38 protein-coding genes and 1 pseudogene are annotated in these 41,325 nt (G+C 35.9%); 24 read left to right on the top strand and 15 right to left on the bottom strand.

Features of this window, described 5'->3' with window-relative positions:
* Positions 1–104 precede the first annotated feature (104 nt).
* Positions 105–476: a helix-turn-helix domain-containing protein gene (locus PN450_RS04125; protein ID WP_271835498.1), complete on the bottom strand. Its 372-nt coding sequence runs from the start codon at positions 474–476 to the stop codon at positions 105–107.
* 144 nt (positions 477–620) lie between these two features.
* On the opposite strand from PN450_RS04125, the gene PN450_RS04120 reads away from it, so the two are divergent.
* Both PN450_RS04120 and PN450_RS04115 read left to right on the top strand, forming a co-directional pair.
* Positions 621–1,079 carry a hypothetical protein gene (locus PN450_RS04120; protein ID WP_271835497.1) on the top strand — a complete coding sequence of 153 codons (459 nt, stop codon included), beginning with the start codon at positions 621–623 and terminating at the stop codon, positions 1,077–1,079.
* Positions 1,080–1,116: 37 nt separating this feature from the next.
* Positions 1,117–1,509 carry a hypothetical protein gene (locus PN450_RS04115; RefSeq protein ID WP_148760238.1) on the top strand — a complete coding sequence of 131 codons (393 nt, stop codon included), beginning with the start codon at positions 1,117–1,119 and terminating at the stop codon, positions 1,507–1,509.
* Between the two features lie 334 nt (positions 1,510–1,843).
* On the opposite strand, the gene PN450_RS04110 is transcribed toward PN450_RS04115, so the two are convergent.
* Positions 1,844–2,017: a hypothetical protein gene (locus tag PN450_RS04110; protein WP_271835496.1), complete on the bottom strand. Its 174-nt coding sequence runs from the start codon at positions 2,015–2,017 to the stop codon at positions 1,844–1,846.
* A 571-nt stretch (positions 2,018–2,588) separates the two neighbouring features.
* On the opposite strand from PN450_RS04110, the gene PN450_RS04105 reads away from it, so the two are divergent.
* The 7 genes and pseudogenes from PN450_RS04105 (at position 2,589) to PN450_RS04075 (ending at position 9,073) form a co-directional block, all read left to right on the top strand.
* Positions 2,589–2,987 (top strand): hypothetical protein, encoded by a 399-nt coding sequence (locus PN450_RS04105; RefSeq protein ID WP_271835495.1) that lies wholly within the window; start codon positions 2,589–2,591, stop codon positions 2,985–2,987.
* A 237-nt stretch (positions 2,988–3,224) separates the two neighbouring features.
* Positions 3,225–4,748 carry an efflux RND transporter periplasmic adaptor subunit gene (locus PN450_RS04100; RefSeq protein WP_271835494.1) on the top strand — a complete coding sequence of 508 codons (1,524 nt, stop codon included), beginning with the start codon at positions 3,225–3,227 and terminating at the stop codon, positions 4,746–4,748.
* A 257-nt stretch (positions 4,749–5,005) separates the two neighbouring features.
* Complete coding sequence (locus PN450_RS04095; RefSeq protein WP_271835493.1) at positions 5,006–6,187, top strand: ABC transporter permease; 1,182 nt, start codon at positions 5,006–5,008, stop codon at positions 6,185–6,187.
* Between the two features lie 67 nt (positions 6,188–6,254).
* Positions 6,255–7,754: a TolC family protein gene (locus PN450_RS04090; protein WP_271835492.1), complete on the top strand. Its 1,500-nt coding sequence runs from the start codon at positions 6,255–6,257 to the stop codon at positions 7,752–7,754.
* 147 nt (positions 7,755–7,901) lie between these two features.
* Positions 7,902–8,297: pseudogene (gene eno, locus PN450_RS04085) on the top strand (phosphopyruvate hydratase); the annotation flags it as partial.
* A 33-nt stretch (positions 8,298–8,330) separates the two neighbouring features.
* On the top strand, positions 8,331–8,750 hold the full coding sequence (locus PN450_RS04080; protein WP_027400758.1) for an element excision factor XisH family protein: 420 nt from the start codon (positions 8,331–8,333) through the stop codon (positions 8,748–8,750).
* A complete protein-coding gene (locus tag PN450_RS04075) occupies positions 8,738–9,073 on the top strand; it encodes a XisI protein (RefSeq protein ID WP_148760228.1) in 336 nt (111 codons plus the stop codon). Before PN450_RS04080 ends, PN450_RS04075 begins: the two co-directional genes overlap by 13 nt.
* A gap of 377 nt (positions 9,074–9,450) precedes the next feature.
* Here the strand turns inward: PN450_RS04075 and PN450_RS04070 are convergent, their stop codons facing one another.
* Entirely contained in the window at positions 9,451–9,588 is a 138-nt protein-coding gene (locus tag PN450_RS04070) for a hypothetical protein (protein WP_271835491.1), read from the bottom strand.
* A gap of 117 nt (positions 9,589–9,705) precedes the next feature.
* Entirely contained in the window at positions 9,706–9,945 is a 240-nt protein-coding gene (locus PN450_RS04065) for a class I SAM-dependent methyltransferase (RefSeq protein WP_148766743.1), read from the bottom strand.
* A 444-nt stretch (positions 9,946–10,389) separates the two neighbouring features.
* Between PN450_RS04065 and eno (PN450_RS04060) the strand changes: the two genes are divergently transcribed.
* Positions 10,390–11,679, top strand: coding sequence for a phosphopyruvate hydratase (gene eno, locus PN450_RS04060; protein ID WP_148760226.1), 1,290 nt, complete (start codon positions 10,390–10,392; stop codon positions 11,677–11,679).
* An 87-nt stretch (positions 11,680–11,766) separates the two neighbouring features.
* Here eno (PN450_RS04060) and argC read toward each other — a convergent pair whose 3' ends face one another.
* Entirely contained in the window at positions 11,767–12,825 is a 1,059-nt protein-coding gene (gene argC, locus PN450_RS04055; RefSeq protein ID WP_148760224.1) for an N-acetyl-gamma-glutamyl-phosphate reductase, read from the bottom strand.
* A 210-nt stretch (positions 12,826–13,035) separates the two neighbouring features.
* Between argC and PN450_RS04050 the strand changes: the two genes are divergently transcribed.
* A complete protein-coding gene (locus PN450_RS04050) occupies positions 13,036–13,257 on the top strand; it encodes a helix-turn-helix domain-containing protein (RefSeq protein WP_027400752.1) in 222 nt (73 codons plus the stop codon).
* Positions 13,258–14,088: a ScaI family restriction endonuclease gene (locus PN450_RS04045; RefSeq protein WP_148760222.1), complete on the top strand. Its 831-nt coding sequence runs from the start codon at positions 13,258–13,260 to the stop codon at positions 14,086–14,088.
* Between the two features lie 16 nt (positions 14,089–14,104).
* On the opposite strand, the gene PN450_RS04040 is transcribed toward PN450_RS04045, so the two are convergent.
* On the bottom strand, positions 14,105–14,956 hold the full coding sequence (locus PN450_RS04040; protein WP_271835490.1) for a DNA-methyltransferase: 852 nt from the start codon (positions 14,954–14,956) through the stop codon (positions 14,105–14,107).
* A gap of 171 nt (positions 14,957–15,127) precedes the next feature.
* Here PN450_RS04040 and ribBA point away from each other — a divergent pair, with 171 nt between their 5' ends.
* From ribBA to PN450_RS04025, 3 genes are all read left to right on the top strand, one after another.
* Entirely contained in the window at positions 15,128–16,801 is a 1,674-nt protein-coding gene (gene ribBA, locus PN450_RS04035) for a bifunctional 3,4-dihydroxy-2-butanone-4-phosphate synthase/GTP cyclohydrolase II (RefSeq protein ID WP_271835489.1), read from the top strand.
* 197 nt (positions 16,802–16,998) lie between these two features.
* Positions 16,999–18,291 (top strand): AAA family ATPase, encoded by a 1,293-nt coding sequence (locus PN450_RS04030; protein ID WP_271835488.1) that lies wholly within the window; start codon positions 16,999–17,001, stop codon positions 18,289–18,291.
* Between the two features lie 4 nt (positions 18,292–18,295).
* Positions 18,296–18,931 (top strand): RloB family protein, encoded by a 636-nt coding sequence (locus tag PN450_RS04025; protein WP_271835487.1) that lies wholly within the window; start codon positions 18,296–18,298, stop codon positions 18,929–18,931.
* Between the two features lie 136 nt (positions 18,932–19,067).
* Here the strand turns inward: PN450_RS04025 and PN450_RS04020 are convergent, their stop codons facing one another.
* Together PN450_RS04020 and PN450_RS04015 are read right to left on the bottom strand one after the other, a co-directional pair.
* Positions 19,068–19,958, bottom strand: coding sequence for an Rpn family recombination-promoting nuclease/putative transposase (locus tag PN450_RS04020; RefSeq protein ID WP_271835486.1), 891 nt, complete (start codon positions 19,956–19,958; stop codon positions 19,068–19,070).
* Between the two features lie 105 nt (positions 19,959–20,063).
* Complete coding sequence (locus PN450_RS04015; protein ID WP_271835500.1) at positions 20,064–20,921, bottom strand: peptidoglycan recognition protein family protein; 858 nt, start codon at positions 20,919–20,921, stop codon at positions 20,064–20,066.
* A gap of 453 nt (positions 20,922–21,374) precedes the next feature.
* Here PN450_RS04015 and PN450_RS04010 point away from each other — a divergent pair, with 453 nt between their 5' ends.
* The 5 genes from PN450_RS04010 to PN450_RS03990 all read left to right on the top strand — a co-directional run bounded on the left by PN450_RS04010 (position 21,375) and on the right by PN450_RS03990 (position 26,065).
* Positions 21,375–21,584 (top strand): DUF2997 domain-containing protein, encoded by a 210-nt coding sequence (locus PN450_RS04010; protein ID WP_015080214.1) that lies wholly within the window; start codon positions 21,375–21,377, stop codon positions 21,582–21,584.
* 38 nt (positions 21,585–21,622) lie between these two features.
* Positions 21,623–22,009 (top strand): DUF1257 domain-containing protein, encoded by a 387-nt coding sequence (locus PN450_RS04005; protein ID WP_015080213.1) that lies wholly within the window; start codon positions 21,623–21,625, stop codon positions 22,007–22,009.
* Positions 22,009–22,464, top strand: a complete 456-nt coding sequence (locus PN450_RS04000) for a ferredoxin (RefSeq protein WP_015080212.1) — start codon at positions 22,009–22,011, stop codon at positions 22,462–22,464. The genes PN450_RS04005 and PN450_RS04000 overlap by 1 nt, the downstream gene beginning before the upstream one ends.
* Before the next feature lie 59 nt (positions 22,465–22,523).
* Positions 22,524–24,251 (top strand): WD40 domain-containing protein, encoded by a 1,728-nt coding sequence (locus PN450_RS03995; RefSeq protein WP_271835485.1) that lies wholly within the window; start codon positions 22,524–22,526, stop codon positions 24,249–24,251.
* 365 nt (positions 24,252–24,616) lie between these two features.
* A complete protein-coding gene (locus PN450_RS03990) occupies positions 24,617–26,065 on the top strand; it encodes a glycoside hydrolase 100 family protein (protein ID WP_015080211.1) in 1,449 nt (482 codons plus the stop codon).
* A 156-nt stretch (positions 26,066–26,221) separates the two neighbouring features.
* Here PN450_RS03990 and PN450_RS03985 read toward each other — a convergent pair whose 3' ends face one another.
* Entirely contained in the window at positions 26,222–26,980 is a 759-nt protein-coding gene (locus tag PN450_RS03985; RefSeq protein ID WP_148760205.1) for a TIGR00297 family protein, read from the bottom strand.
* Positions 26,981–27,037: 57 nt separating this feature from the next.
* On the opposite strand from PN450_RS03985, the gene PN450_RS03980 reads away from it, so the two are divergent.
* Positions 27,038–27,469, top strand: coding sequence for a VOC family protein (locus tag PN450_RS03980; RefSeq protein ID WP_015080209.1), 432 nt, complete (start codon positions 27,038–27,040; stop codon positions 27,467–27,469).
* Positions 27,470–27,656: 187 nt separating this feature from the next.
* On the opposite strand, the gene PN450_RS03975 is transcribed toward PN450_RS03980, so the two are convergent.
* Positions 27,657–28,259, bottom strand: a complete 603-nt coding sequence (locus PN450_RS03975) for an esterase/lipase family protein (RefSeq protein ID WP_015080207.1) — start codon at positions 28,257–28,259, stop codon at positions 27,657–27,659.
* Between the two features lie 433 nt (positions 28,260–28,692).
* Here PN450_RS03975 and PN450_RS03970 point away from each other — a divergent pair, with 433 nt between their 5' ends.
* Positions 28,693–29,025: a hypothetical protein gene (locus tag PN450_RS03970; RefSeq protein ID WP_148760201.1), complete on the top strand. Its 333-nt coding sequence runs from the start codon at positions 28,693–28,695 to the stop codon at positions 29,023–29,025.
* 90 nt (positions 29,026–29,115) lie between these two features.
* On the opposite strand, the gene PN450_RS03965 is transcribed toward PN450_RS03970, so the two are convergent.
* The 5 genes from PN450_RS03965 to pcrA all read right to left on the bottom strand — a co-directional run bounded on the left by PN450_RS03965 (position 29,116) and on the right by pcrA (position 37,889).
* Positions 29,116–29,631, bottom strand: a complete 516-nt coding sequence (locus PN450_RS03965) for a pilus assembly FimT family protein (RefSeq protein WP_168632066.1) — start codon at positions 29,629–29,631, stop codon at positions 29,116–29,118.
* Positions 29,632–29,790: 159 nt separating this feature from the next.
* The gene (locus PN450_RS03960; RefSeq protein WP_271835484.1) at positions 29,791–30,663 is read right to left on the bottom strand and encodes a prepilin-type N-terminal cleavage/methylation domain-containing protein; all 873 of its coding nucleotides are present in this window, start codon (positions 30,661–30,663) and stop codon (positions 29,791–29,793) included.
* Positions 30,664–30,809: 146 nt separating this feature from the next.
* Positions 30,810–31,463, bottom strand: a complete 654-nt coding sequence (locus PN450_RS03955; RefSeq protein ID WP_271835483.1) for a type II secretion system protein — start codon at positions 31,461–31,463, stop codon at positions 30,810–30,812.
* 23 nt (positions 31,464–31,486) lie between these two features.
* Entirely contained in the window at positions 31,487–34,954 is a 3,468-nt protein-coding gene (hpsA, locus tag PN450_RS03950; protein ID WP_271835482.1) for a hormogonium polysaccharide biosynthesis protein HpsA, read from the bottom strand.
* 607 nt (positions 34,955–35,561) lie between these two features.
* Positions 35,562–37,889: a DNA helicase PcrA gene (gene pcrA / locus PN450_RS03945; protein ID WP_271835481.1), complete on the bottom strand. Its 2,328-nt coding sequence runs from the start codon at positions 37,887–37,889 to the stop codon at positions 35,562–35,564.
* Between the two features lie 476 nt (positions 37,890–38,365).
* Between pcrA and PN450_RS03940 the strand changes: the two genes are divergently transcribed.
* Together PN450_RS03940 and PN450_RS03935 are read left to right on the top strand one after the other, a co-directional pair.
* Entirely contained in the window at positions 38,366–38,803 is a 438-nt protein-coding gene (locus PN450_RS03940) for a CAAD domain-containing protein (RefSeq protein WP_271835499.1), read from the top strand.
* A gap of 581 nt (positions 38,804–39,384) precedes the next feature.
* Positions 39,385–41,325, top strand: a 1,941-nt coding sequence (locus PN450_RS03935) for a DUF4347 domain-containing protein (RefSeq protein ID WP_271835480.1), incomplete at its 3' end; no start/stop codon positions are given.

Here is a 41,325-nt window from a genome sequence, read left to right as displayed (position 1 = left end):
CCTTGCATATGCCGTAATGAATGGGGTTAAAGCTAGGGGAGAAAAAGGACAATACAGTACAGAACGTATTCATTTTAACAAAAATAACCATTCTTAACTTTTCGTTACATAGTTAGAAACTTTTCCGCCGACCTACTTATGACAATTATTTGACGACTTTGACGATGAAGTGTTTGCATTGTTTTTTCCTCCTGATCAGTTACTGCAATGCAGAAAAAATCTGTTTGTGATCTTACAATTGGTTGTTCTCTTGGCAGACAATCTTCCCAGTTCAATCCTAACTCATCACAAATTTGTTTATAACCATCAACTCGAATTGGTTTACCAGTAAAAAATTTGCTGACGGTAGATCGAGATAGTTTAAGAAAATCAGCTAATACTTGTTGTGTATATCCTAACCTAAGTAAAGCTGTTTTTGCCTTCTTTCTAACTTCAGCAGAGGCCGTCAATGTACTGCGTCCAGGTGTCTGTGTCATACAGAGGTTTTCAACTATTCAATCATAAGTTGAGTATAAAACAATCATGAAACAAACACAACTCAATCATTACTAAGACACGAGTTCAGATTTATGGCATTACAGTGAAACAAGTAAATAAAAATTATTCTCTAAGAAATTACTATGAACAAATTCCATAAATTATTGATGGGTACAACAGCCATAGTTTCCATGTTTGGCTGGAATGTAAATATAGCTCAAGCACAATCCATACCAGCATACTTTTTAATTGCCCAATCTCAACCTAGTATTGGTGATACGGTTCAATTTGCCGTTGATGCAATCCACAAACTTAGACAACAAGGAAAGATTAATCTTCGTCGAGATGGTAATTACACTTTTGATGATGTCAGGATTGAGATAGATAACGCAAAACCAGAGTTGCTGAATGAAAATCCACTCCCTGGAGGATTTTATAATCCTTTTGCAAATTGGATCACAATTAAAAATCTCAAACAAGACATATCTGTGACTGTTCAAGTAGTAGGTTCTAACTCTTATAAATCTATAGGTTACAGTACACCCAAGCGTGTTCCTGGTAAACCTATTGATTTGTGCTGTACAATTTACAATCCTAGATAAAACTTTCTCTTACTGTTTAGTAACTAAGGAGATTACCATGAAAAACCTGCATAAATTACTAATGACCACCACCGTCATATTTTCTATATTTGGGTGGAATATTCACACAACTCAAGCACAAAATAGCCCCAAATTAATTGCTGCTTATAGTTCAACTAAGGGCGACAGTGACGTAGGAATAAAGCAAGACTGTATTTCATTCTTTTATGACAGTGGGGATTTTCTAGAAAAATGCTCATCTTTTATTAACAGTGGTTACACTCGTCCGCGTACAAGAATTACCAATATACAAGGTATTTGGAGACGTGACGGAGATTTAATTTATGTTCAAGTCACAAGTTCAGCAGGATTATCTGGTGAGAGAAAATATCAAATAACTCAAGAGGGTTTATTAAATGTGGAAACAGGTACTCGCTTAACCAAACAATGAAAAGATGCAATTGATTAATAGGATTAGTCGTAGGTTGGGTTGGCGAAAGGAAACCCAACATTACTAAAAACAACCTAACTAACAATTTCTGAAATTAAACAAACACAAAACAAATAGAGAATATTATGTCAAGAGAATTTCCATCACAAATAAATTTGGTTTCTGCAACTAACTACAATGATGTTATTGGTAGTGACATTGGTAGTCGTAGGTTGGTTTGACGAAAGAAAACCCAACACCATTCTTTGTTTTGTTTTGTCGGTTGGGTAATATGATATTTTTTTTGACCCCAACTCAACGCGGTAGGGGTTTAGCATTGCTAAACCCTTACATTTTATGAATCAATATTTCCTTTTTTCGCTTTTTTCACTTTCTCAATTTGCTTGGTTGCTTCCATTTCGTTGAATAGTCGGATAGCTTCATTAAAGTTGGTGTGGCTTTTTTCGGTTTGACTAATTTTTTGATATGTTAAGCCAAAGCTAATATTTTTTAGCAATGCCACAGGCATTTTTTATTGTTCCAACTGATTCACAGGCAGATTTTATCAGTATTTTAACGGATACAGCACTTCTCAGTGTTATGAGGTACATATATAGTGGGCAAGATGCCCGCACCACAAGAGTTTGATGATTCAACTTTGTACCTCATAAGAGCGAAAACCGCTGTAATAGTTTGGGTGCGACCTCTTACGTAATTGCTCACCCAGTATGATAAATTAAAAACATAAACAATAGTTATATTTACATAAAATACTATTTTACTAGATTCTTTTTAATGCTAACATTTACGGCTTATTCACAGCTTTATGATCATGATATAGGTCGTGTTTCTTTGTAATTAATTTTACGTTGATATTGAATTTAGAATATCTGTTGAATTTCACCATAATTTCATAAATATGCCATTTTCATGAAGATTCAATACTCTTGGGTTGAGAAAAATCAGTAGAAATGCGGGTGTTTTTTTTACGGACGTGAAATAGTCGGTATAGAAAAATGACTTGTCAATAGTTAACTAGATTCAACTATCTAGCTGTAGAGTAATTAACCAAAAGAACTCAGTTTAATGAGGTTTAAAACATGAAGAAAAAAATCGCTTTGGCATCTTTCGCTCTCACAGCTTTTACCGTATCTGCTATCGCTTATACACAATTAGCGCAAGCCTTTCCAATACCAAATCCAAATACGACAACATCCGTTGTCTGCTATTTTCAAAAAGGAAATCATAGACTTTGGAAATGGGGATTAAAACCAAACAACGGTTGGTTTGTGTTAAACGGTTCATGGCAGAAGACAAGAGATACTAGAATTACCTATTTTGCAACGCCAACATCAGCAGATACTATTAGACAAAGTTGCAGGCAATCGAGAGCATACTACGGATATGGAAATTATATAATCAATGGAATTTATGCTGCAAACTCATCATTAAGCTACAATTACCCAATCTACACACCAGCGGGTGAATTAAGACCATAGCCAAAATGTTTAATATAGCGGTTATTGGTTGAGTGAAATACAAGCCCCCTACCCGCAAGCGAGGAGGGGGCTTATGATAGACAAGCTTACTCATAGCAATGTTTCAAGCCCTATCGTGGCAGAAATAAGCAATTTCATACCTCATTTTGGAATAATAATTTCCAATCATTTGTGATAAATTTTTTGTAGAGACGTTTTATGCAACGTCTCTATTTTCAATTGTATTAATCAATAATCATGAAAAACTTTAAATTCAAACCAGGATTTAAATGGTTGACCATATCGGCAAGTTTAACAAGTGTTTCTCTTGGGTGTTGGTTAATTTTTGCCATATTTACCCAAACTAAAACTCAAACCACTCCCGTTCGCATAGTAACAGTCACTCAAGACAAAGTAGAAGATAAAATTACTGGTGAAAGTGGTATATTAAAATTAGATAATCAAAGAAATATCAAATCTCCAATCACAGGAACAGTAGAACAAGTATTAGTCAAAATTGGAGATCAAGTTAAAAAAGATCAAATTTTAATCCGTCTGCGAGATACAGAAACACAAATTAAATTACAAGAATTTGCATCTGATTTAAAAGATAAAAATTTACAACTGCTTGATAAACAGTCATCTTTAAAAAAAGCAGAAGGCAAATTATTAGAAACTCAGCAAGAATACAGAAATATTCAAAGTACCTATAGAAATGATATTAACAGGAAAAAAGATGAAAAAATAAGGGAAATTCAAAAACGTAGATTAGAAGTTACCAGAAAACAACAAGCATTAACTGGTAAAATAAATGATTTAAAAGAAGCAAAAACTAAATTACAAGAAAATAAACAACTTTTCGCTAAGGGATTTATTTCGGAAACTGAATTAAAAGAGCAAGAAAAAAAAGTTACTCAAGCTGAAACAGATTTAAGTAATGCTAAAGATGAATTATCATTAAGTAATTTAGATTTAGAACAGCAGAAATTAGAATTACAAAGTTTTTGGCAAGATGTGAGAAATAATAAATCTGAACCCCAGCAAAAGTTGAAAGAAGCTAAAACTAAAATTGACCAAGCTGTACAAGAATTAAACCAAGCTAAATTAGCACTCAATCAAATTGTGAGAGAAATAGATAAACTCAAAATACAACGCCAAAAGATTGCTGAGGAATTAAGAAAAACAGTAATTACTTCTCCTATTGATGGTGTAATTCTCAATTTACAAGCAAAATTAGGTGATGTAATTGAACCGAAAGGAGATGTTTTAGTTATTGGTGATCCTACTCAACAAATTGTGGAATTGAAGTTATCTCCTTTGGACGCAACTAAGGTGAAAATTAGACAACAAGCTGAAATTAGTATTGTTGGGTTTCAATCACAAAAATTAACTGGTAAGGTTCAACAAATATCTTTATTAGCTGGAGATACCCAAAATAATAATCAAGGTACAGATAATGTCAAAATAACAGCTATTGTGGGTTTAGATCAAATTAATAAAAATATTGTTCCGGGAACTCCAGTGACAGTTGCTTTAATTATCGCTCAACGTGATCATGTGACAGTTATTCCTAGTGAAGCTATTCAAGAAAATGAATCAGAAACATTTGTTTGGATAAAAGATCAACAAGGTAAGGCTTTTAAAAGAATGATCAAACCTGGATTACAAGGATTAGATAATATTGAAGTTAAATCTGGTTTAAAACCAGGAGATGAAATATTAATTCCTTCTTTGGAAAATCCTTTAAATGAGGGAGATTATGTTGTCATAAAAATGCAGTAATAATATAATATTGTAGTCAAACCCATAGCCCGCCTGGGAATGAATTCCCAGTCTAATAGCAAAAGTCATCTGAAGATGACTAAATAAACATAAAACTCTTTAGTAAACTTTAGTTTACTTTGGTTATTAGCCCGGAAATTCATTTCTGGGCGGGTGTGGAAGCAAACAGATAAGCCATTTCTAACTTAAGTTGACACCTATGAGATTCTTCTAAAATCTTACCGATAATAAAGAATAAATTTAACATATTTATCCCCATGAACATCAATGATTTATTATCTTTAACATCTAGCTCTTTACGCAGTAATCCCTTGCGCTCATTTTTGAGTAGTTTAGGTGTCTTTATGGGTGTATTTGCTGTGAGTGGAACTTTACAAGTAAGTGATATTGGAAAAATATATTTAAAGACACAATTACAAAAAATGGAATCTCCGCAAATTTCTATTCAATCTCCCTATAACTCGGTTACGTCTCAACAAAAAAAATATCAAAGCGAAGATTTAGCATGGTTAAAAACAAATTTATCTGGTTGGAAATATATCGCTCCTATACAAAATGGTGGTAATGATGCTATTTTTTTGGGAACTCAAAAAATCAATGTGGAAAGTCAAGCAGTAACACCAGATTTCTTACCTATTTCGGGAAGGAAATTAATTGCTGGTAAGTTTTTTACAGTTAATGATTTACAGCAAATCCGTTCTGTTGTTGTTATAGATCAATTACTCGCACAAAAACTATTTAAAGGTAAAAATTCATTGGGGAAAATGATTTATTTTCAAAATAAGTCTTATTATATTCAAGGTATTATTCAAACTAGAAAAAGTAGTTCATGGGGAGAAGAACAAGGATTGATATTAATTCCTTTATCTGTTTATCAATCTCTCAAATCAAGTCCTTTTTTTGATAAAATTACTATTACTCCTAAGAATCCAGAAAATATAGAACAACTTCAAATTCAAGCAATTAGCATTTTAAAGAAAAGATTTCCTGACGTAGAGATTTCTGCTTCTAGCAATGTTGAAGAGGTGAAAAGTTTAGAAAAAGTCTTAAATGGTGTGACTATTATTCTCTTACTTATTGGAAGTATTTCTTTATTTGTAGGAGGTGTGGGAATTGCTAATATTACTATAGCGTCAGTTGTAGAACGAACTCCAGAAATTGGGTTAAGACGCGCTATTGGTGCTACTCAAAAGAATATTTTAATTCAGTTTTTACTAGAAGCAACTTTTATTAGTATGACAGGAGGAATAATTGCAATAGCTACAGTACAAGGAATTACTATTATGACTGTAACTCTCTTGAATTTACCCTATCAATTTACTTATCAAACGCCTTTAGTTTCTCTGAGTTCTGCTATTATAGTGGGTATTGTTTCTAGTTTTTTACCTGCGCTGAGAGCTAGTAAATTAGATCCTGTTGAAGCTTTACGTTCCCAATAAGTAAAGTTGAGAATAATGTTAATGTTGGGTTTCCTTGCGTCAACCCAACCTACTTAATTTTTTTACTATGAATCGTTTTTTATTACCAATATCATCTTTGCTTTTGATTTTACTGTTTCCGGGTTTAGGAAAATGTCAAAATATAGCTAATCCACCAAGTTTACCAAAATCTAATTCTGATTTACAATTACTATTAAATAACTCTAGTCAGGAATTACCTTTAAAATTAGCTGATGCTGTTTATTTAGCTTTGCAAAATAATCGAGATTTAAAAATAGCTTATCTCCAACGTATTTTAGATCAAAAACAATTAGCTGAGACTGAATCTCAATTTAATCCAACTTTTACACCACAGCTATCTTTAAATTTGAATAATAATCAAACTGGTAGTAATAAAAATAACAATACAACTGCTCTTTTAGGTGCTAATTTTAATTTAAAAGTTCCTACAGGTGGTAATTTAAGTTTAACATGGCAAGGACAAAATCTTTTATCTCGTACTAGCTCATTAGATACTTCCTCAGATACAAATACTCTAAGTCAAAGTGTCAATCTTAATTTCAGTCAACCTTTATTAAAGGGTTTTGGCACAGGATTAAATACTCTTAATATTCAAAGAGCCAGATTGACAGAAAATGCTAATATTTTGAATCTCAAAAATACTACTTCTCAAACAATTACTAATACTATAGTTAGTTATAGAAATTTATTATTAGCTCAAGAAAGACTGAAAATTGAACAATTATCTTTTGCTAATGCTAAAAAAGATTTAGAGAGATTACAAGCATTATTTGAATTTGGGAGAATTCCTAAAAATGATCTGGTTGAGCGTCAAGCTGATATTGCTCAACAAGAAGTAAATTTAGTGAATATACAATCAAGTTTAGAACAAGCAATTTCTGAATTAACTAAAATTATAGATTTACCCATAACAAAAAAACTAATTGCTCTGGAAAAACCTGATCCTCCAACAAGTTTAAATTTACCAGCTTTTACAGAAATGCTAGAATTAGCTAAAGCGAATAATACTGGTTATCTTGCTGCTATTAATGCTGTGGAAAATGCTAAATTTGGGATAAGAGAATCTAAAAATCAACAACAATTAGATTTAAAATTAAACGTGAGTTATGGGTTTAATAGTGCTTCCAATACTCAAGATACAAATAATTTGAGTTCGTCTTTAGTCTTAAATCGTGAATTTGGTAATCTTAGTCAAGATAATGCTGTAGTTAAAAGTGAGATTAGCTTACAAAATGCTAATTACACTCTAGCAAAAACTCAGGATAATTTGAATGAGGAGTTGAAAAATAAAATTCGTAATGTTAAAGATACTTTTAAGCAAATTGAATTAGCACAGCAAGCCCGAAAGTTAGCAGCATCAAAAGTGATAAATGCTAAGGAAAGAATGAGATTAAGTAGTAATATTTCGATGACGGATATTATTAACTTTGAAAAGAGTTTAGTTGACGCTCAAAATCAAGAACTTAATGCTATCATTAATCATCTTAATAGTATCACTCAACTAGAACAGTTTTTGGGAATTACTACAAGTAAATGGGTTAAATAATACTATTATGAGGATTTTCAGGATTGTGTACATAAATATTGAAAATGGCAATTGATGTATTCAAAATAAGTAAAGTATAAATAATCCTGTACATCCTGTAATCCTGAATATCCTGATTCAGACAAATTCCGTGTTTCCTTCCATACTCCCAAATTATTAGGTTTGGATGTCCTCAACCAAGAATTGTTAGACCGGACAATGATTGCTACAGATGGTTCAGCTAACAAATCTAACTTAGGCGCAAATGCTATTTTAGGTATTTCTTTAGCAGCAGCCAAAGCAGGTGCAGCAGCTTTAGATATTCCCCTCTATCGCTATTTGGGTGGACCTTTGGCGAATCTATTGCCAGTCCCTTTAATGAATGTGATCAACGGTGGAGCGCACGCATCTAATAACGTTGATTTTCAAGAGTTTATGATTGTTCCTATCGGTGCGCCTTCTTTTAAAGAAGCATTGCGTTGGGGTGCGGAAGTATTTGCGACTCTCAGCAAAGTGTTAGATGATAAAGGTTTGCTGACTGGTGTGGGTGATGAAGGTGGTTTTTGTTAGGCTAAAGTTAATATTCTTGATTTAGTAATGCCACAGTACGATTTATATCACAATCAAGTTAAAAATGCTCTAACCAAAGATGGATGGGTAATTACCGATGACCCCTTTATACTAGAATACAAAGGCTTGCGTTTATATGCTGATTTAGGAGCAGAAAAATTATTTGCTGCCCAGAAGATGCAGCAAAAGATTGTAATTGAAATAAAAGTTTTTAATAGCCCTTCTTTAATTACAGAATTAGAAAAAACATTAGGACAATATAATATTTATGTTAGTTTAATTAAAAGAATCAATCCAGAACGTAAATTATATTTAGCGATTCCTGAAGCTGCTTATCAAGACTTTTTTCTTAAACCAGCTATTCAAGATATTTTAAGTGATCAACAGCAGATTAATTACATTATTTTCGATCCAATTCAGGAGGTAATTGTACAATGGATAAGTTAGAAAAATACAGAAGAATTATAGTTAGTATTGTGAAAAAACACGCTCAATATCAACCTAGTCATGGAAAAATTGAGGCTTTGTGTATTTGTGATCAAGAATCTGATAATTATTTGTTAATGGATACAGGTTGGGATAAAACAGGTAGGGTTCATGCAGTGGTATTTCATCTGCGAATTATTGATGGTAAAATCTGCATTGAATGGGATGGTACAGAAAGGGGAATAACTGCGGAATTATTGGAATTAGGAGTAGAAAAGGATGATATTATTTTAGGGTTTATTCGTCCTGAATATCGGCAGTTTACAGATTTTTCTGTGGCTTAATTTTGAATTTTTGCTTTTTCCACTTTCTCAACTTGCTTGGGTGCTTCCATTTCGTTGAATAGTCGAATAGCTTCATTAAAATTGGTGTGGCTTTTCTCAATTTCAGCCATCTTTTGATATAGCAATTATGGGTTGGATACAATACAATTGAGTACGGTGTTTACCTGCCACTACAGGTTTTGCGATTTATTGACTGTATCTCACTCAAGTGCATACCGCTATATGTTCAACCTATTTGGTATACTAAACACGGTTGGGAAATTAACTTTTACAGGATTAGGAAAAACATAGATTTGTAGGGGTTTAGCACTGCTAAACCCCCTACCGATAGAATCGAACGATTAAGCCGTTTTTAGTATAGTTTGTTTGTTTATTCTTTAGTTTGTTGTTTTTTGCAAATTGAGAATCAACCAATAATTACCATGTTTATCTGGTATTCTTATTAAATCACCTATAGAAAAATTAGCATTAAGACAAGAATCAATTACACATTTTTCCGAATAAATTCTACTCATAAAAGACTCTTGATAAAAGTTTTTCTTGGTAATTTCTTCGTTACAAGTGAAATCAGTCCATATTTCTCCATTTTTACTTAGAAAAGTAGATAAATATTTTAATGTATTGAATGGATTCTATAAGTGCATCATAATTTGCATTGCAAAAATTACATCAAAATATTGATTTTCAAAAGGTAATTTGTTAATATCAGCTTTATAATAAACAACTGATGATAGAGTTGATATCTCTTTAGCTTTTTTTAGCATAGCCTCAGAAATGTCAATGTTAATAATTGTTTTCGACTCAGAATAAAGCTTTTGCATTCTACCGAAGCCGCTACCAACATCAAGTATAACTTTATTTTTTGTTTTTATTTTATTTAATAACCTTAGCTCCTAACAATGCTTGAACTAAAGGGTTTGATAAGAAAAAGTTGATTTTAGCAAATATCAACATAATAAATGAACTAAAGGTAAAGGGTTTGATAAGAAAAAGTTGATTCTAGCTAAATCATAGATATATATAGAAATTTTATTTATTTCAGTATAAAACATACCAGATGAATTTATATTAGCAAATAAAGATTTTTGTAATTATTCGTTACATAGTCTCTACACATATTTAACTACAGATGTAGCGATTGTTTGTCTACGTTTTACTTTTTACTCAGTAAAAGTTTACCATTGCCCCCACTATTGGAAATCTTCTTTAATCTCAGCCGATTTTCCCCCAGAAACACATAAACTAGCGATTGGGTTATTAGTAAACTGTAAAGGTTAAACCCTGACGACATACTCAAAATCAAGGACAAACCACGAATGACTAAATTTCTAGACACCGCTATTGAAGCCATTGTCTCCCGCGAAATCCTCGACTCACGGGGAAGACCTACACTAGAAGCGGAAGTACATTTAGCTGGTGGTGCAGTGGGACTCGCACAAGTTCCTAGCGGGGCTTCTACAGGCACATTTGAAGCCCATGAACTGCGGGATGGGGATAAAAGCCGTTATGGTGGTAAAGGAGTCCTCACCGCGGTAAAAAACGCCAATGAGATATTAGCACCCAAATTATTAGGTTTGGATGTCCTCAACCAAGAATTGTTAGACCGGACAATGATTGCTACAGATGGTTCAGCTAACAAATCTAACTTAGGTGCAAATGCCATTTTAGGTATTTCTTTAGCAGCAGCTAAAGCAGGTGCAGCAGCTTTGGATATTCCTCTCTATCGCTATTTAGGTGGACCTTTGGCGAATCTATTGCCAGTCCCTTTAATGAATGTGATCAACGGTGGAGCGCACGCATCTAATAACGTAGACTTTCAAGAGTTTATGATTGTTCCTATCGGTGCGCCTTCTTTCAAAGAAGCATTGCGTTGGGGTGCGGAAGTGTTTGCCACTCTCAGCAAAGTGTTAGATGATAAAGGTTTGCTGACTGGTGTGGGTGATGAAGGTGGTTTTGCACCTAATCTAGAATCTAACCAAGTGGCTTTAGAATTGCTGGTAGCGGCGATTAAACAAGCTGGTTATAAACCTGGTGAAGAAGTAGCTTTGGCTTTAGATGTGGCTGCAAGTGAATTTTACAAAAATGGACAATATGTTTATGATGGTAAATCCCATAGTCCTGTTGAGTTTATTGATTATTTAGGTCAGTTGGTTGACCAATATCCCATTGTTTCCATTGAAGATGGTTTACATGAGGAAGATTGGCAAAGTTGGCAATTACTAACTCAGAAAATTGGCTCAAAAGTACAATTGGTGGGTGATGATTTATTTGTAACTAACGCTACCCGCTTACAAAAAGGCATTGAACAAAAAGCCGCTAACTCGATTTTGATTAAGTTAAATCAAATCGGTTCACTAACTGAAACTTTGGAAACCATTGATTTAGCCACTCGCAACGGTTTCCGCTCAGTAATTAGCCATCGTTCCGGTGAAACTGAAGATACAACCATTGCTGATTTAGCTGTAGCTACTCGCGCCGGTCAAATTAAAACAGGTTCTCTATGTCGTAGTGAACGGGTAGCTAAATACAATCGTTTACTCAGAATTGAAGATGAATTAGGCGATCGCGCCGTCTATGCTGGTACTGTTGGTTTAGGACCAAAATAGGCAATTGGTGATTGGTAATTGGTGATTGGTGATTGGTGATTGTAAACAGCATTACCCATTACCCATTACCCATTACCCATTACCGAATTAAGGATAAAACCCAACTTTAGGTAATCCCAAGGTTTCATGCCAGCCTAGCATCAGGTTCATACATTGAATTGCTTGACCGGCTTGACCTTTTATCAGGTTGTCAATGGCTGACATGACGATAACGCGACCAGTGCGGGGGTCAACTTCTATGCCGATATAACAATTGTTACTGCCACACGCCCATTTAGTTTGGGGATAAGTGCCACTATTGCAGATTTTCACCCAAGGGGAATTACGATAAAAGGCACTGTAGATGGTAATCAGGTCATCACGGACTAAACCAGGATCGCGCATAGTGGCGTACACAGTGGCTAAAATCCCCCGCACCATAGGGATGAGGTGGGGTGTAAATTGGATTTTTACGTCATGACCTGCCAATTCACTACAAATTTGCTCAATTTCTGGGGTGTGGCGGTGTCTACCGACGTTATAAGCACCTAGAGAGTTATCAGCTTCGGCTAACAACAGGTTAACTTTGGCTTGTCTGCCGCCCCCAGATGTGCCGGATTTGGCATCAATAATGGCTGTTTCGGGAACTATTAACCCTTGTTTTAAAAGTGGGGAAAGTGCCAGTAAACTGGCTGTAGGATAGCAACCGGGACAGCCAATTAGATTTGATTCGGCAATGCGATCGCGGTACAATTCTGGTAAACCATAAACTGCTGTGGCGGCTATAGTGCGATCGCTTCTTTCTGTACCATACCAATCTGTATAAGTTTTCAAATCACCAAAGCGATAATCAGCACTCAGATCCAGTACCTTACAACCTTTTTCTATAAGTTGGGGAGCAATTTGGCAAGCCAGTCCATTGGGTAAAGACAGAAATACCACTTCACAACGACTAGCAATAATATCCGGTTGTACTGCTTCAATGGGCAAATTTACTATATTACCGAACTGTGGGTAAAGGTCAGCAAAGGATTTACCTGCACTACTTTCACCACCTAAATAAACAATTTCCACTTGAGGATGATCCATCAGCAGTCGCACTAGCTGTACTCCGCCATACCCTGACGCGCCAACAATTCCAACTGGTACGCGTCTTAAATTTCCCATGATCTTAAATCCTTATCTACTTTTAGTTATCTATTATCAATCATCAGCAGTCAAGCTACTAACTAATTACTGATGACTTCTGATTGAACTTTCGCTGCATTGTATAGCAAAGCGGATCTTTTAGCGTACCTATAATCACAAATATCTTTAAAAAATAATCACACTCATAGTGTGTAGAAAATCAGTACCACTAAAGATTATGTTTGCTATGTGACAGAAAATTCTCAACTTCAAAAATTTGGCGAATACATTCGCACAATCAGAAAAGCACAAAATCTTTCCCAAGAACAGTTAGCAGAACTGTCAGGACTACATCGCAACTACATCGGTGGTGTTGAACGTGGTGAAAGAAATATTGCTTTGTTAAATATTATCCGTATTGCTCAGGCTTTGGGAATGTCACCCAGTGAATTATTAAAAGGTTTAGACTAAATGGTATTTCCTTATGCCAGTATTCCAGTTGAAAAATGGGCAGATAAAACAAAAGAACTGATAGAAGAACATCCTCTCAAGCCAAATGTTATTAGAGAGGTTGCTTTAAAGAGTTGGCAGCTTTTATGGCAAACAAAAATAGGAGAGGAAGACACATATTTGAGCCTGGCAGAAATTGATCCACCAGCTATTATGGTGGGTTATTTTTTTGAAAAACTCTTTGCCAAAGAATTGCAAAAGCGTTATCCAGAGGAATGGAGAGGAACACAAAGTAAAGATGAAAAAGATATTGTTTATCTAAAGGATACAAGATATTCAATAGAGATAAAAACTTCTGGTCAGCTTGGCACAAAAATTTTTGGAAATCGCAGCTATGGTCAAAAAGCAAAAGATGAAAATAATGAGGAGCTTGCTAAAAAAGAAAAGTCTGGTTATTATATTACAGCTAATTTCTACCAGCAAAGTTTAACATTATTAAGATTCGGTTGGATAGACCATGAAGATTGGAATGCACAAAAATCAGCAACAGGTCAGGCATCTGGTTTAGATCAAAAAGTCTATGAGCATAAACTTTTTACAATATCAGGAGAATATATTTTAGATTCTCCTGTTAATTTATTATGCAAAGTTGGTGATGTAATTGCGAATGAGATGAATAAGGAAGGAATAAAAATTATTCAGGAATTAAGTGATTATCAAGGTAATAATCAAACTGTTAAAAAAGCCAAAGCGCAGGAAAAATATCACAATATACTTAAATTGAATTCGGGGATTGAAAAATTTGCGCTGGGTAAAAACATAATAAATAGTGTTTGGTGGTGGTTAACTTAAAAATACAAAAATACCTTTATAGAAATAAAGACATTTGTTCTACTTGACAACTTTGTTCTTTCAAAAAAGTTTCAATTCTATTAGCAGCAATATCACAGTAATCTTGACGAATTTCAAAACCAATTACTAGCCGATTTAAATCTAAAGCTACCATAGCAGTAGTACCTGAACCCAAAAATGGATCTAGGATAATTTGATTTTGATTTGAAGATGCTTGAATTATTCTTTGAATGACAGCAGAGGGAAACTGTGCTGGGTGTGGTGTTCTTTCTTTTGAAGATCGGTTTTGTCCAGAAGTTACTTTCGGAAATTCCCAAACATCAGTAGGATTTTTACCTAAAGGATTAACCCTGATTTTACCATTCTTTTTTTGATTGGGATATTTAACATTAGGATCACGAATATCGTCAAGATTAAAAGTATAAGCTTCTGAATTTTTTACATACCATAAAAATTTCTCATTTCTAGGTGAAAAGAACTTACTTCCTGCGACTCCAGCACCATAATTCCAAACAATTTCCTGAATTAAATAAAAAGGAATTTTATCCCAAAGTAAATAGGAAATAGGAATTGCTTTAGCACGATTTTTAATAGATAAATAACCTAAATTTAGCCAAAAAGCTCCATCACATAAAGTCAGACGATAAACTTCTTTTATCCATTGTTCACACCAATTTATATAATCGTCTAATGGCAATAAATTTTCATATTCCTTGCCAATATTATACGGCGGACTGGTGACAGTTAAATTAATTGATTCATCTGGTAAAATTTTCATTGCCTCTAAACAATCTAAATTGTAAATGAGACAATTAGACGTTTGAAAGTAGGGTTTACCTAGTAATTTACTTATATCATTGAAATTCATAGCTTAATAATCTGTGTATATGGTACTCTAAACTGCTGATAGTATATATGAACTATTTTATTAGCAAGTAACAGTTTAGTTATCTCACAAAAGCTCTAATTCCGATAAACAAGCTACAATCTAAAATAAGAAATTGTTAAAAAACTTTACGTTAATAGCTGGAAATTTTCTGTGTCACAGCCTAATATTACCCAAACCTTTAAATTTGATCCTATTGAGTCCGCTTTGGCCGATCTCAAAGCCGGTCGTGTCATCGTTGTTGTAGATGACGAAAATCGAGAAAATGAAGGTGATTTAATTTGCGCCGCCCAATTTGCCACCCCGGATATGATCAACTTCATGGCTGTAGAAGCCAGAGGGCTGATTTGTTTGGCAATGACAGGCGATCGCCTTGATGAACTAGACTTACCATTAATGGTCAGCAAACTCACAGATACTAACCAAACCGCCTTTACTGTTAGTATTGATGCTGGTCCCCATTTGGGCGTTAGCACTGGCATTTCCGCCGAAGACCGCGCCCGCACCATCCAAGTCGCCCTCAACCCAGACACAAAACCGGAAGAATTACGCCGTCCAGGTCATATTTTTCCCCTGCGGGCTAGACCGGGAGGCGTACTCAAACGGGCTGGACATACAGAAGCCGCTGTAGACCTATCCAGACTAGCGGGACTCTATCCAGCCGGGGTAATTTGCGAAATTCAAAACTCTGATGGTTCAATGGCGCGGTTACATCAGTTAATGGAATATGCCAAAAATCATCACCTGAAAATTATTAGCATTGCTGATTTAATCAGTTATCGTCTCCAAAATGATCGCCTGATATATCGAGAAATCATTACCAAACTCCCCAGCCAGTTCGGTCAATTTGATATTTACGGCTACCGTCACACCCTAGATAATACAGAACACGTTGCCATTGTCAAGGGAGATCCGGCAAATTTTGGAGATGAAGCCGTGATGGTGCGAATGCACTCGGAATGTTTAACAGGAGATGCTTTAGGTTCTCTGCGCTGTGACTGTCGGATGCAGTTACAAGCCGCATTAAAAATGATTGAAAATGCTGGTCAAGGTGTCGTTGTTTACCTACGTCAAGAGGGACGGGGTATAGGCTTAGTTAACAAGCTCAAGGCCTATTCTTTACAAGATATGGGACTGGATACGGTGGAAGCAAATGAGCGTTTAGGGTTTCCTGCTGATTTGCGTGATTATGGTATGGGAGCGCAAATTCTCATGGATTTGGGTATTAAAAAAATTCGTTTGATCACTAATAATCCCCGTAAAATTGCTGGTGTCAAAGGTTATGGATTAGACGTGGTAGATCGTGTTCCCCTCTTAATTGAGTCTAATGATTTTAATTCCTATTACCTAGCTACTAAAGCTAAGAAATTGGGACATATGCTGTTACAAACTTATCTAGTTACAGTTGCCATACATTGGCAAGATGAACCGGAATCGGTGACTGAACGTTATGAACGATTAGAGAAATTACGGTATTTATCCAAAAATCAACATTTATTGTTACAGGAAGAAGCCCGTCCATTAGGAATCGCTTTATTTGATCAACCCTCTTTAACTGTACATTTAGGTTTTGACCAAGCTAATATTGCTGAATCCAATTGGTATCAACAAAAAGGTCATCCTTACCTGCAAGCAATTTGCCAGATTTTAGATGAAATTGCAACTTTACCCTATATTCAGAAAATGGAATTTCTGATTGCGATAGGTAGCGATCCTTTGAGTAATTTGCAAGTACAGTTAGATAGGCAAACTTTCGCTGATGGTGTACTACCTTCTTCTTTAAAAGGTATTTTTCAAACACAGCACATTTACAGTTTTAGTAAGTAGGGTTTGCTGAATTTCCATAGATTAATCATAGCTTTAGTTTTATAACTAGAGCTATTTGTTGATTATTTATGTATGCTTGAATAACCCCACAAATAAAAGTTGCTATCAACTAGAAATTAGCAAGGACAAAAAGTATAATTTTTACTATTTATAATAATTTGTGGGTTATAGACGGATAACCAACTAAGAATAAAGTCATGCTTGTAGAATTTAGTGTAGAAAATTATCGTTCAATCCAAGAAAAGCAAACATTGAGTATGGTAGCTGCTGATAATGAAACCATGCTAGATAGTAATACTTTTTCTGTACCTGATAATGATGATTTACGCTTAGTTACAAGTGCTGCTATTTATGGTCCAAATGCTTCAGGTAAAAGTAATTTACTCAAAGCTATACAAGTGCTGAAAAATCTTGTCATGAAATCAGCTAGTAGAATGCAAATTGGGGATAAATTACCTGTTGAACCATTTAGATTAAATAGTGAATCAGCAAAAAAGCCTAGTAGTTTTGAAGTGATTTTTATTCATGAAAAAATTCGTTATGAATATGGAGTTTCTTTAAATCGAGAACGAGTATTTGAAGAGTGGTTAATTGCTTATCCGAATGAAGTTCAACAAAACTGGTTTTCTCGTGAATATCTGCCAGATGATCCAAAGTTTCAACCAGATGAAGGATATAAATGGTCTTTTGGTAAAGGATTAAAAGGGGAAAAAAAGCGTATTCAAAGATTTGTTCGTTCTAATTCTTTATTTATATCTCATGCTGCACAAAATAATCATCCTCAATTAACAGAGGTATTCGATTTTTTCCAAGATGAACTAAAAATTATTCTTCATATAGATACACCCTTCATAGTTGATGATACAAATAATGAAGGTTATTATAATTATATGGTTAAATTACTAAATGAAGCAGATATAGGTATTGCTGATCTAAAAATTGAAATTATACCTGAAACATTAAATGATGATATGATTCATCGAATTCAACAGGAAATGCAGAAGCTAGGAATCAACGCAATAAGCAAAGATATTCCTGATTTTGGCAGATTAGATATTATCACTGTACATAAAATGAATGACTCTGATAAAACGGTAGAATTTGAAATTGATGAAGAATCTGATGGTACAAAACGCTTATTTGAAATAGCAGGATATTGGTTATATGTATTGCAAAATGGAGAAATATTAATAATAGATGAAATAGATAGAAGTTTACACCCAGTTCTTTCTAAAGCATTAATAAAAATGTTTAATAATCCAGAAATTAATAAAAACAATGCTCAATTAATATTTACAACTCATGATACTACATTATTAGATGGTGAAATATTCAGACCTGACCAAATATGGTTTACTGAGAAAGATAACAGCATGACTAAACTATATTCATTGTTTGACTTTCGACCTCGTGAAGATGAATCTTTACAAAAAGGTTATTTACTAGGTCGCTATGGTGCTATTCCTTTTATTAATGGGTTGAGTCTTTAAAAATATGTCACGGGGAAAATCTACCAATAATTTAAAACGAAGTTCCGGGAATAAAAATCCTAGAGGATACTTTTTAATTGTAGTTGAGGGTGAACAAACAGAATATAATTACTTTGAGTCTCTAAAACGTGAACTTAAATTATCAACAACTGACGTTAAAATAGTTTCCGCTAATGGTGGAGATCCTTTAGAGATTGTAAATACAGCTTATGATCTATATCAACAAAAACAATATGATCAAGTATTTTGTATATTTGATGATGATAATAAACCGGAAAAATATAAACAAGCTCTCAGCACAGCAAAAGAACATGATTTTGAATCTATAACATCAATACCCTGTTTTGAATTTTGGTTTTTACTCCATTGTTGTTATACTACCAGTCCCTTTAGTAGTTACAAAGAATTACGTCCAAAGCTAGAATCAGAAATGAGAAAAGAGGGTATTTTAAACCCAGGAGAAAATTATAATAAAAGTGATAAATTGCTATATGAAAAACTCAAATCCAATCAAGAAAAAGCAATTAGTCATGCTATTAAATTAGAGCAAAATCATCCTAACGAAAATGGATGTACAAAACCATCAACAAAAGTACATATTCTAATTGATAAACTACAAAAACAAAAAAATTTTGAATGAGCAATTATCTATTAGCAGTATTAACGCTTCTTAACTGGCGAAAAAAATGTAATTTTGGAAATAGGTAAGTTTTTGATTTTCACCTATTCCCTTTTTTCTTAACTAGCAACTTACGCGAATATTCAGCCCAAATACTTTAATTTACCCGCCCTTTTAACCAAGTTTGGATATCAGCAAAGCTGGTAAAATCTAACAATGCTTCGCTCAAATCTTCGAGAACAGGCAAAGGTAAACTAGAAATTGAGGAACGCATTTCCTCAGAGATTTTTCCAAATCGCTTAGTCAACAGTCGAATAATCACATTAACAGTTGCTTCCTCTCGTCCTTCTTCTCGTCCTTCCTCTCGTCCTTCCTCTCGTCCTTCCTCTCGTCCTTCTTCCTTAATTTCTTGGTAAACTCTAGTTTCCTTGAGTGTTATTCCTAGCATAGACTCTACCTCCATTCGGCTAAGTTTTTCAAACTTGTACACCATGATAGTCGTGATCATCTCTATTATGGCGCGACTTGATGGTTGAGGATCTTCTTCACGGGTTCTTATTAACAAATCCCGTGCTGCTGCTGGTGCTTGTTCTTCCTCTACCGTAGTCAATACCATCAATGCTACCCATAGAGGTAATTGACGAATATCCCCCAATTCATTCAAATACACTCTATGTACTTGTTCACCTTTTAGTAAGGTTCTATGAGGGTAAATGTCCCTTTGTTCGGTATTGCGAGATGGATATATTATAACTGCTTGCCAGTCACTAAATCTAACGCGGTTGCGATAGAAATATAGTGAAGATTCTGCAAATACTCTTTCATAAAGTTGTTCATCTTTTTGAAACTGCACCTCACAGAAATACACAATCCCAGCACCTTCATTTTCTGGGGGAAGAAATACTCCATCTATTTCAAACTTGGGTTCTTTGACAGCTACCGAATCAAATCGGTAAGCATCTGCATTTATGGGTGGATTTGTCAACAGTTCAAATAGCAAAGTTGGAGACTGTTGAAATAGTTTATAGAAAATGGAGTCTCGACGCATGAAGCATTCTATCTATTTGTTAAATATCCTCTAAATTTAATCACATTATTTGAGATTCTGCATAAGTTTTAACTAAATTAAATCCTCAGAATTTTGTTTTGCTAACTAATTGAAAGTTTGTAATTGCCGAAAAGAATGCAATTTCTTGAGAAACTTTTCACCATCAAAACTTAAAGGATCAACTTTCCCATTCCCCACATCTACCGCACGATGGGTTGTAATTCTATCATCTGGAACTTGACTTTGAGCAATTAACCAAGCTAAAGAATTATATTGAGCTTCTGTATATCCTGAATGTGCTTCTATATTACTTTTCCCCCAAGCATCGGTCGGGGTTTCTAGAGATACATGATAAGCAAAATTATTTACAGATGGGGATAAATTAGGATTAGTTTGCACAGTTTCCACACCATTAGCACCTTTAAAAACTGAATTACCAGCACCAAAAGCGCGTTTTTCTGGAGGAACTAAATAAATAACTTTTCCCTCTAAAGTAATGATGGCATGATAACTGGCTTGAACACTTTCATCATCATGAGGTGTTTGAAAAAAATTAATGGCGCTAGAAGTAGAATTGGTAGTTTCATGAAGGACAATAATGGCTTGATTATTACAAGGTACACCATTAACATCTGCGGTATAGCGATCGCCATAATTGCTAGGATCAACTGTAACCTGGGCAAAATTAGGTGTATAATTAGCGAAATCTCTAGTAGTTATATACAGAGGATTAATTTTTTTAATCTTTGCGGGAGACGGGATTAAATTTCGCTTTTTTTCTGGTTTAGTTATTGTTGACTGTAATTGCGCTGGTGGATATTGATACTCAGTTGTCCCTTCCGATGTTGATGCAATTGTCTGATTGTGTTGTTGTCTCGCACCCCCAATGAATACAGCCAAAGTTAGGGTAGCTAACATCAAAAAAATTAGTATTACTCTAGTCGCCCAGTCTCTAAATCTCATGTTTTTATTTAAAATTGGTAATATAGTGTAATGTTTGTGAATATTCATGGCAGAGCCAGTAACAATTATACCTGATCACCAGTGTAAAACCTATTACTTGGTTCAATTCAATGATAATGATAAGATCTTTCAATGAATTTTAGATTTTTTTCATATTCATTCCTGACTAGGGATTTTACCTACAAGCTTTATTTAATCAGATTTTTGATAATTTTTGGTCTTTAGCAGTCCTCATCTTGACTAATTGATCAGGTTAAGAGAAACTTATAACTAACGAACGTAAATACTAATCTAAAATAATAACTTTTGTAAAAATTATGAAATATATGTGCTTAAATATGGAACATTATGAGACAAGTGGCAAATTTGTATCTAAGTTCCTATCCCTAAATTTTGAGTAGGTCTGGTAAACCAGCAAAGTTCAAATATACTATCTAGGTTGGCTTTCAAAGCATGGAAACATTAGAATTCATCATTTATCCAGATGGTCGAGTCCAAGAAAAAGTCACTGGTATTATCGGTGCATCTTGTACTGAGGTAACAGCAGCCATAGAAGCCCAGCTAGGACGAGTGTTGAGTAATGAACCAACCTCAGAGTTTTTTGCCACTAACCCACAACAAAATAGTGTGGTGGATACACAAACCGCCCACAGCGAATGGTAAGTTTTCCAACTAGTTAATTTCATTGATTACAAACCACCATGTCACACTTTAGCCAAATTAAGACACAGATCCGTAATCTGGAATCCTTGAAAGATGCCCTTTCTGACTTGGGAATAGACTGGAAACCTGGACCTGGTGAGGTGCGGGGTTATCGTGGTCAAACTCATGCAGCCGAAGTCACAATTGAACAGCAAAATGGTTATGATATCGGTTTTAGATGGAATGGTCAAGAATACGAATTAGTTGCAGATTTACAATATTGGCAACAAAATCTATCTGTGGATGGGTTTGTTCGTCAAGTAACTCAACGTTATGCTTATCAAACAGTAGTTAAAGAAACTACTAAAGTTGGCTTCCAGGTAGCCGAACAACAACAACAGAAAGATGGTTCTATTCGCCTAGTAGTACAACGCTGGAGTGCGTAATGTCTAATTTGCCGCCGTCGTCACCAGAAGAGGAATATAACCGTTCCGGTTTAGAACCAGAATTAGGGAGTCTTTTGCGAGATGTCCCCGAACGTTCTGGTTTAGAACCGGAATTAGGCGGATTAGTGCGGCAAAAAGGTGTTTATGTTGATGAAATTACCTGTATTGGCTGTAAACATTGCGCCCATGTTGCCCGAAATACTTTTTTTATTGAAGAAGATTATGGGCGATCGCGTGTCCTCCGTCAAGATGGAGATATAGAAGAGGTAGTTCAAGAAGCCATAGATACCTGTCCTGTTGATTGTATTCACTGGGTTGATTACACAGAACTGAAAAATTTAGAAGCAGACAGAAAATATCAGGTAATTCCCGTAGCTGGTTATCCCGTAGAACATGGTGTAGCCATTACAGAAAAACGCCGGAAAAAACAAAAGTTAAAAAAATCTAGTTCTTAAATTACCAGCAACTTAGTGTTCAATCCTTAAATCCTATAAATCCTGATTCTGACGTAAGCATGAAACCAACATCTCAAACAGGTGCAGCATTCATCACCACCGGAACTTTAACAGGTGCGGGTATCTCCTCCACAGTCGGAGGTATGGGAATAGCTGGAGGCTTTGGTGGTGTGGGAATAGGTGCTGCTTCTGTAACTGTTGCCGGTGCGGTTGTTGGCGCTGCTGCTTATGGTGCTTTTAAAGGAATTACAGCAGGGGATAGCGCCGTTTTTGGTGCAATGGGTATTGGTGCTATTGGTGGTGTTGGCGTTTCTAATGTTATCGGTGGCATAGGATTTGTTGCACCTAAAATTGGTTTAGCTTTTGGTATTGGTACAGTATCAATGACAGGAATTGGTGCAGTTTTAGGACTTGCTGCTTATGGTGTGGCTAAATTATTAGATGATTCTGAATTTAGGGAAACTCCCATGCAAGTTTTTGAACGCATGGAAACAAAAGTTTTAAATAATGATGATTATTATTATTTGGAAGCATTACTAGAATTATCTGGTGATGATATAAATGCCAAATTTACAGCTTTAGAAATTGAGGAAGAATTAAAACAATTAAAGTCCAAAATCCAAGGTAAATCTCCTCAATTTAAACCAGAAGTTGAACCCAAAATATTAAATATAACTCCTCAAATAACGGAAGTTTGGCAATGTGTAAAAACTCTCAAAGGACACACAGCCACCGTGAATAGTCTTGCTATTCATCCTGATAATAAAACCTTAGTTAGTGGTAGCAATGACAGACAAGTTAATTTATGGAATTTGCAAACTAGAAAGTTGCTATATACTTTTTCTGGACAAGCTGAAGCTGTGTTATCTGTAGCTATTAGTCCCGACGGAAAACAGGTAATTAGTGGTAGTGTAGATCGGAAAATCAGCAGTTGGGAATTAGAAACAAAAAAATATAATCGCACATTCTCTTATTTAAGTTCTCCCTATAGTCATAATGGTTTTGTTAATGCACTTGTTTTCAGTCCCAATGGTAATATTATTGTTAGTGGTAGTACGGATAAAACTATCAGAGTTTGGGGAAGTTATACAGGAACGATTAAACACACTTTAAATGGACATACAGATGCAGTTTTAGCTATTGCTATTAGTCCTGATTCTACAACTCTTGTTAGTGGCAGTGCTGATAAAACTATCAGAATCTGGAATTTACAAACTGGTGAACCACTTTATACCATTAATCAGCATTTAGCAGCAGTAAATACATTAGCAATTACTGCCGATAATCAAACCCTGATTAGTGGTGGTGCAGATAGTACAATCAAATTATGGAATCTCCATACTGGGGAATTGCAATACACGTTCAATAAACACTCAACGGACATTTCTGCGATCGCTATTCACCCTGATGGTAAAATTATTGCTAGTAGTAGTCAAGATGGAATTATCAAACTTTGGAATCTTGAAACTGGGGAATTGCTAGAAACTATTTCTGGGTTTAGTCCCCTAGCTTTCAGTCCAGATGGTAAAATATTGATTAGTGGTGGTAAAGGTGGCACTCTCAAGATTTGGCGGCAGGTTCATAGCAGTGATGATTTACCCTTAACTGGGGAATGGTGGGAAATTTTAGGCATAGAACCGAAAACTCACCCCAAAGATGTCAAACTTGCCTACTTGAGATTAGCCAGATTATATCATCCTGATATTAACACTTCTGTCAGTGCCAAAACTGCCATGCAAGCAGTCAATCAAGCATATCAAAAGTTTCAGCTTATGAATAGCTTGTAAAATATATATCGCTTCATCAGTATTAATACCTCAATTTTTTTTAATTGTTTATATTGCATATTCGGAAAAAACGTTATAAATTGTTAGGTTGTAGGGGAATAATATATTTTGTCATGTCAATGATCAATTCCTGATTAAGCAGATATACTCTATTGAAGTGATTTTACACGGAGAATAAAGTGCATTTTCAGAGATTGAAAAAACTGCTAAATATGATGCAGTTAGATTTTGACATTGACCGAGTTTTAGTATTTTGACTGGATTGATATTTGCTATTTCAAAGTTATCATGAAAAGGGCATAAAGAATAATTAAAGGTGCATCTACTCCCAACAAATCTACTATCCAAATGGAGTTAGTCTGGTAATGCAACTAAACAAATTAGAGACAAGTAAAAATATAGAAAATGAAGCTTGGCTTGCATTAGAGAATTCAATTCTCTACTACAAAGGTCAGCCAGTAGGAACTCTAGCGGCTTATGATTCATCCGTAGAAGCCCTAAATTACGACCAATGTTTTATCCGAGATTTTGTTTCTTCGGCTTTAATTTTTTTGATTAAAGGCAGAACAGATATTGTCAAAAATTTCCTAGAAGAAACATTAAAGTTGCAACCGAAAGAAAAGGCCTTAGATGCCTATAAACCCGGTAGAGGGCTAATTCCAGCCAGTTTCAAAGTTGTTTCTGCCAATGGGGAAGAATTTTTAGAAGCTGATTTTGGTGAACACGCTATTGCTAGAGTTACACCTGTAGATTCTTGTTTATGGTGGCTAATTTTATTACGGGCTTATGTCGTCGCTACAAATGATTCTTCCTTAGCTTATCAACCTGAATTCCAAACAGGAATTAGGTTAATTATGGATATCTGTTTGGCCAATCGTTTTGATATGTACCCCACGCTGTTAGTTCCTGACGGTGCTTGTATGATAGATAGACGCATGGGGATTTATGGGCATCCTTTAGAAATTCAAGTTCTATTTTTTGCGGCTTTACGGGCTGCGAGAGAATTACTAATTTGCACAGGGAATGGGGATATTATCGAAGCAATTGATAACCGCTTACCTTTATTATGTGGACATATTCGTCAGCATTATTGGATAGATATTAATCGTCTGAATGCAATTTATCGCTTTAAAGGTGAAGAATACGGAAAAACTGCGGTCAATCTTTTCAATATTTATGCAGATTCTTTACCTTATTATGAATTAGATAAATGGCTACCGAAAAAAGGTGGTTATTTTGCGGGAAATGTTGGACCATCACAAATGGATACTCGGTTCTTTACTCTGGGAAATTTGATGGCTGTGATTTCTGATCTTTCTACTGAAGAACAGTCCCAAGCCATTATGAATCTGATTGAAAAACGATGGGATGATTTAGTAGGAGATATGCCTATTAAAATCTGTTATCCTGCCTTACAAGGTGAAGAATATCGAGTAGTCACAGGATGTGATCCCAAAAACATTCCTTGGTCATATCATAATGCCGGAAGTTGGCCTGTTTTAATGTGGATGTTAGCAGCAGCAGCAGTGAAAACCAAAAAACCACAGTTAGCAGAAAAAGCCATTGAAATTGCTACAGCTAGACTGAGTGAAGATGAATGGCCAGAATATTACGATGGTAAAAAAGGGAGATTAATTGGTAAACAAGCGAGGAAATATCAAACTTGGACAATTGCTGGATTTTTATTAGCAAAGGAACTCATAGATAATCCTGATTATTTACCATTAATCAGTTTTGATAAATTACCTCCAGATGTGGTTTCTAGGGCTTGTGAATTTGAAGTTGGCAATATAGATCCTTATCTGTCTATGTAGTCAAATATCTGTTAACAATGAATATCTTTTCTTTAGCCTCTTGATAATTATATGGGGCTTTTTTTACATTGAAATTTTAGATCCTATAGAGGTTTAGCATTGCTAAACCCTTACCTCAAAGAAACTTAACAATTAATCTTGGCGTTGAGTCAATAATTAAACAAAGATACTTTGGTAAATTAACGCCATGATAATTGCCGCAGTTGCACCAATCAAGGTATTAATAATATTGACAACTTCATTGGTAAGCCAAGTATATTTAGATTGCAAAGTTGCACCAATGACACTTTCTAAATTGGTAGCGATAAATGCAGCTAAGACAGTCCAAATTATCCCCAGAGGATTAATTAAATTTACTCCCCAACCAATGAGTGCGATCGCTATTGATGCTACCATACCAGCTAGAGTTCCTTCTAAACTTACCGCCCCTTCTGTCCCTCTAGGAACTGGTTGCAATGTCGTAATTAAAAAGGTGCTTTTACCATAAGCTTTACCAACTTCACTCGCGGTAGTATCAGATAGTTTCGTGCTAAAACTGGCGACATAACCCAAACATAGTAAATATTTAAAATCAGGGAAAAACAACAGTCCCAACGCACAGAAAGCCGCTATTAATGCTGAACCCCATACGTTTTCTGGACCTCTTGCACCGGCACGCTTTTCGGCAATTCCTGCGGCTTCTTTTTCGGCCATACCAATCCGTGTTACCCCAGAACCAACAAGAAAATAAAACACTACCACTAGATATCCTGGCCAACCTAGTGTTCCCCAAATGATAATTCCCAATAACCCAGCATTAAGTATACCTGCGGGCGTGAGCAACTTTTTCGGAATAATGGCTACTATTCCCAGTAAAATCGTATTTAAGCCTAATCCCATTAACCAGGGATTTAAAGAATCAATCAAAGACAACATGGCTGCTAAATTATGAGTATTTTTGCCATAATATTATCAGATATAACTGCTCGATCTATGAACAAAATTTTATTTCATCTCGCTTTTCCCGTTGCTGATATTCCCCAAACCAAAGCCTTTTATGTGGACGGTTTAGGCTGCATACCCGGAAGAGAAAGCCCTCATGCTTTGATTCTCAATCTTTATGGACATCAATTAGTAGCTCATGTTACTAAGGATATTTTAACACCACAAAAAGCCATTTATCCGCGACATTTTGGCCTAATTTTTACCAAAGAAGAAGATTGGCAAGAATTACTAGCAAGGGCAAAAAACAAAGATCTAAAATTTCGAGAAGAACCAAAAAACCGCTTTACTGATTCTCTCCTAGAACATCGCACTTTCTTTTTAGAAGATCCTTTTTATAACTTAATGGAATTTAAGTATTATTGTCATCCAAAGGCAATTTTTGAAGGTACTGAATATACTGCAATTGGTGATAAAACTTAGAGGGCAGTAAATAAGCCACATATACTCATAGTATAAATACAGCGGTTTCCGCTCTTATGAGGTACAAAGTTGAATCATGAAACTCTTGTAGTGCGGGCATCTTGCCCGCTAGATATGTACCTCATAACACCGCGAAGTGCTGTAAGAACCTTGATTTTTCATTAGTCCACTTTTGGTAAATCTAAATTCATGGTTTTAGTGGTGCTATTAAGGCTTTTGCTACTATTCTTAAAGCCCTAATATCTGTTAACATTAAAGGATGTAATATTACGGGTAAAATTACTTCTTTGTCTATACCAAGTTGCGAACTTTCCGCAGGTAAAATCATCAAATCATAAGGTGTCCAAATAGATGTAAAATTTAACTGCTTTAACATTTCGACATCAGAATTTAAATCATTGATAAAATCACTATTAGGACGCATTTGCACAGCACCAGCTAACCAAGTACCATAAGCAACTATAGTCCCTTTATGGGGTGAAGAAATGGTGATAAATCGCTGGACTCTATCTATTCCCCCCAACCGCTGAATATAATAACGGCTAACAAGACCACCCATGCTAAAACCAACTAAATCAAATGGTTGTTCTGCTTCAAAGGTAGTAGCTATATAATTAGCTACCTGCTGCGCTAATTTATCCAGAACCTCAGCACCATTATTAGGGACTAAATCCACCGTATGCACAGACAAACCTTGTTCTCTGAGATAAGATGCCATTTTATTGAAAACTGCCCCAGTATCGTTAATCCCATGCACTAATAAAACGGGATTTTGCTGTTTTGTTGCCATAATCTTGATTATTTATCTCAGTATTGTAATCGAAAATATACAAAATATACCAGATTGGTGACTGCCGAAAAATTATTAAGATTTATTAAATAAGTTCTCATAATCTTATAGTTATAATAAGATTTAATAATTAATTTGCGTTATTTACCGGATACCGTTGTTAAAATAAAAAACCTAAAAATAATTACTAGTACAGTACAGCGTAAGTAAGATAACCATTAAAAGTCCCTAAAAAGCTTATACAATCTGCTTTTTAATTTTTAATTGTTAATTTTTAATTCCGCCCTGCGGTGCTAGTAGTAAATGTAGGCTTTGAATTAGCAAGCAGTATGTCTAATAATTGGCCGCAGATAACGCAATCAAATGTAATATTACCCGTGATTTTTCATAATTTCGGTCACATTCTAGACTATTCAAACCAGGAGCATTTTTTATGGGCTTTATCAAAAATATCATTGCGGGTATCGTGGGTTTTATTACCGGACTTTTTGGTAAAAAAGGTAATAACTACTACTTAGAGCTAAAAGAAGAAGCTGAAGAAGCTAATGTTACTCAAGCACCAGCAACAGTAGCACCAAAAGCTGAACCAAAAGTTACACCAGCAGCAGTAAAAGTTATTAAGCCTGAACCCGTGAAAATATCAGCCCCCACGGAAACCAATTTTGCCACCAAATATCTCATTCCTCTGAATAGTCCTCGTCGTCGTCCAGGGGTAAATATGAATGTCTTTTTAGATATGGCCCGTCAGGTGAAAACCCCAGGCTAAATACCCAGTTAGCTGTTACGCATCTAAATTTGATCATCCTAATAGCTAGATGTTGTGGTGCGGGCATCTTGCCCGCTACAATCATACAAATTAATTGCAAGAGTTATCTTTAGCGGTTCGCATTGCGCCTAATATAGTGGAAACAATAACACAACGCTTTGCTGTGCCACCAGGTTTACTAGATAGGGTGATTTTGCCGAGTGGAGGTGTCACACCACCAATATCATCAAACCGGACTCGTCTTACACCGTTATCCAATTCTAATGTTGAGTTGGGATCTAACTGCACACTGTCATCTAAATCATTCCACTTTATCATAGGATTATTTAGGTCAGATTCCTTTTCCTCGTGAACAGCCCATTGCAGAATATTATTCTGTGTGCGGAAACTAGCTTGATATTTCACTTTTTCTTTTTTTGCTTGACTTTGGGCTTGACGCTTGGCCTGATAAACTTGGTCTTGGGCAATATTTAAGTGCTGAGTCTTGATCAAAGCGAACCAGCTTGGTGCAGCTATTGCTGATAGTATACCAATCATTAATAGTGCTGTCATCATTTCTATAAACGTAAAACCGCTATTAGAGCGATTATTTTGTAAATAATTCATCCCTGATTATTTGCAAGCAAAACATATATATATTGCGATGTGGGATGATTTTTTATATGCCGTTTTTTTCTGAATTTTTGATTTTTTTATAGCTATTGTGAAATTATTACTTTATGAACCAGTGTCAAGAGTCGGACAACTAACTTTTTAAGTTAATGATTAATAGCCACTTTTTGCTCCTTGAACTATGGCATTAGCCGTGGGAAAATAACTTTTTTGCTCATCTCTATATTTTATTCTATCTGGATCGCTTTCTCTACGAGCTAGGGCATTACCCCGAATAAATACCTTTGCTGTTGTATTGGCTTTATCTACACAAACATAAAACCCGGTCATACCATTACTTGTCGTTATTTTTGACCATGTAATTGGAGGTGTTGTGGTATTAGCTGGACAGGTGGCCGCTGGTGGAGAATCTGGTGGTTTTGTTTGATCTACGTAATCAATTAACACATTAGCATCAGTAGTATAAGCAGCAGTTGCAGATTTCTGCCAATTGTTCATGGCATCTTCTACAGTGTTGGATTGAGCTATATTAAAGGGATTAAAACCTGGATTATTTTTTTTAATTTGCCATCTACTAATCCGAGCAGCCTTAGACCAAATAGTGCTGCTAGAATTGTCTAGATAATAGACAACCAATGAAGAATTATCTTCTCCTGCACTATTATTATCTGGAATTTCTCGTTTCCAAAAAACTAATATAGGAGCTTTAGTATCATCATTTGGGTAACGCAGTTGAGGTTTTATTGCGTTAATACCAGCAGCATCATAAATATAAATAGCTTCTTGTAAATCACGAGAAATATAATCCAGTGCTATTTGGATTTCTTGCTCAGAATTTATCTTAATTTGCTCATTGCTATCTGTGGTTATCACACTAATCATAAACTCTAGTAATAGTGTGATAATTATAGATGACATCGCTAAAGCTACTAACAATTCAACGAGAGTAAAACCAGCAGATTTATCAAGAGATTTTGAGGCTTTGAATTGATTTTTGAATATAAATTTAAGTATCTTGATTATCATTGTATTGTCCTTTTTTAAATGCACCAAAGGCAGATTTTCAGATGTTTCTGTTTTAGATTAAATTATTGCACGGTGGGGATTTTACTCGCTTTTTATGGGAAAATTAATGGTGAATTTGATTGAATTAACCTCAGGGATAAACCAATTTATTGACAAGGTTGATTATTAAAAAGGCGCAAACGGGAACATAAACTGCCAAAAGTGGTACTACCGCTAATCTCAACTGTTGTTATCAAGATTGGCGCTTGTTTATTAACTAAAATACCACCTGTCCTAGACCCTAGAATAGTTTGATTAAAATTCAAATCTTCTCTATATACTCTAATCGCTAGACGATAGCCATCACTTGTTTTAGTATCTGCGGGCTTTATTTGAGCCGCTTGAATGTAAAATTCATCAAATGGGGTATCTTTATCTGGTTGACAAGTTGAAGTTGGATTAATTGGATTACAGTTAGCAATGATGGTGCTGTTTTTATTAAACAGATACAAATTTGTATCTGTTTGTTGAGGAACCAGCATTGCTGTTTCTAGATTTATAGGAGTATTTTGAGTTTCTGTAATTACTTCAGTGGGCGCTGAAATTGAATTATTGCTGACACCATTAATAAATGTCTTAGCAGCTTGAACGGCTTTTTCCATACCTTTCGACTGCACCCGGACAGCCGTGGACATGACCAGGACGGGTGATATAGTAACCAAGAGAATAGCAATGAAAACTACCCCTACTAGTACCTCAATAATTGTAAAACCAGAGTCATTGTAAGATAAATTTTTGGGCTGTAGTTTGGTTTTGATCATTGTTTCTCACCTCCTTATAAGTTTTATGATTGACAGCTATCAGGTCGTTGTTTTTGATCTGTTATGGCAAAGTTAGTAGGAGGATTAGTAGGAGGATTAGAAGTCTCCCTAGCACATAACAAAGTTTGTACCCATGTATCACCTCTGCTAACTTCCCGTAAATATTCATCCGGTGGTTCAGGTGGTGTGACTGCGAGTTTACTGGCAAATAAGTCGGGTGACTGAAATAACAACCCTACATCGTAACTCCACTGTCTTGTCGGGGGATTATTAAGTGTCTGAGGTGGATTTGTCCCTGTAGCATAGGCACTCTTTTTTACCTGCATAAAAGCCCCATTTAGCTTGATTTTCCTACTAGTCCAATTTTCTATAACGCGAACCAAGTTATTTAGACCACCATTATCTACTGTAGGTTTAGCAGGATTGTCACCAGCAGCAATAATCAGATTAAAAGTAGTATCATTATTAGCTGGTTGTTGGCTACCTATTGTATAACCCAATTCCCTGAAGTCGAAGTCTCCAGAAAGCAAAGTAACAGCATCAGCTAAAATATTCGCAGGTCGCCATTCGTCACCTGTGGTACAATTAGGAAATCTGGAGTCACCAGAACGACAAGCAAAGTTATTATTAAAAGTGGTGCGAGTATAAAAGTTACTCCAACTTTCTAAAAGTGTTTGTGTAAATTCTTCCTGAGTGTGTAGATTAAAATCACCTTTAATATACGCTGGTAAGTTGGTAGCTAAAGTTAACCCCTTTTCCTCTTCCTTGTAGCTATTTGTTCGCCCCAGGTTCCCGCCATTAATGAGTATAATTGCACTGGGACGGCGTGTGGTGTCATCTACATAATCTACAGGACTTTCAAGTTTTTCAGCGTCGGTATTACCCGCACTGATATCTGGTAAAGCATCATCACGAGTCGCGTAAATAATACCGCTATTGGGTAATAAATATTCTGAACTACCAATGGTTTTTGTCCGTAGTAGATTCAAGTCTAAAACTGTAGCGCGAACTTTTTGAGTTTCTCTCTGGTCAGAAAAGAAGGTTTCAAAAATTGCACCATGGGGAATAACGGGATTATTACTGACAGGACTAAGACTACCATCTAGAATTTGTAGAGCGCAAATCTGAGCATCAATGGCAGACTGCTCTGATATAGTTCTATTTGTTGGTGCTAGTTTTTTTGCTAATGCTCTAGCTAGTAATCCATCATCTATCAAACGTATATTATTATACTTTAACTCAGATAGATATGTCAAGACTGAAGAATAATAACTTTCCGTCCTAGTGGGTGCAGGATAAACTATACCCCTATTAGATTTACCATCTTTGTCTTTTTCAAGATTAGAAGCACTTGGTAAACTGTTCATGTTTTTGTAGCTCTTATTATCAGTAGGATCATAATAACTACTCACACAAGCTATAGGATTGGGCGTTTGGGCATTATAGCCAGTAGACTTGTAGTGATAAACTGCTGTAGCCCGCATTTTTAGATAAGGTGTTGTTGTATCCGTAGAACTTATTGTTACTGCATTATCAGGCCATATTGTTTTTACGTTACTGTTAATACTACTAGGAGTATCATTTTTACTCAAATAAACACCTGCCCCCGTAACAACTCGTAAACCACCCACGGGTCCTGTGGTACTTGTTGGTACTTTGGCTGCTGCTAATTCCCAGTCTCCATCTCTTTCAGTAGAACCAATATCTGCTAAATTCCGTACTAAAGAGGGTCGTGTGCGAGTTTGAGTAGTACCACTTGGTAAATCCCATGTAATGCCAGTAATATCTTGGGTATCCTCAGTGTATGAACCAATAAACTGATTTTTACTTGTATCCCACCTCAGTTCGGGTAAATTGTTACTAACTAGAACTCTATCACCCAATAGTCCTTCTTTTCCGCTATTTTTCTTCAATTCTTTTGGGTCGCTGACGTTGGGTTCTAAGGATGTTCCGCTAATGTTGAGTGATAGATTAGTATAACTACCACCTGTTTTACCGTCTGTTGGGTCTGTAGGATAAACCCAGCTATCAATGGGACGCAGGGTATCAGCAGATCCTTGTAATAATGAGTTAGGATATGTTTCTGTAGCACCAACAGCAACTTCTGTATAAGGTACACGACGAGTCCGCCTTTTAAAGTAAATTTCTAATTGTTGACGACGGTATTTAGTGGTCTCTGTACTGTTAAAAGTTATTCCTAATGCTGTTTGTTTGAGTGCAAGTCCGTTGTTAACTTCTGTTGGATCATTAGCACCTGTAGAATCAGCAGCAATTTGAGCATCAATTAATTTATTAATCCGCCTTATATAAGCTAGGTTATTATAGGCTGTATCTCTGGGACTATTTGTCACTGATTTTGTTAAAGAACCAGTAGTAACATTGGAGGTTTTACCTTGGTATAAATCAACAGTTGCTCCACCCGTATCACTTGCATCAGTAAACCTACCCAGAGCTAAATTACCACCAACAATAATTTTGGCATTTTTAGGTTTATAGAAACAAGACGCTTTACTACTAACTTGATATAATCTAAGATTACTAATATTACTAACACTTCCAGCAGCCAGTAAATTACTATTTGTAAAAACCCCACCATTCAAATTTGTAGAAGAATTTAATTCTAGATCATCGTCATAAACAACAGCATTGTTATTTGTTGGTGTTTGTACCCTGTCTTGTTGATACTCTACAGCCCCGGCTAGACTATTAGGGATATCACGATTATATACTTCATAGTTAATATTGGGAGGATCAGTAATTCTGGCTACAGCGGTATAAACAAAAAAGGCTTTCTTGATTTCATTATCTTGTCTCACCCAACCAGTATTACCTACTAAACTGGTGTTGGTACTTCCACAATTAGCATTTAATGTCCCTTTGACTACTGGTACATTTCTGGCTTCTAAAGCATTTCTGGCTCTGCTATACTGACCATTTAGCACTGGTGGAGTTTTAAAATAAATACCATAGAGGGTATAGCTATCAAATCTCCCGTTGCTGTCAGTATCAACAGGAAACCTCCAAGCTGTTTGTAGTGATGGTTGTCCCTGTAAAGATAGTGTTAGTTTAGTTTCATCACCAAATGTATATTTATCTATATTATTAACAAGAGCATTATATAGATCATTGTCTGTTGGTGTAGTTTTTGACAGAGTTTTATCCTGAAATAATTTACTAATTTTTGCTTTACCTCTATCAATTGCTGGAGTAGCAGCAGTGATAACAGACTCATTGACACGGACATTACTAGCATTTTTCGCCCGCTCAAAGGAGCGGAACATGATAGCAGTGGTTAATAAAACTACTACTACCGATACCATTACCACTGTTGGCAATACGAAACCTGCATTTGCGGCCTGCTGTTGTTTTTGACTACTAAAAACAGTTCGCAATAACCAAATGAGTTGTTTTTTTATATTTGCTAAAAACCGCCGGATAAATCTTGTGGAGTTTTTTGTGATTATTTTCAATGGGTGACGTTTTTGAGACATGACTGCTTCCCTGATAAATAATTGAGTTGAATATTTTTCTAGTTATGATTACAAATAATCCTGTCCTCTAAATTTACGGCAGAATACTACTATATTGGTGGGAGCAACTAATGGAGTTTTATGGGAATAGTTGCCTGTTTCTATTCATCGTAGTTCTTTTATAGCACTTCCCGGTGTTATGAGGTACATATCTAGCGGGCAAGATGCCCGCACTACAAGCGGGCAAGATGCCCGCACTACAAGAGTTTCATGATTCAACTTTGTACCTCATAAGAGCGGAAACCGCTGTATAGCATTGTTGATACCCAAGTTATAAACTGGAAAATACTGAATTTTTCAACTGCAAATATTATATTTCTCCTGAATACTGATAGTATATCTACTTGCTTAGACAATTGCACCAATAATTATATAAATTTTTGATAAAGCAACAGCAACCCAACGCTCATGTTGGGTTATGGCTTCACCCCCCGTCAGGGATACGTACCTCAACCCAATCTACAAATCAAGACTTTTTTCGATTTGAACAAGGTATTGATCAAGCAAAGTAGGCGGTTAGAAACCGCATCTACACAAGCAAAGTCCATCTGCGTGGACTAATGCAAAATTAAACTTTTTGTAATTGCGCTACTCTGGGGTCTACTATTTTTTGTCCTAAACTCAGGAATTTAATCGCTACAGAAACCTTATTCCCTTCTCCGAAAATGTGGGTAATTTCCCCAAGCCCAAAGGACTTATGCAATACTCTGTCACCGACTTGCCAAATTCCAGAAGTGCTTTGTTTACTAGGAGTTGCAGAGGTAGTTTTAGTAGAACTACGGGTAACTTTATTTTGGGTAGTTAATAATTCTGCTGGTATTTCATCGAGAAATTGCGATCGCATTGCCGGTTCTCTAGACCCATATAAACGCCGTTCTCTGGCATGGGATAAGAATAAACGTTCTTGAGCGCGAGTAATACCAACATAACACAAACGCCGTTCCTCTTCTAACAATGAAGGATCTTGTAAGGAACGATAACCCGGAAAAAGCCCCTGTTCTAAACCCACCAAAAAGACAACAGGAAATTCTAACCCTTTAGAAGCGTGTAAAGTCATTAACGAAACCGCTGTTTGTCCTTCTTTTAAATTATCTAAATCAGAACTCAAAGCCGCACTTTGCAAAAATGCCTGTAAAGAAATATCTTCTCCAGCATTTTCTTCTTGAAATTGCAACATAGCATTATGCAATTCATTGACGTTACTGATTCTATTATCAGCTTCATCTGTAGATTGATCTTGCAATTCTTTAATATAACCAGAATCTTCTAAAATGCCTTGTAAGATTTCCGAACCGGGAACTACTTTGATTTGTTCTTGACGATTGTAAATCATGGCTGCAAAATTATTTACAGCTTTCGATGAACGTCCTGCTAAAGTATTTACAGATGTTTCATCACTTAATATTTCCCATAAAGTTGTTCCTAATTGCTGGGAAGCATTCACCAAAGCATCCACAGTAGCCTTACCAATGCCCCTGCGCGGTGTGTTAATCACCCGTAATAAACTTACAGTATCAGCAGGGTTATTAATTGCCCTTAAATATGCCACAGCATCTTTAATTTCTTTACGATCATAAAATTTCATTCCTCCCACAACCGTATAGGGAATTTGATATTTTACTAATAATTCTTCAAAAGGTCGAGATTGGGCATTAGTTCGATATAAAATTGCAAAGTTACCCCAATTTAATTCCGGGTGTTGATTTTCTAAATTTCTAATTTGGTTAATCACAAAAGCCGCTTCTGCCATTTCTTCATCAGCTTTATGACAATAAATTGCTTCCCCTGGTTCTCTTGTGGCTTTGAGAATTTTATCAATGCGTTGAGTGTTATTTTCAATTAATTCATTCGCAGCTTGGAGAATATTTTCACAAGAACGATAATTCTCTTCTAATTTCACCATAGAACGAGTATCATCATCTGCCAAACCATCGCCGAAATTTTCCTGAAATTCTAGCAAAATGGTAAAATCTGCCATTCTAAAACTGTAAATTGACTGGTCAGCATCACCAACCACAAACACAGACCGATTTTGCCATTTCCATTCACTTTTACGGCTTTCTCCATTTGTGACCAAAAGCTGAATTAAATCATATTGAGTCCTGTTGGTATCTTGATATTCATCAACTAGAATATGACAAAATTTCCGATACCAATAACTTAGAACTTTTTCATTTTGTTGAAATAATCTCGTCGGAATTAAAATTAAATCATCAAAATCTAAAGCATTATTTTGGGAAAGTTTATCCTGATAGCGATTATAGACATCAGCTATGATTCTACCGCGATAATTGGGCTGTTCACTTTCAAATTGTTGGGGAGAGAATCCTTGGTTTTTAGCATTACTAATGGCGTAGCGTACAGACTTGGGTTCAAATTTCTTACTATCTAAATTTAAATCTTTAGTAACTATTTCTTTAATTACACTTTGCACATCGGATTCATCAAAGATAGAAAAGTTTTTATCCCATTTTCTGCCTTTTTCATCTTGATATTTTTCGATATCAAATCGCAGAATCCGTGAAAATAAACTGTGAAAAGTTCCACACCACATATCTTTAATTTTAGTGCGGTAAACCTCTGATTTTAGTAAGCTTTGTTGATATTCTGTCAGCAAATCCAACTTTTTACCATGTTGCGATATGGCTAATTGTTCAGCAAATATCCTTTGAATTCTGTCCTTCATTTCCCTAGCGGCTTTGTTAGTAAACGTCACCGCAAGAATATTTTCAGGATTAACACCATGTTTGAGAATCAAATTAGCAATGCGGTAAGTAAGCGCCCGGGTTTTCCCTGAACCAGCGCCAGCAACCACCAACAATGGTCCGCAGTGGTGTTCTACGGCTTGACGTTGACTAGGGTTAAGATGACTCAGGAAATCAATATTTGTGGTCATAAACTATAAAAATGATGAAAAGGACAATTTGTTATCGGGTTAATCGGTAAGGGTAAAACTCAGTACAAAGAATAAAACGAAAGCAGCATAATGGGGCAAAAACAATAAAAATTTACTTAAATTGCTAAAGTTTGAGAAAATTTGATATAATGTTAAGCTATTTAGTTTTATTCTTGCTTCCTAACTAGCAACTTAATGTTACTAGACTTTGTGTAAAGTTTTGTCATACTGTGAAGAACTGTAGATGTAAGATAAACCAATAATCCCTAATCTCTCACCCTGATTAATGAGAGAAAGTACCGATTAACAGCCTTTTGGTTGTAAATATCTAGTAGTCTGTTAAATTTATTTTGACGGGTTTTTGGTAGTGCGGGCATCTTGCCCGCGTGAGCGAGACGCTCACACTACAGTCCATCATTTTTATCTTGACAAACTATTGGGTAAGAAACTCAAATTTCAAAATCATGGAAACGAAAATGCAAGAACCAGAATTTAAAGAAACCCAGTCTAAAGAAACAGCCATACCCGAAATTAACACCCAAACCGGGAATTTGACCAAACTTCAGCCTCCTATGCAGCCTCAAGAAGAGTGGCTGAAATACGGACAACAGATTTCCGGTTTTCTGGGGACATTACCAGACTATGTAGGTAAATTCTTTGGTCAATATCAGCAACCTATTGTCAGTATTGGTTTAGTAGTGACAGCAGTAGTCACAGTTAAGGTACTATTGGCTGTATTAGATGCTCTTAATGATGTTCCTTTAGTAGCACCTACCTTTGAATTAATTGGGATTGGTTATTCTGTGTGGTTTGTCTATCGCTATTTACTCAAAGCCTCCAGCAGACAAGAGTTATCTGGGGAAATTACCACCCTCAAATCCCAAGTTGTCGGTAAGCACACTTCTAAATCTTAACTCACAAATTTAGATCATTTTAGATACCCGATTTCTTTAAAGAGTCGGGTATCTTTTTTCTTTTTTACAAAGCCAAGAGTTCGTTGTTTTTTTGTGAATTTAGAATATGTCACATACGTGAGTTTAAATATGTGTTACAAAAAGATTATTTATAACTGAAAGATCACGGTTGTGTTTACAAATAACACATCTTACCATCATATACATACTTAACCTGTTTGGATAAGAATTTGTAAAGGTTTACCACTGCTCAACAGTGTCAAGTACCTTCAAGCCAGGGAATTAATTCCCTGTCTAATAGCTAAAGTCGGTTGAAACCGACTATTTTGGCGGTATTTATTCGAGAAATAGGATAATTTCTGATTTCGATGTCATCAGAGACTTGAGCCAGGGAATTAATTCCCTGTCTAATAGCTCAAGTCGGTTAAAACCGACTATTTTGGCGGTATTTATTCGAGAAATAGGATAATTTTTGATTTCGATGTTATTACAGTGCGTTTCAACGCACTTTAACTATTAGACCGGAACTTCAGTTCCGGGCGGGTATGAAAGCTTAGTTACCAAGTACAAAGAAAAAAAATATGTCTAACAACTCTTTCCTCCGTCAAACCGCGACAACTGTTGTCTTTATTGATTCTTCTGTTTCCGACTATCACACCCTCCAAGCAGGAATTGTCGAGGGCGTAAAATCAGTTATTATTTCCCCAAATCAAGACGGGATTGAGCAAATTAGCCAAGTTTTACAACAACATCCCCACATCACCACCATTCATATCCTTTCCCACGGTTCACCGGGATGCTTGTATTTAGGCAATCGTCAATTAGACTTAACCAATATTCACAATTACACCCAACAGTTACAACAGTGGCAACGTCAGAATATTTTACTATATGGCTGTAACGTCGCTGCGGGAGACGCTGGGGCAGAATTTATTCACAAATTACATCAAATCACCAAAGCAAGCATTAGCGCCTCCACCACAAAAACTGGCAATGCAGCATTAGGGGGGAATTGGGAATTAGAGGTGAATATTCCCGCTACAGAGACGTTCCATGGAACGTCTCTACATTTGTCAGATATTATTGCAGACACCCTCCACACCTACCAGGGAGTATTTGCACCCACATTAGTGGGCAATTATGATACATCTGGCAGATCTCATGGTGTGCAAGTAGTCGGTAACTATGCTTATGTAGCTGATAGAGATTCAGGACTACAAATCATTGATATTAGCAACCCCACAACCCCCATCCTCAAGGGCAATTATGATACATCTGGCTATGCTATAAGTGTGCAAGTAGTCGGTAACTATGCTTATGTAGCTTATGATACTTTAGGGCTACAAATCATTGATATTAGCAACCCCACTACCCCCAATCTCAAGGGCAATTATGATACACCTAGCTATGCTTATGGTGTGCAAGTAGTCGGTAACTATGCTTATGTAGCTGATTATTTTTCAGGACTACAAATCATAGACATTAGCAACCCCACCACCCCCAATCTCAAGGGCAATTATGATACATCTAGCTATGCTATAGGTGTGCAAGTAGTTGGTAACTATGCTTATGTTGCTGATGGTGAGTCAGGACTACAAATCATAGACATTAGCAACCCCACTACCCCAACCATCAAGGGCAATTATGACACATCTGGCTTTGCTTATAGTGTGCAAGTATTGGGTAACTACGCTTATGTTGCTAATTATTATTCAGGACTACAAATAATTGATATTAGCAATCCTACCACCCCCACACTCAAAGGCAATTATAATACACCCAGCTATGCTATAAGTGTGCAAGTGGTGGGTAACTACGCTTATGTAGCTGATGGTTATTCAGGACTACAAATCATAGACATTAGTAACCCCACTACCCCCACCCTCAAGGGCAATTATGATACATCTGACTTTGCTAGAGGTGTGCAAGTAGTCGGTAACTACGCTTATGTTGCTGATGATTATTCAGGACTACAAATCATAGACGTGAGTGAGTTTACTAACAAAACACCCACCAACCTCACACTCTCCACCAGCACAGTTGCGGAAAACCAAATTATTGGTACAGTAGTTGGTAATCTCACCACCACAGACCCAGATACAGGAGACACCTTTACCTATAGTTTAGTCACCGGGGACGGTGCAACGGATAATAGTTTATTCACTATTACCAATAATCAACTCAAAACCAACTCTGTCTTTGACTACGAAACCAAAAACAGTTACAGCGTTCGCGTCAAAACCACAGACCAAGGGGGGTTAAGTTATGAAAAAGAATTAACCATTGGTGTCAATGATCTCAATGAAATTACTGGTAATCCCTCAATTAACAATGGTCGTACCCCAATTGTAGGAACTGCTGGTTCTGACTGGATAACAGGAGGTCCAGGGGCAAAAACCATTACTGGAGGTGCTGGTAATGATTTCTTCGTGTTTACTGATCTCCGAGATGTGGGACAACGGATTACGGATTTTACTGTAGGAACAGACAAAATTGTCCTTACTCAATTGATTAGTAGTATT

The organism is Dolichospermum lemmermannii CS-548, assembly GCF_028330815.1.
GTDB lineage: Bacteria > Cyanobacteriota > Cyanobacteriia > Cyanobacteriales > Nostocaceae > Dolichospermum > Dolichospermum lemmermannii.
This window is presented reverse-complemented; position numbering and strand designations above follow the sequence as displayed.

Bases quoted from the DNA above. Each gene is read 5' to 3' on its own strand.
- PN450_RS04075 (WP_148760228.1), top strand. From the start codon at position 8,738: ATGGATAAGTTAGAAAAATACAGAAGAATTATAGTTAGTATTGTGAAA.
- PN450_RS04040 (WP_271835490.1), bottom strand. From the start codon at position 14,956: ATGAATTTCAATGATATAAGTAAATTACTAGGTAAACCCTACTTTCAA.
- PN450_RS04105 (WP_271835495.1), top strand. From the start codon at position 2,589: ATGAAGAAAAAAATCGCTTTGGCATCTTTCGCTCTCACAGCTTTTACC.
- PN450_RS03960 (WP_271835484.1), bottom strand. From the start codon at position 30,663: ATGATAATCAAGATACTTAAATTTATATTCAAAAATCAATTCAAAGCC.
- PN450_RS04020 (WP_271835486.1), bottom strand. From the start codon at position 19,958: ATGCGTCGAGACTCCATTTTCTATAAACTATTTCAACAGTCTCCAACT.
- PN450_RS03990 (WP_015080211.1), top strand. From the start codon at position 24,617: ATGCAACTAAACAAATTAGAGACAAGTAAAAATATAGAAAATGAAGCT.
- PN450_RS04115 (WP_148760238.1), top strand. From the start codon at position 1,117: ATGAAAAACCTGCATAAATTACTAATGACCACCACCGTCATATTTTCT.
- PN450_RS04005 (WP_015080213.1), top strand. From the start codon at position 21,623: ATGTCACACTTTAGCCAAATTAAGACACAGATCCGTAATCTGGAATCC.
- PN450_RS04015 (WP_271835500.1), bottom strand. From the start codon at position 20,921: ATGAGATTTAGAGACTGGGCGACTAGAGTAATACTAATTTTTTTGATG.
- PN450_RS03995 (WP_271835485.1), top strand. From the start codon at position 22,524: ATGAAACCAACATCTCAAACAGGTGCAGCATTCATCACCACCGGAACT.
- PN450_RS03975 (WP_015080207.1), bottom strand. From the start codon at position 28,259: ATGGCAACAAAACAGCAAAATCCCGTTTTATTAGTGCATGGGATTAAC.
- PN450_RS03965 (WP_168632066.1), bottom strand. From the start codon at position 29,631: ATGAATTATTTACAAAATAATCGCTCTAATAGCGGTTTTACGTTTATA.
- PN450_RS03955 (WP_271835483.1), bottom strand. From the start codon at position 31,463: ATGATCAAAACCAAACTACAGCCCAAAAATTTATCTTACAATGACTCT.
- hpsA (WP_271835482.1), bottom strand. From the start codon at position 34,954: ATGTCTCAAAAACGTCACCCATTGAAAATAATCACAAAAAACTCCACA.
- PN450_RS04000 (WP_015080212.1), top strand. From the start codon at position 22,009: ATGTCTAATTTGCCGCCGTCGTCACCAGAAGAGGAATATAACCGTTCC.
- PN450_RS03985 (WP_148760205.1), bottom strand. From the start codon at position 26,980: ATGTTGTCTTTGATTGATTCTTTAAATCCCTGGTTAATGGGATTAGGC.
- PN450_RS04025 (WP_271835487.1), top strand. From the start codon at position 18,296: ATGTCACGGGGAAAATCTACCAATAATTTAAAACGAAGTTCCGGGAAT.
- PN450_RS04070 (WP_271835491.1), bottom strand. From the start codon at position 9,588: ATGAGTAGAATTTATTCGGAAAAATGTGTAATTGATTCTTGTCTTAAT.
- argC (WP_148760224.1), bottom strand. From the start codon at position 12,825: ATGGGAAATTTAAGACGCGTACCAGTTGGAATTGTTGGCGCGTCAGGG.
- eno (WP_148760226.1), top strand. From the start codon at position 10,390: ATGACTAAATTTCTAGACACCGCTATTGAAGCCATTGTCTCCCGCGAA.
- PN450_RS04080 (WP_027400758.1), top strand. From the start codon at position 8,331: ATGCCACAGTACGATTTATATCACAATCAAGTTAAAAATGCTCTAACC.
- PN450_RS04045 (WP_148760222.1), top strand. From the start codon at position 13,258: ATGGTATTTCCTTATGCCAGTATTCCAGTTGAAAAATGGGCAGATAAA.
- PN450_RS03940 (WP_271835499.1), top strand. From the start codon at position 38,366: ATGCAAGAACCAGAATTTAAAGAAACCCAGTCTAAAGAAACAGCCATA.
- PN450_RS04120 (WP_271835497.1), top strand. From the start codon at position 621: ATGAACAAATTCCATAAATTATTGATGGGTACAACAGCCATAGTTTCC.
- PN450_RS04010 (WP_015080214.1), top strand. From the start codon at position 21,375: ATGGAAACATTAGAATTCATCATTTATCCAGATGGTCGAGTCCAAGAA.
- PN450_RS04100 (WP_271835494.1), top strand. From the start codon at position 3,225: ATGAAAAACTTTAAATTCAAACCAGGATTTAAATGGTTGACCATATCG.
- PN450_RS03970 (WP_148760201.1), top strand. From the start codon at position 28,693: ATGGGCTTTATCAAAAATATCATTGCGGGTATCGTGGGTTTTATTACC.
- PN450_RS04110 (WP_271835496.1), bottom strand. From the start codon at position 2,017: ATGCCTGTGGCATTGCTAAAAAATATTAGCTTTGGCTTAACATATCAA.
- PN450_RS04090 (WP_271835492.1), top strand. From the start codon at position 6,255: ATGAATCGTTTTTTATTACCAATATCATCTTTGCTTTTGATTTTACTG.
- PN450_RS03980 (WP_015080209.1), top strand. From the start codon at position 27,038: ATGAACAAAATTTTATTTCATCTCGCTTTTCCCGTTGCTGATATTCCC.
- PN450_RS04030 (WP_271835488.1), top strand. From the start codon at position 16,999: ATGCTTGTAGAATTTAGTGTAGAAAATTATCGTTCAATCCAAGAAAAG.
- PN450_RS04095 (WP_271835493.1), top strand. From the start codon at position 5,006: ATGAACATCAATGATTTATTATCTTTAACATCTAGCTCTTTACGCAGT.
- pcrA (WP_271835481.1), bottom strand. From the start codon at position 37,889: ATGACCACAAATATTGATTTCCTGAGTCATCTTAACCCTAGTCAACGT.
- PN450_RS04125 (WP_271835498.1), bottom strand. From the start codon at position 476: ATGACACAGACACCTGGACGCAGTACATTGACGGCCTCTGCTGAAGTT.